We start from the raw sequence: 55,991 nt of genomic DNA, 5'->3' as shown, positions 1-55,991 counted from the left end.
AAGCCCGGAAGCGACCAGGACGAATGCGGGCGCATGCCCATCCGCGGGAATCAACGCCGCGGCCGCCGTGATCGCGGCGATGAACGCCACCCAGAACAACGCGTCTTGGACGGCGAATACGTGCCCGCGAAGGGCGTCGTCGACGTCCATCTGCATTGCCGAGTCGGCGCACAGCTTGACCATCTGCCCGGTCACACCGAGGAAAAAGCCACACCCCACCATGACCGGTAACAGCAACCCCGCGCCGGCGACCTCGATGATCGCGGACGCCGCGAGCGCACCATTGACCGTCGCGTAGCGCCCCCAGCGACGAACCGCCGGCGGAGTCAGCACGTTGGCCAGAAAAGCGCCCAAGCCGGTGGCGCCGAAGAACACCAGAGCGGTGCCCAGTCCCCCGACTGCGGGGTCGGTCAGCTGGTGCACCAGCAGCAGGACCAGCAGGGAGTTGATGCCGATCACCATCCGGTGCGCGGCCAGGCCCGACAGCGTGGCGGCGACCGTCGGCCGCTGCGCCACGGTACGTGCACCGTGCAGCCAGCCGGTGACCACGGCGTAGAGGACCGGTCCGTGGATCGCCCGCTTGGTGTCGTCCGGGCCCAGCGCGCGGGACCCGAACCGTAGCGACAGCACCAAGGCGATCGACACGGGTACCGCGGTGAGGAAGATGATCGCCGAGGCGCCCTTGTCGCCCGCGCCGACCAGGAACCGCGGCACGAGCATGAAGTTGGCACCGATGAAGGCGGCGATCGCCCCGGACGCGTTGGCCAAGGCGTTCATGGTCACGACCTGATCGCGGGGCACGACGTGCGGCAGCGACGCCGACAGTCCGGACGCGACGAACCGGGCCAAGCCGTTGGCGAAGAGTGCGCCCAACAACAGCGGCACGTCGCCGGCCCTGACGGCGAGGATCGTGCCGATCGCGGCGATCAGGATGAGGCGGCCGACGTTGGCGCCGACGAGCACCAGCCGGCGGTCCCACCGGTCCATCAGCGCGCCGGCGAACGGCCCGAGCAGCGAGTACGGCAGGAACAGCACGGTGAACGCCCGTGCGATCGCCATCGGATCGGCGGCGCGGTCCGGATTGAACAGCAACGCTCCGGCCAGACCGGCCTGGAACAGGCCATCACCGAATTGACTCGCCATGCGCACCTGCAGCAGCCGCCAGAAGTCTGGCAAACTGCGCACCGACCGCCATATTTCGACGGGTGCGCTTGAGTGCATCCGGGATTGGATCACAAAACCGACTTCCAAAGTTGGGGCTAGCAAGCTCGTCACCGTCCGAGCCGACTTACCAACAGTACAAATCTTTACGCCCCGCGCTTGATTCCCCCGGGCGGCAGGCGCCGGATGCGATGATGGTTGGGTGCCGCCCGAGGACCCAGAGGACTATGTCGCGCCGGCCGCGCAGCGGGTGCGCGCGGGGACGTTACTGCTTGCCAACACCGATCTTTTCGAACCGACGTTTCGGCGCAGCGTGATCTACATCGTCGAGCACAACGACGGCGGCACGTTGGGGGTCGTGCTGAACCGGGCCAGCGAGACCGCGGTGTACAACGTGCTGCCGCAGTGGACCAAATTGGCGGCCAAGCCGAAGACGATGTTCATCGGCGGCCCGGTGAAGCGGGACGCGGCGCTATGCCTGGCGGCGTTGCGGGTTGGCGCCGATCCGCAGGGGGTGGCCGGACTGCGGCATGTGGATGGCCGGGTGGTGATGGTCGATCTCGACGCCGAGCCCGACACGATCGCTCCGCTGGTGGAGGGAGTCCGCATTTTCGCGGGCTATTCCGGTTGGACCATTGGTCAGCTGGAAGGTGAAATCGAACGAGACGACTGGATCGTACTGTCCGCGTTGCCATCTGACGTTCTGGCGGGGTCGAGGTCCGACCTGTGGGCGCAGGTGCTGCGCCGCCAGCCGTTGCCCTTGTCGTTGCTTGCGACCCACCCGATAGACCTGAGCCGCAACTAGCGCCCCTCCCCAGGTCCGGCCGGGCTTCAGTGGCAAGACTGCGTGCAGCCGGCGCAGGTTCCCCCGCAGCCGGGTGCCGCAGCTTCTCGCTGTAACGCGAAGCGCGCACTCTGCCATGACCCGGCGGCCACCGTTCCGCAGGCGCCGGCGACACAGACGATCAACACCACCAGCGCGGTGTGTGGGGAGGCTGCCAGCGCCACCACACCGCCGGCGGCAAGCATGATTGCCGCCGCCAGTTGCGCCGGAGCCATGGAGCGCAGCGCGAGCGCGGTGGGGTCGACGTTCTGGGTGCGCGCCAACGACCAAGTTCCGAACCCGGCGGAGGCTACCGCCGCACACATGCACAGCACTCCCGCAATAAGCATGGCCTCACAATACGAGCCCGGACACCGGTCCGCTCAGTCGGCTCCGGAGGAGCCTTGGCACCGCTCAGTGCTGCAAGAACGTGAAATTGGGGAGCGGGGGGAGGCCGGGGACCAGGGCTAACAGGTTCGGTGTGGGCTGACGGCTGGGCATCGGCGCCGGGGGCAAGCCCACCGGAGGAGCCGTGCCCGAGGTTTGCCGGAGCGGAGCCACGGCGGGAGCCTGCGCAACCGGAGCTGTGGCGGGCGCCTGCCCGACCGGAGCGGTGGCCGGTATCTGCCCGACAGGAGCCGCGGCAGGAACTTGCGGGACCGGAGCCGCGGCAGGAACCGGCGGCACGGGAGCCTGGGCCGGGGTCAGCCCGACCGGCGAGGCCGCCGGAGTCTGGACCGGCGCCGGCGCCGGGGCCCCGGGAACGGTCACGCGGAAGCCGTTGACGATGGCGTCGGTGGCGGGTGCGTCGGCGACGGCCACCGCACGATCGGTCGTCACCGCGAGCGACACCAGGTACTTGTCGCCCCCCGAGGTGGCGATCACGTGGCGCCGCGAGGTGTTCAGCGTCATGTCGCCGTCGCGGTACGTGCCTTCGACGATCGACGACGGGAAGCCGCCGAAATCGGCCATCGAAGCGTTGGTGGGCTGCCAGGCCAGCAGCTTCTGGCTGTCGACGTAGCCGTGGCTGATGGCCTCGCGAGGATCGAAATCACCGACCAGCCTGTACACCACCACCTGTGCATTCGAGGAGTAGATGCTGCTGCCCTGCCGGTCGGCGATCACCGCGAACGCGTCGGGCACATTGGGGTCGGGCACCTGAGTCCAGCGGGCCGGCACCGGCAACGTGATGTCAAGTGCCTTGAGGCCCTGGGGTTTTTGCGCCTCGAGCTTGACGCCCTTCGACTGCAGGTATTCACGGACCGTCCCGGAGGTGGCCGGGGCCGGAGTGACCGCGGGGGCCACCGGCGCGGCCGCCGCCGGCACCGTTGCACCCGGGGCCGTCGGCGATGCGACGGGATTCGGCGCCGGCGGGGCGGCGAGGAACCGGTTGGCGGGCGCCTGTCCGGGCGCGGCGGCGACGTTCTGCGGCGCCGGGATGGCAGGAGCGGGTGCTGGCGCGGGAAGTACGGGGTCTGCCGATGCCTGGGCGCCCGTGACAACCGCCATGCCGATCAGGGCGGCGACCATACCCCCGAGGAGCGCACGGCGGGCGGGGACGGTCTCGATCATCTGCCTCGGTCCTTCCAATGGCGCACTGCCAGGTCATTAGAGGCCGACTGTAACTACAGGTCAAAGGCCGTGGATAGGCCCGAAATACACCTGGGATGAACCCCTGATCGGTGCGCAACGGAACCGAGATCATCCCGTGGCCGGCGGTCGGCCCGAGGTGACCCTTATACCCTGTTCAGGTGACCGAATCCCCGACCACCGCCGCCGAGAGCAACTCCGGTGCCGTTCAGACGGACCCCGATGCGCCGACGTATCGCTACACCGCGGCGCTGGCAGGCCGTATCGAGAGCACCTGGCAGGAGAACTGGGCGAAGCTCGGGACGTTCAACGTGCCCAACCCGGTCGGCTCGTTGGCTCCGACGGATGGCAGCCCGGTCCCCGCTGACAAGTTGTTCGTGCAGGACATGTTTCCCTATCCCTCGGGCGAGGGACTGCACGTCGGCCATCCGCTGGGCTACATCGCCACCGACGTTTACGCCCGCTACTTCCGGATGACCGGACATAACGTCCTGCACGCGTTGGGTTTCGACTCGTTCGGGCTGCCCGCCGAGCAATACGCCGTGCAAACGGGCACCCATCCGCGCACCCGGACCGAGGCCAATGTCGTGAACTTCCGGCGTCAACTGGGTCGGCTGGGCCTCGGCCACGACAGCCGGCGCAGCTTCTCGACCACCGATGTCGAGTTCTACAAGTGGACACAGTGGATCTTCCTGCAGATCTACAACGCCTGGTTCGACACTGCGGCCGGCAAGGCCCGCCCGATCGCCGAGCTGATCGCGGAATTCGACTCCGGCGCCCGCCGCTTTGACGATGGACGGGACTGGGCCACGCTGTCGGCGGGGGAGCGGGCCGACGTGATCGACGGCCACCGACTGGTCTACCGCGCCGACTCGATGGTGAACTGGTGTCCGGGTCTGGGCACGGTGTTGGCCAACGAAGAGGTCACCGCCGACGGCCGCAGCGACCGCGGCAACTTCCCCGTGTTCCGGAAACGGTTGCGGCAGTGGATGATGCGAATCACCGCCTACGCCGACCGGCTTCTCGACGACCTGGAGTTGCTGGACTGGCCGGAGCCGGTCAAAACCATGCAGCGCAACTGGATCGGTCGCTCCACGGGCACCCGGGCGCTGTTCTCGGCGAGCAACGCCGGCGGCGAGACGGTCGACATCGAGGTGTTCACCACCCGGCCGGACACCTTGTTCGGCGCCACCTATCTGGTGCTTGCCCCCGAGCACGACCTGGTCGACGGGCTGGTCGCGACGAGCTGGCCCGAGGGGACCGACGCCCGTTGGACTTACGGCGCCGCGACGCCGGGGGAGGCCGTCGCCGCGTACCGGCAGGCGATCGCGGCGAAGTCGGACCTTGAGCGCCAGGAGAGCAGGGAGAAGACGGGCGTCTTCCTGGGCAGCTACGCGACCAACCCCGCCAACGGCAAGCCGGTGCCGATCTTCATCGCCGACTACGTCCTGGCCGGATACGGCACCGGCGCTATCATGGCGGTGCCCGGCCACGACCAGCGCGACTGGGACTTCGCCCATGAGTTCGGCCTTCCCATCGTGGAAGTCATTGCCGGGGGCGATATTTCGGAGGCCGCTTACCCGGGCGACGGCGTGCTGGTGAACTCCGGCTACCTGGACGGAATGGACGTGCCGGCGGCCAAGGAAGCGATCACCGCCCGCCTGGAGGCGGACGGCCGCGGCTGGGCGCGGATCGAATTCAAGCTGCGGGACTGGCTTTTCGCCCGGCAGCGCTACTGGGGCGAGCCGTTCCCGATCGTCTACGACAGCGACGGACGCGCCCACGCCCTTGACGAGGCCGCGCTGCCGGTCGAGCTGCCGGACGTGCCGGACTACTCACCGGTGTCGTTCGATCCCGACGACGCCGACAGCGAGCCGTCCCCGCCATTGGCCAAGGCGACCGAGTGGGTGCACGTCGAACTGGACCTCGGCGACGGCCTTCAGTCGTACACGCGCGATACCAATGTAATGCCGCAGTGGGCCGCAAGCTCCTGGTATGAGCTGCGCTACACCGACCCGCACAACTCAGAACGCTTCTGCGCCAAGGAGAACGAGTCCTACTGGATGGGCCCGCGGCCAGCCGAGCACGGGCCGGACGACCCGGGCGGCGTCGACATGTATGTCGGCGGCGCCGAACACGCGGTCTTGCATCTGCTGTATTGCCGCTTCTGGCACAAGGTTCTATACGACCTGGGGCACGTCAGCTCACGGGAGCCCTACCGCAGGTTGGTCAACCAGGGCTACATCCAGGCCTTCGCCTACACCGACGCGCGCGGCTCGTATGTTCCCGCCGAAGAAGTGATCGAGCGGGACGGCGGCTTCTTCTACCCGGCCCCCGACGGTGAGATCGAGGTGTTCCAGGAGTTCGGCAAAATCGGTAAGAGCCTGAAGAATTCGATCTCACCCGACGAGATCTGCGACGAGTACGGCGCGGACACGCTGCGGGTGTACGAGATGTCGATGGGCCCGCTGGAGGCCTCCCGACCGTGGGCCACCAAGGACGTCGTCGGGGCACAGCGCTTCTTGCAGCGGGTGTGGCGGCTGGTGGTCGACGAGCAGACCGGCCGGACCCGGGTGCTCGACGTGGCCGGACAGCAGGAGCTCGACTCCGACACCCTGCGGGCGCTGCACCGCACCATCGCGGGGGTATCGGAAGACTATGCCGCACTGCGGAATAACACTGCAGCGGCCAAGCTGATTGAGTACACCAACCACCTCACCAAGGAGCACCGCGACGCCGTTCCCCGGGCCGCGGTGGAGCCGCTGGTGCTGATGTTGGCGCCGCTGGCCCCGCATATGGCCGAGGAGCTATGGCTGCGGCTGGGCCACACCACGTCGCTGGCGCACGGCCCGTTCCCGCAGGCCGATCCGGCCTACCTGGTCGACGACAGCGTCGAATACCCGGTCCAGGTCAACGGCAAGGTGCGTGGGCGAGTGGTGGTGGCGGCCGACGCCGATCAGGACACCCTGAAGGCCGCGGCATTGTCGGACGAGAAGGTCCAGGCATTCTTGGCGGGCGCCAATCCCCGCAAGGTGATCGTGGTCCCCGGCCGACTGGTGAACCTGGTCGTCTAGCGGTCGCGAGTCACCGGCCCGCGGGCCGCAGCACCACCTCGTGGACGTGTCCGTCGGGTGGCGTCGCCAGCACGTTGGCGACCGTTGCCGCGACGGTTTCCGGCTTGAGAAACTTCGCCGGGTCGTACGTCCCCCCCTCGAACGCGACTAGTTCCCGTTGCATTTCGGTGTCCGTGCGCCCGGGGTAGACCGTCGTCACCCGCAGCTGCGGTTCGTCGGCACGGAGCGAGTCGGCGAAGGCGCGCAACGCGAACTTACTGGCCGAATAGGAGGCCATGCCGGGCGAAACGTTGCGCCCCGCACCGGAGTTGATGAAGACCACCTGGCCGCGGGCACGCCGCAGCGCGGGCAGCAGCGCCAGTGTAAGTCCCACCGGCCCAAGCACATTGACGGCGAAGGTGGCGCGCCACTCGTCGACGTCGGAATCCGCGACATGACCGGGGATCGACACCCCGGCGTTGTGCACCAGCACATCGAGTTCGTCCACGATCTCGCAGGAGGCCTCGATCTCCACGGTGTCGGTGAGGTCCACTGGGAACGTCGTCGCGTCCAGCCTCTGGGCAACGGCGTCGAGCCGGTCGGAGGGCCGACCGGCCAGCAGCAGAGTGTGGGTGGGGGCCAGCGCGGTGGCGATCGCGGAACCGATGCCACCGCCGGCGCCGGTGATCAGTGCAGTTGGCATGCACCGTAGTCTACGGGCGCCGCCAAACTCGCTGAAAGGCAGTTACTTTCACGCCTCTTTACGGGCAGCTGGCGCACCCGCGGGCGCGGGTGCCGGTTCGCCGCAGGCCAGCCGCTCGAGCGGAGCCAACGCCTGCATCAGGGTGCCGAGGTCGGACGCGGGCAGTTGACTGAGCATCGCGGCCAGCGAGGCGCGCCGGTTGGCCAGGGACTCGCCGTGGACGGCACGTCCGCGCGGGGTGATGTCGACCAGCACGGCCCGCAGATCGGACGGGTCGCGCGAGCGTTTCACCAGCCCCAGCTTTTCCAGCCGGCGGATCGCCACGGTGGTGGTGGGAGTGCGCACCCGCTCATGGGCCGCCAGGTCGGTCATCCGAATCGGCCCCTGATCCAGCAAGGTGACCAGAATCGACAGTTGCGCCAACGTCAATTCGCCCGCGGCCGCGATGCCGCTCGGGTCCCCGCGCCGCAGAATCGAAAACAATTTGGACAGCGCACGGTGCAAACCTTCCGCAAGCTCGGTGACGTCGGCCGCGGTGGATTCGCTGTCCGCCATAAACGGGGAGTCTAACGCTATATCAGGCACGTACAAGCTAGCTAAGCCGACTAATTAGTAGCAATGGGGTGGTCAAAGTACTTGGGACAAGAATCGCTGCAGCCGTTCGGTCTGCGCGGCTTCGAAAATCTGCTCCGGGGGCCCGGATTCCACCACCTTGCCGCGATCCATGAACACAACGGCGTCGGATGCCGAGCGGGCGAAGCCCATTTCATGGGTGACCACGATCATCGTCATGCCGTCGGCGCCGAGGTCCGCGATCAGTTGCAGAATCCCTTTGACCGTTTCCGGATCCAGCGCCGAAGTCGCCTCGTCGAAGAACATCACCTGGGGCGCCATGGCCAGCGCGCGGGCGATGGCGACCCGTTGTTGTTGGCCCCCGGACAGCATGCCGGGCCGGGCATCGGCCTTGTGCTTCAGGCCAACTCGCTCCAATTGGTTCAGCGCCAGGTCGCGGGCATCGTCGGCCGGCAGGTGCCGCAACTTGCGCGGAGCCATCGCAACGTTTTTCAGCACGCTCAGATGGGGGAAGAGGTTGAAATGCTGAAACACCATGCCGATGCGCTGTCGCAGCTCGTTGGGATCGTCGCGTAACACCGATCGACCGTCCAGCAGGATGTCGCCGCTATCGGGTTCGTACAACCGATTCAAGGTGCGCAGCAGCGTCGACTTGCCCGAGCCGGACGGTCCGATGACAGCGACGGTGGTGCCCGCCGGAGCCTCGAAATCGACGCCACGCAGCACCTTGTTCCCGCCCAGGGTCTGGTGAATATCCTTGGCGGCCAAAGAAACCGACCGACGGCTCGCGCCGCTCACGTGATCTCCTGGCCGAACTTCGTCGCCAGCATCTCGGCATTGTCGTCGAGGTCGGGGGCGCCCCGGCCGCGGCGCAAGCGCGCGTCGATGTAATTCACCAAATGCGTCAACGGAATGGTCAATATCAGGTAGAAGAGGCCGGCGGCCACCAACGGTGAGAGGCTCCCGGTCTGGGCATTCAAATCCCGGCCCACCTGAAAGAGCTCCCGCTGATCGGCAATCAGGCCAAGGAAGTACACCAACGCGGACGCCTTCAACAACCCGATGAACTGATTGACCAGTGCCGGCAATACCCGCCGTATTCCCTGCGGCACCACCACCAGTCGCATCGCAGTCGTGTAGCTGAAGCCCAGCGCGCGGGAGGCCTCCAACTGGCCGGGGTCCACGCTTTGTATTCCGGAGCGCAGGATTTCGCCGATATAGGCGGCGGCCATCAACCCAAGCGCGGCAATTCCCAAGGGGTAAGGGTTCTTGTTCGTCAGGCCGCCGACCAATGGTCCGACGCCCATTCCGATCAGCAGGATGATCACCACTTCGGGAAGGCCACGGAAGATATCGGTGTATACCCGCGCCGGCCAGCGCAGCCAGCGCCGATGCGAGATGCCCGCCATAGCCAGCACCATCCCGAGCGCCAGCCCGATCACGATGGCGCAGTTGGTCAGGATCAAGGTGTTCGGCAGCCCCGTCGTCAACAGAACGGGGATGGCCCGGCGGTACATGTCCCAGTCGAAGAACGAATCGCGCAACTGGGCCAGCGCCGATTTGGGCGCGGCCGGACCTGTCGGCGCGCGGTGCTGGCTCGCGACGATCGCGGCGAAATCCGGCAGGTTCGGGACCGGCGCCGCTTTCGACCCGGGCTTCCATCCCGGCGGCAGCGTGCGCGGCACCCAGTCGCAGTACAGCTTGGCCCACGTGCCGTCGGCGATCACCGCGTCCAGCCCGGAATTCAGCGCATCGATTAGCGGCTTGTTCTCCTTGGCGACCGCGTAAGCCACGAAATTGCCTGGGCTGAAAGTGTTCGCGACGGTCACCGCGGGATCACCGGGCCGAACCACGGTCGAGGCAAGCGTTCCGGGCGCCACCCACGCATCGATCTGGCGGGTCTTGAGGCTGGCGTACAGGGTGGCGAAGCCGGGATACTTCACCGGCTGCAGATGCAGGGTGTCGACGACGTACGACTCCTCGACGGTGCCCTGGACGACGCCGATGCGCTGCCCGGCGCCGAGGTCGCTGAACTTGTGGATCGGTGAGCCCGGGGGCACCACGAGGGAGTAGAAGCCGAAGTCGTAACCGTTGGTGAAAGCGACGGTGCGACGGCGTTGGTCGGTCGCTTTCACCGACGCCGATCCGACGTCGAAGCGCCGGGACGCCACCTGGGCCAGCAACGCGGAGAAGTCGGTGCTGACGAAGCGCAACTGCAGATGCAGCTTGTCGGCGATCGCGCGCAGCAGCAGGTTGTCGAAACCGCTGAATTCGCCGGTCGGATTGATGCAGATGTTGGGCGGGGCATCCGAGAGCGTGCCCACCGTCAGCACGCCCGGTGTGCCGAGCCCGAGCGCTCCGACGTCAACCGCGGTGAGCGGCTCGACGGATTGTGTCGTGTCCCGGTCTTCCTGGGGCGTGGGCCGGCTCTCGGTCAGATCCTTGGGCAAGGCCCTTGCGCTGTCCAAGCCGGCCGGCGCGCATTGATTCCAGTCGGCAGCCGCGGGCGCGGCCGGCCCGCCTAATGCCATGCCGCACACCAGCACCGTCGTCGCGGCCAGTCCGAACAGCCTTGCGCGGCGCTGGGTGCGCCGGTCCACGCGCGCATTCATCCCTGCCACCGTATCGACAGGGCGGCGGCTTCGTCGGGTGAGCGTGCCCTACAGCGCCAGCGACGGCTCGACGCCGACGGTTTCGGCGTCGACGAGCACCTCGAGCGGTCCGGGCACGACCGGGCTCCCGTCGTCGGGGGCGGTGAACACCCTGCGCCGGGAAAGTTCGGCCAGCATGGTCTGGGCCATCAGGTAGGAGCGGCCGACGCACGCGGCCCGGGCGGCCTCGGGGTCGCGCCGGTTGATAGCGGAGGTCTCCTCTTCGTAGAACGGCAGCATCTCTTCGCGGCTGCCCTGATAAATCAGCCAGAACACTCGGGGAACCAGGTTTTGCGAGGCGCGGATCGTGGCGTGCAGGCGCGGCCCGGCGTATTCGTCGTTGAGGGTGCGCCGGTACTCCGCGGCGATGTCGCAGAAGGCCCGCGAATCCTTCGCTGTGCGTAGCGATCGCATGAAGGCGTCGAGCTGACCCAGGATCCGCGGCGTGGGGCTGGTGGCCGCGCGTGCGGACGCGATGCCGTTGAGCAGACCCTCGAGCTCATGATGCTCGAGGACGGTGGCTTCGTCGAACCGCTCGACGAACGCGCCGCGGTGATAGCGGGTGGACACAATGCCGTCGTGTTCGAGTTGCACCAGCGCCTCTTGAATAGGGACGCGGCTTACGCCCAGGCCCAGCGCGATCTCATTGCGATCGACGCGGTCGCCGGTGCGCAACTTCCCCGTCAGCAAGAGGTGAAGGATGTGCGAAACAACCAGGTCCTTTTCTTTGACCCCGTATTTCTTTGGCATTTCGTCGTTGAGTCTCTTTCAAACCCGGTGCGGCCATCAGCGCGAGAAGTTTCTCACGAGTGGGCTCGTATTTTCCGGTGTTTCGCCGATAAATGGTCAGCGACGGGTTTAACGACCATCCCGCCACCGGCACAGCGCTTCCGCGGCGCCGAGGTTGTAATCCGGCCCGTCACACGCGACGGTTAGCAGCGTGACTCCGAGGCCGACGAGCTTTTCGGCATTGTCGATCAGCTCGCCGCCGTCCCGCACGGCGGCCGAGCGTTCGATGCTCGCCGGGTCGCGGCCGACGTCGGCGCAATGCCGGGCCAGGACGTCCGCCTTGGCCGGGAACTCGTCGGCGGAGGTGAAGCTGTGCCACAGGTCGGCGTATTCGGCGACCAGCCGCAGCGTCTTGCGCTCACCGCCCCCGCCGATCAGGACCGGGATGTCGCGGGTCGGCGGGGGGTTCAGTTTCGCCAGTCGCGCCTTGATCCGGGGGAGGGCGCCCGCGAGGTCGTCGAGGCGGCTGCCCGCGGTGCCAAACTCGTAGCCGTACTCGTCGTAGTCCTTCTGCTTCCATCCCGAGCCGATCCCCAGCACGAGCCGCCCGTCCGAAATGTGATCGACCGTGCGGGCCATGTCGGCCAGCAGCTCGGGATTCCGGTACGAGTTACACGTGACCAGCGCGCCGATCTGGATGCGCGAAGTCTGCTCGGCCCACGCCCCGAGCATTGTCCAGCATTCGAAATGCGCACCGTCGGGATCGCCGTAGAGGGGGAAGAAGTGGTCCCAGTTGAAGGCGATGTCGACGCCGATGTCCTCGCAACGACGCACGGCGTCCCGGATTTGGCGATACTGCGGCGCGTGCTGAGGCTGCAGTTGCACGCCGATACGAATGGGGAGATCAGGGCTCATGAAACCACCGTAGGCTCAGCCCGCGTTGAGCACCCCGCGCAGCAGATCGATCAGGGCGAGGGGCTGGTCGCTTTGCACGGAATGTCCGGAATCTTCGACGACGTGCGCCGTGCGGAAATGCTTTGTGCGACGGCTGAGTTCGGCCGCGTCGTCGTCGCTGACGAAACCCGACTTGCCGCCGCGGATAAGGGTGATCGGCGCGGACAGCCGGTCCACGTCCTCCCACAGGACGTCGAAGTCGGGGAACTTGCGGATGGCGTCGTAGCGCCACGTCCAGTTGCCGTTGTCCAGCCTGCGCGAGTTGTGAAACACGCCGCGGCGCAGCGCCTTCACCTCGCGGTGTGGCGCCGCGGCGACCGTCAGGTCCAGCATGGCCTGGAAGCTGGGGAATTCGCGTTCCCCGTGCATCAACGCCACCGTGCCCTGCTGTTCCTTGGTCATCTCCGAGTGCCGCTGCAGCGCCGACGGGGTGACGTCGATCAAGACGAGTTCGTTGACGAGTTCGGGCGCCACGGCACCCAGCCGTAACGCGGTCAGCCCACCCAGCGACATGCCCACGACAAGATCGGCGCTCGGTGCGTGCTCGCGTAGCGCCGGCAACAGGGCGTCGGCGTTGATCTGCGGCGAATAGTCGCCGTCCTCGCGCCATGCCGAATGGCCGTGCCCAGGGAGGTCCACCGCCAGTGCGGGCTCGCCGAGGCCGACGATCACGGTGTCCCAGGTGTGCGCGTTCTGGCCGCCACCGTGCAGAAAAACGATCCGCGGGGGAGTGCCGCCCCAGCGCAGTGCGCTGATTTTGCTCTCAGCCGTGCCCGATTCGACGCGCTGGACGTCGGGCAGCGGACCCTCGACGCCGGCTTGTTCGGCGTTCTCGCGCAACAGCGAGAACTCAGACAGTCCGTCCAGTTCGTCTCCGGAGATTTCGGTCACGATCTACAGACACTAGCGCCGGCGTCTAGAGACGTAACGACGGCGAAGGCCCGGCAGCCAACCGGCTGCGTCGCCCCGGCGAGCCGATGTGTCGATCGGCGATCGTTCGTGCTTCTGCCGCAAGGCCGTTCGCTGTGGGGCCGCGATGAATCGGCTCCAAAGACCGCGAGCGTAACGCTGCGGCGAATCCCAGAGGGAAAATCGCCGTGACGTTACGCCCGCGGGTCAGTAGGCCGAACCGAGTTAGCCGTCGATGATGAACTCTTCGAGCTGCGCACGGGCGATGTCGTCGGGCAGCTGCTGCGGCGGGCTCTTCATCAGGTAGGCCGACGCCGGGATTACCGGGCCGCCAATGCCGCGGTCCTTGGCGATCTTGGCCGCCCGCACCGCGTCGATGATGACGCCCGCCGAGTTCGGCGAGTCCCACACCTCGAGCTTGTACTCCAGGTTCAGCGGCACGTCGCCGAAGGCGCGGCCCTCCAGTCGCACGTACGCCCACTTGCGGTCGTCGAGCCAGCCGACGTGGTCGGACGGGCCGATGTGCACGTCCTTGGTCTTGAACTCGCGTTGCAGGTTGGAGGTGACGGCCTGCGTCTTGGAGATCTTCTTGGACTCCAGCCGCTCGCGCTCGAGCATGTTGAGGAAGTCCATGTTGCCGCCCACGTTGAGCTGCATGGTGCGGTCCAGTTGCACACCGCGGTCCTCGAACAGCTTGGCCATCACCCGGTGGGTGATGGTTGCGCCTACCTGGCTCTTGATGTCGTCGCCCACGATCGGCACACCCGCGTCGGCGAACTTCTTGGCCCACACCGGGTCCGAGGCGATGAACACCGGCAGCGCGTTGACGAAGGCCACGCCGGCGTCGATGGCGCACTGGGCGTAGAACTTGTCGGCCTCCTCCGAGCCCACCGGCAGGTAGGACACCAGCACGTCGACGTTGTTCTCCTTGAGCACCTTGACCACGTCGACCGGCTCGGCGTCGGACAACTCGATGGTGTCGGCGTAGTACTTGCCGATGCCGTCGAGTGTCGGGCCGCGCTGCACCGTCACGTTGGTGGGCGGCACGTCGGCGATCTTGATCGTGTTGTTCTCCGAGGCGAAGATCGCGTCGGACAGGTCGAAGCCGACCTTCTTGGCGTCCACGTCGAAGGCCGCGACGAACTTGACGTCGCGCACGTGGTACTGGCCGAACTTCACGTGCATCAGGCCGGGCACGGTGCTGTTCTCGTCGGCGTTCTGGTAGTACTCGACGCCCTGTACCAGGGAAGACGCGCAGTTACCGACGCCGACAATGGCGACTCGTACCTCGGTCGACGCCTGTGGCGCGTTCTGGTCACTCATTGGGCGTTCTCCTAACTCCATAACTTGTGTCGCAGCTGATCGAATTCGTGCAGGGGTTTTACGTCTGCTCGGAGAGGCCGGGCATCGCCCGCTCCGCAGCAATGAGCTCGTTGAGCCACTTCACTTCGCGCTCACTGGACTCGAGCCCCAGTTGGTGAAGTTGGCGGGTGTAGCGGTCGAACGAGTTACTGGCCCGCGCCACGGCTTCGCGCAGGCCTTCCCGCCGCTCCTCGACCTGACGGCGGCGACCTTCCAGGATGCGCATGCGCGCCTCCGCCGGAGTCCGGTTGAAGAACGCCAAATGCACCCCGAAGCCGTCGTCGGTGTAGTTGTGCGGGCCGGTGTCGGCCACCAGCTCACCGAAGCGCCGACGGCCCTCGTCGGTTAGCTGGTAGACGCGCCGGGCGCGCCGAACCGGCGTTCCGGTGGGGGCGGCGTCCTCGGCGATCAACCCTTCGGCCTGCATCCGCCGGAGGGCCGGGTACAGCGAACCGTACGAGAACGCACGAAACGCACCGAGGAGGCCGGTTAGCCGTTTGCGCAACTCGTAACCATGCATCGGCGATTCGATGAGAAGACCGAGGATGGCGAGCTCGAGCATCGAATCACCCCCTTTGCATGGTTGGTTACGACGGTTCGACGCCTCGCGTAATCGTATCGTCTCGATATATTCGCCACAACACCACCGGGTGTTCGTCCACTATTAGTCCGGGTGCGCCGAATCGAATCGCGGCGGCTACGACGGCAAGTTGAGTTGCTTGACGGTGCCGTCACCTGCGAAGACGATGTAACCACCACCGTAGTCGCTTGAGACATACAGCGACAGCGAGAGCGCGCCGGGGGTGGTCGGGTCGGTCGCCGGTTCGATGTTCAGGTACTCGGTTTTGACGTCCGACGGCTTCATGTGGAGGGTCTGCGGGGCGCCGCGCATGATGCCCACGGTCGCCGTGACGTCGAACTTGCTCAGGTCAACCGGAACGGGAGCGTCCGCGGAGCTTTTCGCCGAGCTGCTCGGGTCGCCCCAGCCCCCGCGGTAGGTGTAGGCCAGCACCCGGCGATCGTCGGAGGGGTCCGGCCGGTCGAGGACCGCGTACGTCGGATAGATCACGAGTCGATACCCCACGGCGTTGCCGAACCGTTTGCGTGTTTGCTCGATCAGGCCGGTCAGCCCGCCGACCGAATGCAGTTGGGTCGGCGGGGTCAGCACCACCGGGCCGACGCCGTCGGGCTTGGCTCCGGGGTCGGTGGTGAAGTCCAGCGGCGAGTCGGTGTTGCCGTACATGCCCCACCCGATGCCGACGCCCAGGAGCACCGAGACGACGAAGGCGGCGGCGAGCATCCCCCAACCGCGCAGCTTCGGCGGCACCGACAGGGCTTTGGCGGCGGGCGTCGGAAGCGCGCTGCTGTCGGTTTGCAGATCGGTCACCAGGGCCTGCAGATCGCCGAGCGTGACCGCCTTGGTGGCCGCGCTGACCCGTTCCCGGTGCTCCTCCATGGAGAGCTCGCCGTCGTTCAGGGCGTTGTCGAGGATCTTGCAGGCGTCCTGCCGATTGATGTCTTTGGCGCGGGTGCTTGCCGCCACACCGCCACCCAGCGACGTCCCGAGCCATTTCGCCACGGGGATGATCGTAGAGTCCGGGCCCGGTCCGGCACAGAATGCGCCCGCCTGTACTCGGCTCGGCCCGCCACAGGTTTGGTTGCGTATCGGTCGCCCGGATGGCGACGTACTCTGGTGGGCGTGCGACTGCAGCGACAAGTGGTGGACTACGCGCTCCGGCGGCGAGCACTGCTGGCCGAGGTGTACTCGGGCCGCACGGGCGTATCCGAGGTGTGTGACGCGAACCCTTATCTGCTGCGCGCCGCCAAGTTTCACGGGAAACCGAGCCAGGTCATCTGCCCGATCTGCCGCAAGGAGCAGCTGACGCTGGTGTCGTGGGTGTTCGGCGAACACCTCGGTCCGGTATCGGGCTCGGCGCGCACCGCCGAAGAGTTGGTTTTGCTGGCGAGTCGCTTCGAGGAGTTCGCTGTCCACGTGGTGGAGGTATGCCGGACCTGCGAGTGGAATCATCTGGTCAAGTCGTACGTGCTCGGAGCGGCGCGCCCACCCAAGGGCACCCGCGGTACGCGGACGGCACGAAACGGCGCGCGCACGGCCATTGAATAACGACGGACCCCACAACCAGTCGTCCGGCGACGCGGATGGGCCGGCGACTGAGCGGGTGGGAAAACATGGAAGCGGCGAGCGCCCGCGTGGCGCGCCGTCGTCGGCCGGCCAACGCCGTGGGGTTCCGCCCGATGACCGGATGACCACGATTCTTCCGCCGGTCGTCGATGACCGGTCGCCCCGGCGGCCCGATCCCAGCATCGAGGAAGTCAAAGCCGCGCTGGACAGCCCTTCGTCGACGCCCTTGCAGCGTGATGCGCTTGAGGAGGTCAAGGCGGCGCTGGATAGCCGAACGCCGCCGCGCCGCGCCCGGCCGACGGCGGGAGGCCGTCCGCCGGAAGGGCCACCACCACCGCCCGGGCCGGGGGGTCGCCGCGGTGGGCCGGACGGCTTCGGGCCCCGGCCGCCACGTGACGTCCATTGGACCCAGCAGATCAACTGGTTGTGGGTGCGGCGAGCGGCCTACCTGTCGGCGGCGGTGCTCGTGCTGTTGCCGATCGTCACGTTCGCCATGGCCTACTTCATCGTCGACATCCCCAAGCCGGGCGACTTGCGCACCAACCAGGTCTCCACCATCCTGGCCAGCGACGGGTCAGAGATCGCCAAAATCATTCCGCCCGAAGGCAATCGGGTTGACGTCAACATCAACCAGGTGCCGGTGCACGTGCGCCAGGCGGTGATCGCGGCCGAAGACCGCAATTTCTACTCGAACCCGGGGTTCGACTTCAGCGGCTTCGCGCGGGCGGTGAACAACAACCTCTTCGGCAACGGTGACCTGCAGGGCGGGTCGACCATCACCCAGCAATACGTGAAGAACGCGCTGGTGGGGTCGGCTCAACACGGCGTCAGCGGTTTGATGCGCAAGGCCAAGGAACTCGTGATCGCTACCAAGATGTCGGGGGAGTGGTCGAAAGACGATGTGCTGCAGGCCTACCTGAACATCATCTACTTCGGCCGGGGCGCCTACGGCATCTCCGCCGCCGCCAAGGCTTACTTCAACAAGCCCGTCGAGCAGTTGACCGTCTCGGAGGGGGCGCTGCTGGCGGCGCTGATCCGGCGGCCGTCGTCGCTGGACCCGGCCGTCGACCCGCAGGGCGCCCGGGCCCGCTGGAACTGGGTGCTCGACGGCATGGTGGAGACCAAGGCGCTGTCGCCCAGTGACCGTGCCGCGCAGGATTTCCCGCAGACCGTGCCGCCCGACCAAGCCCGCGCCGAGAACCAGACGACGGGTCCCAACGGGCTGATCGAGCGCCAGGTGACCAAAGAGTTGATGGAGCTGTTCAACATCGACGAGCGGACTCTGAACACCCAGGGCCTGCAGGTCACCACCACCATCGACCCGAAAGCCCAGCAGGCCGCCGAGAAGGCCGTATCGAAATACCTTGACGGGCAAGACCCAGACATGCGGTCGGCCGCGGTGTCGATCGACCCGCACGACGGGTCGATCCGCGCGTACTACGGCGGTACGGACGCCAACGGTTTCGACTTCGCGCAGGCGGGCCTGCAAACCGGGTCGTCGTTCAAGGTGTTCGCACTCGTGGCCGCGCTCGAGCAGGGGATCGGTCTGGGTTACCAGGTCGACAGTTCGCCGCTGACGGTCGACGGCATCAAGATCACAAACGTCGAGGGCGAGGGCTGCGGGACGTGCAATATCGCCCAGGCGCTCAAGCAATCGCTGAACACCTCTTACTACCGGCTGATGCTCAAGCTCAAGGGCGGCCCGCAGGCCGTCGCGGACGCCGCGCACCAGGCCGGCATCGCGACCAGCTTCCCCGGCGTGGACCACACGCTGTCCGAGGACGGCAAAGGCGGGCCGCCCAACAATGGAATTGTGCTGGGGCAGTACCAGACCCGGGTGATCGACATGGCCTCGGCGTACGCCACGCTGGCCGCCTCCGGCGTCTACCACCGGCCGCATTTCGTGCAGAAGGTCGTCAACTCCGAAGGCCAGGTGCTCTTCGACGCGAGCAAGTCCGACAACAATGGCGAGCAGCGCATCCCCAAGGCCGTGGCCGACAACGTCACCGCGGCCATGGAGCCGATCGCCAGCTATTCGCGCGGCCACTCCTTGTCCGGCGGCAGGCCGTCGGCGGCCAAGACAGGCACCACGCAGCTGGGTGACACCACCGCCGACAAGGACGCCTGGATGGTCGGATACACGCCGTCGCTGTCGACGGCCGTGTGGGTGGGCACCGCGAAAGGCGACGTGCCGCTCGTAACCGCCTCGGGCGCCCCGGTTTACGGCTCGGGGCTGCCATCGGACATCTGGAAGTCCACCATGGATGGCGCCCTGAAGGGCACCTCCAATGAATCGTTCCCCAAGCCGACGGAGATCGGCGGCTATGCCGGCGTCCCGGCGCCCCCGCCCCCACCACCGCCGTCCGTGACGGTCATTCAGCCCACCGTCGAAGTGGCGCCCGGAATCACCATCCCGATCGGTCCGCCCACGACGGTCACTCTTGGGCCGGCACCGCCGGGCGGTGGAGGTCCCGGCGGTCAAGAGCCGGGCGTGCCGCCGGGCGGCCCCCAAGCTCCCCCGCCGCCTGGCCAGCCGCCGCCGTGACCGAGGCCGAGCAGCGCAGCACCTCCATTTCTCCGGAGCCGCTGGCCGGCGATCTGCGTAGCGTCGACAACCGCGACTGCCCAAGCCGCACCGACTCGTTGGGCGCCGCCCTGGCGGAAGTCGCCGGTGGGCCGGTGGGCAGACACGCGCTGATCGGGCGCGCCCGGGTGATGACGCCACTGCGGGTGATGTTCTTGATGGGACTGGTATTCCTGGCGCTCGGCTGGTCGACGAAGGCGGCCTGCCTGCAGAGCACCGGCACCGGCACGGGGGATCAGCGGGTAGCCAATTGGGAGAACCAACGCGCGTACTACGAGTTGTGCTACTCCGATACCGTTCCGCTTTACGGCGCGGAGTTGTTGAGCCAGGGCAAGTTTCCGTACAAGTCGAGCTGGGTCGAGACCGACGGCAGCGGTACCCCGCAGACGCGCTACGACGGCCGGCCGGCGGTGCGCTACATGGAGTATCCGGTGCTGACCGGGATGTATCAGTACGTGTCGATGGCGCTGGCGAAGACCTATACCGCGCTGAGCAAGCTGGGTCCGCTGCCGGTGGTCGCCGAGGTGGTGATGTTCTTCAACGTCGCGGCGTTCGGTCTGGCGCTGGCCTGGCTCGCCACCGTCTGGGCGACCGCCGGCCTGGCGGGGCGCCGGATATGGGATGCGGCCCTGGTGGCCGCGTCGCCGCTGCTGATCTTCCAGATCTTTACCAATTTCGACGCGCTGGCAACGGCATTCGCGATGGCGGGGCTGCTGGCGTGGGCGCGGCGCAAACCGGTGCTGGCCGGCATGCTGATCGGATTGGGTGCCGCGGCCAAGCTGTATCCGTTGTTGTTCCTGGGTCCCATGGTGGTTCTGGCGATCCGGACGGGGCGCTTTCGCGCTTTGGCTCGCACCGCGGGAACGGCCGCGGTGACATGGCTGCTGGTGAACCTGCCGGTGTTGGTGCTGTTTCCCCGCGGGTGGTCGGAATTCTTCCGGCTCAACACCCGACGCGGCGACGACATGGATTCGCTCTATAACGTGGTGAAATCGTTCACCGGCTGGCGCGGGTTCGATGCCAAGCTGGGGTTTTGGGAGCCGCCCACCCTGCTGAACGCCGTGGTCACCGTCTTGTTCGTAATCGGTTGTGCGGCAATTGCATATGTCGTGCTGACCGCTCCGAAGCGGCCGCGGCTGGCGCAGCTGCTGTTCTTGATGGTGGCTGTTTTTCTGTTGACCAACAAGGTGTGGAGTCCGCAGTTCTCGCTCTGGCTGGTCCCGCTGGCGGTGCTGGCTCTGCCGCATCGCCGGATCCTGCTGGCGTGGATGACCATCGATGCGGCGGTATGGGTGCCGCGGATGTACTTCCTATATGGCAACCCGAACCGCTCGCTGCCGGAGCAGTTCTTCACCACGACGGTGTTGCTGCGCGACATCGCCGTCATCGGGCTGTGCGCGTTGGTGATCCGCCAGATCTACCGGCCCGACGAGGACTTGGTGCGCTGGAACGGCCGGGTGGACGACCCGTCGGGCGGCCCCTTCAACCGCGCGCCCGACGCCCCGCCCCGGTGGCTGCCGGACTGGCTACGACCGGCCGGCATGCGCCACGCCACGGCGCCCGAGATCGAGCCCCCGGTGCCGGCCGGAGTGGCGCCATGACTTTGGTCGCCGTCCCGTTATTCGCCCGCGTGACCGCGCTCGACGCTGTGGGGCCTTACGAAGTGTTGCAACGCGTCCCGTCGGTCGAGGTGGTGTTCATCGGTCACCGCCGGGGCGAGGTGCGCACGGAAAACGGGATGCTCGGCCTCAGCTGCGACGCGAGATTCGACGAGGTCACCTCGCCGGATGTGGTGCTGTTCCCCGGCGGGATCGGCACGCGCCAGCTGATCCACGACGGCACCATCCGCGAATGGCTGCAAGCGGTGCACCCGACCACGATCTTCACCACGTCGGTGTGCACCGGTGCGCTGCTGTTGGCCGCCGCGGGCCTGCTCGACGGGCTCACCGCCACGACGCACTGGCGCGCCAGGGACCTGCTCAACCAGCTGGGCGCCCGGTACGTGCCGGACCGGGTCGTCGAGCACCTGCCGCAGCGGATCATCACCGCCGCGGGGGTGTCCAGCGGGATCGACATGGCCTTACGGCTGGTCGAGCTCCTGGTGGACCGCCGGGCCGCGCAGGCCGCTCAGCTGCTCATCGAATACGACCCGCAGCCGCCGTTCGATTCGGGCGCGCTCGCCAAGGCCGATCAGGCGACGGTGGACCGGGCCACCGACTACTTGGACGCGCGGCAATAGCCGGATTGCTCGAGCGGCCGGATCCGTCGGGATTTTGGAGGCCAACCCACCCATCCGGTAGCCTGATGCGGTTGCCGACGCAGGCGACCCTCCTGCCACGGAACGACCGTGGCCGCGAAGACCAGAGGAGGTGGTGAGGTTTCCATGCGTCCATACGAAATCATGGTCATTCTTGACCCCACGCTCGACGAGCGCACTGTTGCTCCATCCCTGGAGACGTTCCTCAACGTCGTCCGTAAGGACGGCGGATCCGTCGACAAGGTCGACATCTGGGGTAAGCGCCGGCTGGCCTACGAGATCGCCAAGCACGCCGAAGGCATCTATGTCGTCGTCGACCTGAAGGCGGAGCCGGCGACGGTCTCCGAGCTCGACCGCCAGCTGAGCCTCAACGAGTCGGTCTTGCGCACCAAGGTGATGCGCACCGACAAGCACTAACACCCGTGGCCGAGTCGTGGGCCCACCGTCGGTGGACTTGCGTAGGCTCAGCCAGGACACGTGCCATTTACCGTCGGAGAAGCGAGTAGCAGGGCGGAACGAGGAGGAAATTGTGGCTGGTGACACCACTATCACCGTTGTCGGAAACCTGACCGCCGACCCCGAACTGCGGTTCACCCCGTCCGGTGCCGCCGTCGCGAATTTCACCGTGGCGTCTACACCCCGGATCTTTGACCGCCAGAGTTCGGAATGGAAAGACGGTGAGGCGCTGTTCTTGCGGTGCAACATCTGGCGCGAGGCTGCCGAGAACGTCGCCGAGAGCCTCACCCGAGGCTCACGGGTGATCGTCACCGGCCGGCTCAAGCAGCGGTCCTTCGAGACGCGCGAAGGCGAGAAGCGCACCGTCTTCGAGGTCGAGGTCGATGAGATCGGGCCCTCGCTGCGGTACGCCACGGCCAAAGTCAATAAGGCCAGCCGCAGCGGCGGCGGCGGCGGTGGTGGCGGCTTCGGCGGCGGAGGCGGGTCCCGTCAGGGATCGGCGCCGGCGAGCAGCGCACCGGCCGACGACCCGTGGGGCAGTGCCCCGGCATCCGGGTCCTTCGGCGGCGGCGACGACGAACCGCCGTTCTGAAAACTTCAACAGTAAGAAACGGAAAGAAAGACAGTCATGGCTAAGTCCAGCAAGCGACGTCCGGCTCCGGAAAAGCCGGTCAAGACGCGGAAGTGTGTCTTCTGCTCGAAAAAGGGGCAAGCGATCGATTACAAGGACACCGCATTGCTGCGCACCTATATCAGTGAGCGCGGCAAGATCCGGGCGCGGCGCGTCACCGGCAACTGCGTGCAGCACCAGCGTGACATCGCGATCGCGGTGAAGAATGCCCGCGAGGTGGCTTTGCTGCCCTTCACGTCCTCGGCGCGATAGCCGCCGAAACCGAAGCGAAAGTACGAAAAACGATGAAGCTGATTCTGACGGCCGACGTCGACCACCTCGGTACCGTCGGCGACACGGTCGAGGTCAAGGACGGCTATGGCCGCAACTTCCTGCTCCCGCGCGGTCTGGCGATCGTCGCCTCGCGCGGCGCGCAGAAGCAGGCCGACGAGATCCGCCGTTCTCGCGAAGGCAAGGCGGTGCGCGACCTCGGGCACGCCAACGAACTCAAGACCGCGATCGAGGCGCTGGGCCCCGTCCAGTTGCCGGTGCGGACCGCGGCGGACTCCGGGAAGTTGTTCGGCTCGGTGACGTCCGGTGACGTGGTCGCGGCCATCAAGCAGGCCGGCGGTCCCAACCTGGACAAGCGGATCGTGCGGCTGCCCAAGTCGCACATCAAGGCTGTCGGCACCCACCCGGTGTCGGTCCACCTGCATCCCGAGGTTGACGTCGAGGTCGCCCTCGAGGTCGTCGCGGAGAGCTAAGCCTCCCACGTTTGCTCTTTCCCGGCGGCGGCCATCATCGGCCGCCGCCGGGCTTAGTTGTGCTGGGGTCACGCGGCCTGGCCTCATCGCGGACGCGCGTCCTAGCGAACTATCGCTACGGGGTGTTCGGTGGACCCTATTTACCCTGCCGTAACGCTGCGAAAATATGGCCGAAAGCCAACACGCCCGGCGCAGTAACCTGCGACGACACGCCGTAGAGATTCTTGTCCACACGGATTTCCTGGCGTTACATGGCCCTTAACAGCACCGATGTCAGAGCCCCTTGAATTCATACACAGGTTCTCCACACCCCACTCAACACAGGTGTCGAAGGATATGCACACACGATGCACAGGTTCATGAACAGCGGCCCTTTCACCTACTAGCCAGCAACGTCTAACGTCGTCCCGGCGCGAGACGTGCGAGTGCTGTGGGACGAAAGTGTCGGCTCCTTGACTTACGCTGACGAGAGCGGTTTTCGAATGTACGTTCGGATGCGTGGCAGGGGAGGAGGGATCCATGGCGGTCGTCGATGACTTGGCGTCGGGCATGGATTCGTCGGCGCCCAGTGAGGACTTCGGCCGTCAGCCACCGCAGGATCTCGCGGCGGAGCAGGCCGTCCTGGGCGGCATGCTGCTGAGCAAGGACGCCATCGCCGATGTGCTGGAACGGTTGCGGCCCGGCGACTTCTACCGCCCCGCGCATCAGAACGTCTACGACGCAATCTTGGACCTGTACGGCCGCGGCGAGCCGGCCGACGCGGTGACGGTGGCCGCGGAACTGGATCGCCGGGGGATGCTGCGCCGCATCGGCGGGGCGCCGTACCTGCACACCCTCATCTCGACCGTGCCCACGGCCGCCAACGCGGGCTACTACGCGACCATCGTGGCCGAGAAGGCGCTGCTGCGCCGGCTGGTGGAGGCCGGCACGCGCGTCGTTCAGTACGGCTACGCGGGCGCCGAGGGTGCCGACGTGGCCGAGGTCGTCGACCGGGCACAGGCAGAGATCTATGAAGTGGCCGAGCGGCGGACGTCGGAGGACTTCGTACCGCTGGAGGACCTGCTGCAGCCGACGATGGATGAGATCGACGCCATCGCCTCCAACGGCGGCATCTCGCGCGGCGTGCCGACCGGCTTCACCGAACTCGACGAGGTGACGAACGGTCTGCATGCCGGGCAGATGATCATCGTGGCGGCCAGGCCTGGCGTGGGCAAAAGCACGCTAGGGCTGGACTTCATGCGGTCCTGCTCGATCAAGCACAGACTGGCCAGCGTCATCTTCTCGCTGGAGATGAGCAAGTCCGAGATTGTGATGCGGCTGCTGTCAGCCGAAGCGAAAATCAAACTCGCCGACATGCGTTCCGGGCGCATGAGCGACGACGACTGGACGCGGTTGGCGCGGCGGATGAGCGAAATCAGCGAGGCGCCACTGTATATCGACGACTCGCCGAACCTGACCATGATGGAGATCCGCGCCAAGGCGCGCCGGCTGAAGCAGAAGGCCGACTTGCGTCTGGTCGTGGTCGACTATCTGCAACTGATGTCGTCGGGAAAGAAGGTTGAGTCGCGGCAGCTAGAAGTCTCCGAATTCTCGCGCCAACTCAAACTGTTGGCCAAGGAGCTCGAGGTCCCCGTTGTCGCGATCAGCCAGCTCAACCGCGGCCCCGAGCAGCGCACCGACAAGAAGCCGATGCTGTCTGACCTTCGTGAGTCGGGATCGCTCGAGCAGGACGCCGACATGGTGATCCTGCTCAACCGCCCCGACGCGTTCGAGCGGGACGATCCGCGTGGGGGAGAGGCGGATTTCATTCTCGCCAAACACCGTAACGGCCCGACCAAGACCGTCACCGTTGCGCACCAGCTGCACTTGTCGCGTTTCTCCAACATGGCGCGGTAGGCCGGAGGCGTAGGTTCTCATCCAACGTGGCGGAATTCTCATCTTCGTGGCGTTGAGATGGCGGATCCGCCATGAAGATGTCTCTAGTCAGCCGCACTCGCTGTGGATGTCTGTGCCTATGAAGGCTACGAGGGCTCTTCTTTGGCGGGGGAGTCGTCGTTTGCGGCCAGATGGTGCAGGACTCGTTCGTTGAGGGCGGCGAGCATGTCGAGCTCAGCCGGGGTGAGCAGGTCGATGAAGTTCCGCCGGACGTCCGCCACGTGCCGGGGCGCGGCCTTCTCGATGGCGGCGCGGCCCGCCGGCAGCAGGCAGACCATGGTGCTGCGGGCGTCCTTAGGATTGGGCTCGCGACAGATCAGCCCGTCCTTCTGCATGCGCCGCACCTGGTGGGAAACTCGGCTCTTCTCCCAGCCCAGTGTGTTGCACAGGTCGTGCGCGGGCATGCGGTCCCCGTCGTGACTCGAGAGCACCGCGAGGATCTCGTAGTCGGCCCCGGATAAGCCCGATTTCTGCAGGCCCCGGTTCAGATGCACGTCTAGCTGATGATGCGCGTGCTGGAAGGCCCGCCAAGCGCGGTCTTCACGAGGGTCCAGCCAGTTCGGTTCCATCAGCCGCCATATTACCCGATTGGTTGACGTGTCATCCAACTCGACATACGGTGGACACGTCAACCTTTTCGGCTCACAAGTTCAAGGCGGGATACCTCATGAGCAGCATCAGCATCATCGGCACCGGGAACATGGCCCGCGCCATCGGCGCGCTGGCGGTAGCGGGCGGCAACACCGTCGAGGTCATTGGCCGCGATCAGGCCAAGGCCGCTGACCTGGCCAAGGCTCTCGGCGGCAGCGCCACGACGGGAGAGTTCGGGGCCGTCCCAGCCGGGGATATCGTCATCGTGGCCTTGTTGTACGCCCATGTCGTTCCAGTCGTCGCCCAGTACGGAGACGCCGTCGCGGGCAAGGTCATCGTCGACATCAGCAACCCCTTCAATTCCGCGGCCGACGGGCTGGCCATCCCCGATGGCACCTCGATCGCGCAGGAAGTTGCCAAGGCTGCCCCGGCCAGCGCCAGCGTGGTGAAGGCGTTCAACACCATCTTCGGTGTTGTCCTGGCCCAGGGCCGGCCGCTCGACGTCTTCATCGCCGGCGACGACGCGCGCGCCAAGGCGCGCGTGAAGGAGTTCACCGAGACGCTCGGGCTGCGCCCGCTAGACGTCGGCGGCTTGAACATGGCGCACTGGCTGGAAGGAACGGGCCTGGTCGTGATGGGCCTCGCCCGTCACGGGGTGGGGAACTTCGACTTCGCCCTCGGCGCCACCGTTCCCGGCTGAGCCGCGCCGCCAGTCCAGGCTGGGAACGAACAGGGGCGCCGCTCGCCCAAATAATGGTTGATTGATCATCGAAAGGTTTCACTGTGTCTCATGTCAGCGTTGGCCGACGATCGTCTGCGGGGAGAGGACCCTCGCGATGAGGCTTGGTTTCGCAATTCCCATTGTCGGGCCCGCCATCAGCAGCGCCGCTGGTCTGAGCGCATTCTGCCGCGGCCTCGAGGACCTTGGCTATGACACGCTGTGGGTCGGCGATCGACTGGTCACGCCGGTCGATATGCACAGCACCTACCCGGGCAAAGAGCAGCCATACCCGCCGCAGATGACCCGTTATCTCGATCCGGTGCTGCTGTGGACGGTCGCCGCGGCGGCGACCAGCCGGGTGCGGCTGAACTCCAGCACGCTCAGCACGTTCTACTACGAGCCGCCGCACCTGGCCCGGCTGCTGACCACGCTCGACGTGCTCAGCGACGGCCGCCTTGATGTGGGCGTCGGAATCGGGTGGATGAAGGACGAACACGACATCGCCCGCGGCGCCGACTGGCGCCGGCGCGGGCGGATGCTCGATGACCTGCTGGCGTTCCTGCACGAGTGGTGGACGACCACCCCGGTCTCCTGGGAGAGCGAGTTCTTCTCCCTGCCGCCGGTCCATGCCGACCTGCGCCCGGTCCAGGCTGGCGGTCCGCCCATCTGGATCGGCGGTGCCAGCGAGGCCGCGATGCGCCGGGTCGGCCGCAGCGGCACCGGCTGGCTCGGGGTCGAAGGGCTGCAGGACGAGGTCACCGACCACTTGTGGTCGACTGCGCGCCGTGCGGCGCAGGACGCCGGCCGCGATCCTGACGCGCTGAAGACGGCCATGCGGATCAACCTCGAACCGGGCACCTCCGTTGACTCGGTTGCCGACAAGCTCGAGCGCTTCGCCCGCTCCGGTGTCGATGAGGCGATCGTGGATGCCTTCGCAATGTTCGCCAGCCTCGACCAGTTGCTCGACTTCGCCGGCCAGGTAATCGCCCGATGGAGTGATGATGGGAAAGCTTGACGGCAAGGTGGCGGTGATCACCGGTGGATCAAGCGGTATGGCGCTGGCCGGTGCCAAGCTGTTCGTTGACGAGGGAGCTCACGTCTTCATCTCGGGTCGGCGGCAGGAAGTGCTGGATGAAGCCGTCAAATTGATCGGCCGGAATGTGATTGGCGTGCAGGGTGATTCGGCGAATCTGGACGATCTGGACCGCTTGTTCGACGCGGTCAAGCGGGAAAGGGGCGCCGTCGACGTGCTGTGGGCAAGCGCCGGGACGGGCGAGGCGCGCAAGCTCGGCGAGATCACCGAGCAGCACTTCGACGCGACTTTCGGGCTGAACGCGCGCGGCACGCTGTTCACGGTGCAGAAGGCCTTGCCGCTGTTCAACGACGGTGGCTCGATCTTCATGACCGGGTCAAGCGCTTCGGTCAAGGGCTTTCCTTCCTGGGGTGTTTACGCGGCGAGCAAGGCGGTACTGCACGCATACGCTCGCGTGTGGTTGTCGGAGTTGAAGGGCAGGAGGATCCGGGTCAACGTGCTGACCCCGGGCCAGATCGCCACCCCGATACAGGAGCAGCTGTTCGACGAGGAGACGAAGGCGCAGTTTGAATCCCTGATCCCGCGGGGAAAAATGGGCCGCCCCGAGGAGATCGCGACAGTCGCATTGTTCCTCGCCTCAGACGACTCAAGCTATGTCAATGGTTTGGAGTTGATTGTCGACGGCGGCACCACGGCAGTCTGAATGACTATGCACCACTTGCTGTTTCGGGGATTCGGGAAGCCGATAAGGTGCGCGAGTCCTGCCGACTACGCCGCGTTTCGCGGATGCGGTTTGTGCGCAACCGTCTGGTTCTAGGATTCGCCGCAAATACGATAAAAACGTTCCGCCATTTTCCCGAGAATGCCGCAAGGCTGCTGGTAGAGACATCCCCACGCGCCACGCAGTTTGAGAACCTACAGCTTGGTTCAACTGTCAGCGAAAGCGGACATGCAACGTCGCCAGGCCAAAGATCTTCCGGCCGCCGGACTTCGCGCCGACGATGACGACACCGGTACGGGTTGCCGGGTCCAGCGACTTGATCCGGCCGCTGTATTCGATGTCAGCACCCCCGGCGGCCGACACGATCACGGGCTGCGATAGCCGCACCGCGTAGCGGGTCACCGCACCGGGATCGCCCGACCATGCGGAGGCAAATCCGGCACCCAAACCCATAGTGAGCATTCCGTGAGCGATCACATCGGGCTGACCCGCCAGTTTGGCAAGATTCTCGTCCCAGTGAAGCGGGTTGGCATCGCAGGCCACGCCGGCGTAGTTCACCAGGTCGCCGCGGGACAGTCTGGCGTGATGCACCGGTAAGTCATCGCCGACATTTACGTCCTCGAAGGACGGCGTCCCAGGGATCCGGGTCGGATCTCCTTGGGCGATGCGAATCTCGCCCTCGGGGCGCACCGTCTTTTGGTAGGCCGAATCGGAGTAGTCGATTCCGGCGAGGTTCACGTCGTGCATCATCACTTGCTGGGCGGTCGTCCTGATCGCCGGATCGACATCCTCGGCAGTGACGCCGACGACGGTGGTGTGAAGCGTATGCACGCGCTCGCCGGCAGTGTCGGTGAACGTGTTGGTCACGGTGATCAGGTCTCTGCCCGCGATCCTGCGCACCGATGACAGCTCGACGTCAATGTGTAGTTCGTCGCCGGCGACGATCGGTCGGTGCTGCTCAAAGACTTCTTCGGTCTGCAGGTACATGTCATAACCGATGACCACCGATTCGAACAGGTGCCGATTGGCTGCCATTGCCGGGGCCGACGTGAATGTCAACGGCGCCACCAGGCCCGAATACCCCAGCTCAGCGGCTGCGGCGACATCCCAGTGCGCGGGGTGATAGTCCTGCACGGCGCGAGCGAACTCGCGTATCTTCTCGCGGCCGACCTGGTATGTGTCGTCGACCTGGTAGTAATGGCCGACCCGCGATTCGAGCACCGACGTTTCGGTTGCTGCGGTCATGAATTGCCCAACTTTTCTACTGGCCTGTTCACGGAGGCCGGCGAACGCACCCTAACGTGCACGATAACCCGGACGAGACGGCGGCTACGTCGTCATCATGCCCATGTCATCGAATTGCGGACTGGTTTCGCGCCCAACGCGCGGAGGCACTAGTTTCCCTAACGTGATGTCGTCAGCTGCTAGCGCTCTAGCGCGGTGGATTGCTCCCGTCCTGACTATTGCGGCCGTTGCCTGCGTGGGCCCGCTGCATGTTGCCCCAGCCCCGGCGGTGCGCTTGACCAGCGACGGAGACCCGCTGGCCGGAGCGCCGTTCTACGTCAATCCCAATTCGGCGGCCATGCGCGCCGCCCAGAGCGCCGACCCGCCGAGCCCCGAGTTGACCGCCATCGCCAACACACCGCAGGCGTACTGGATCGTTCCGGGCTCATCGGCAGGCACGGTCGCAAAGTACGTTGGCGATGCGAACGCTGCCGGCGCCATCCCGGTCTTGGCGGTCTATGGAATCCCACACCGTGACTGCGGCAGCTTCGCTGCGGGCGGCATGGGGTCGGGCGCCGACTACCGAGGCTGGATCGACGGCATCGCCGCCGGAGTGGGCGCCTCGCGGGTCGCGATTGTCGTCGAGCCCGACGCGCTCGCAATGGCCGACTGTCTGTCGGCTGATCAGCGCCAGGAACGCTACGATCTGGTCCGCTACGCCGTCGACACGCTAACCCGCGATCCGAACGCGGCCGTCTACGTCGATGCCGGTCACCTGCGCTGGCATAGCGCCGAGGACATGGCAGGCAGGCTGAAGCAGGCCGGCGTGGACCACGCGCGCGGTTTTAGCGTCAACACGGCTAACTTCTTCACCACCGAGGACGAAATCGGTTACGGCGAGGCGATTTCCGGGCTCACAAATGGATCGCACTACGTGATCGACACGTCGCGCAACGGCGCCGGTCCAGCGCCGGACTCCGAGCTCAACTGGTGCAACCCCAGCGGTCGGGCCCTGGGCACCCCGCCCACCGCGGCCACCGCGGGTGCCCACGCCGACGCCTACCTGTGGATCAAACGTCCCGGTGAATCGGACGGATCATGTGGCAAAGGTGATCCGGCGGCGGGCACCTTCGTGAGCCAGTACGCCGTCGATCTGGCCCGCAAAGGCGGCTAGTAGCCGGGGCGTCAGATCTTCAAATACCCTTTGTCGGCGGGGATTTGGGCGGCGGTGACCAACGACGACGCGTCGCTGGCCAGCCAGACCACGATGTCGGAGATCAGGTCGGGCGCCGCCAGTGAGTCCGTCGGCAGCGCGCCCGGCGAGAAGCTGTGGATGTACTGCGGATGGTCCTGGAAGACCTGGTACATCGACAGGTCGTTGCCCATCGGGGTGTCGGTACCGTACGGGTGCACCGAGTTCACGCGGATTCCGAACTCGCCGAGCTCGACGGCCAACGAGTTGGTGAGGCCGACGACGCCGAATTTGCTTGCGCAGTAATGTCCGCAGCCCGGGACGGCTTTGATGCCCGCCGCGGAGCTGATGTTGATAATCGATCCGCCGTTGCCGGCCGTGATCATCGGCGGCACTACGGATTTCATGGTGTTCCACAGTCCGGTGAGGTTGGTGTCGATCGTCTCCTGCCATTGCTGCGGCGAAATCTCCCATACCCGTCCCCAATTCAGCACGCCGGCGTTGGCGACGACGATGTCGAGTCGGCCGAACTGTTCGATCGCATTCGTCACCACCCGCTGCTGGCCGGCCAGGTCGCGGACGTCCACCTCCGCGGCGAGCATCTTGCGGCCCTCGCCCTCCACCAGGCTGACGGTCTCGGCCAGGTCTTCCGGGAGTGCGGGGGGATAGCCGTTGTGTTCGGCAACCGGCGCGCACGCGTCGATTGCGACGATGTCGGCGCCCGCCCGGGCCAGTCGGACACAGTGGGAGCGGCCCTGGCCGCGGGCGGCTCCGGTCACGTAGGCGACTCTGCCGGCGAGCGGCGCGACGGGATCGGTCATGCCGACAACTCCTTTGCGTGCGGCGCTGGCTCAGACTGGCCGCCCGGAACCGGCTTTTCGTCCCGGAGGGCCTCCACCGGCATTTGCGCACATTAGCGATATGTGTTCAAGCCGGTCAACGCTTCGTCGGGCGAGCGACATCATGGGTACGAATCTTCGATCATGACGAGGCGATCGGAATGACGGGACGGGCGGCGCCGTTGGTTGTCGGTATGCCCAGCGGAATCATCCTCATGGCCCGTCCCGATGCTGCCAACCTTGTTGACGATGTGATCGACCAGGCCCGAGAAGCCTACGGGCACGGCGTCACCCAGGTGTGGCTGCCTCAGCAGCAGAACTACGACGCGATCACGCTAGCGGCGCTCGTCGGGGCTGCCGTGCCCGGACTGGGCGTGGGAACGTCGGTGGTCCCGATCAACCCGCGCCACCCCCTGATCGTCGCCTCGCTGGCGCAGACGGCACAAGCCGCCGCGCACGGCAACTTCAGCCTTGGGCTCGGGTTGGGAGCGCGCCAGATCGAACGCGAGGCATTCGGCACCGACTGGTCGAACACCATTACCCGATTACGGGAGCATCTGACGATCCTCGGGTCGGTGTTCGACACCGCCGGCGTCGACTTCCACGGCAGCGAGCTCAGCGCAAGCCCGACCTGGCCGGTGCAGGTCGCCGGCGGAACGCCGATCCCGGTGTATGTGGCTGCGATGGGCCCAAAGGCGTTGCGGGTCACCGGCGAACTGGCGGACGGAACACTGCCCTATCTGGCCGGGCCCCGGACGATCGGCGAATTCATCGTGCCAGAGATCACCAAGGCGGCCGCCGATGCGGGTCGTCCCGCGCCGCGCGTCATCGCCGCCGTTCCGGTGCTGTTGTCCGAGGATGTCGAGGGAGCCCGGGCCATCGCCGCGCAACACCTGAGCCTTTACGAGAGCATCCCGTCGTATCGCAACGTGATCGCCAGGGAAGGACTCGCCAGCGTCACCGAGCTCGCCGCGATCGGACCCGAGGAACGTGTCGTGCGCCAGCTACGCCGTTATCGCGATGCGGGCGCCACCGACGTGGTGATCAGCCCGATCGATCGCTCAGCGTCTGTGGACCGCGCAGCATTGTGGAGACTTACCGCCGCGTTGTGAACCGCCACTCACACTGGCAAGGCCGTGCGACAGTTACCGGATGACAAGCGTCGCCGTGATCGGCGCCGGACCGGGCGGGCTGGTGGCCGCCCGCTGGTTGTTGTCGCAAGGATTCGAGCCCACGCTCTTCGAGCAGGGTCCGACGCTGGGCGGGCAGTGGGCGCCGTCGGACGAGCGCAGCGGTGTATGGCCGGGCATGTACACCAACAGCAGTCGCACCATGACGGCCTTCAGCGACCTCGACCACGACAGCGACCTTGTCTACCAACCGAACCGAGACATCCTCGATTACCTGCATCGCTATGCCGCCAAATTCGTTCTGACCTCACGCATTCGGCTAGGCAACCGGGTCGAATTGGTCAGCCGAGACGACAAGCCGGGATGGGTCCTCCATCACGCTGCCGGAATCGAGCGGTTCGAGCGTGTGGTGGTGGCCAGCGGAAGGTTCAATGCGCCTGCCGTCCCCGCTGTCGCCGGGTTGGAAACCTTCTCCGGTTGCGCGGGTGCGGGGACGACATTCGGCTACCGAGACGGCGCGGCGTATCGCGGCATGCGCGTTTTGGTCGCCGGCTGCGCGATCAGTGCGCTCGAGATCGCTTCCGAGCTTGCGCAACTCGGGGCGGCGCGCGTCGTCGTGACGCAGCGACGGCAACGATATGTCGTGCCCAAGTTCATATCCGGCGTCCCGACCGACCACCTGCTCTACACGCGCTACGGTGCCCTGGCAGAAGAGAGCCTCCCGGCAGAGGACGTCGACCGGCAGTTGAAGGATATTGTGGTCGGCGCGGCCGGAAGCCCCGAACAGTACGGCGCCCCGGCGCCCGACCCGTCGCCCTTCGCGGCCGGCGTGACTCTCAGCCAGCATTATCTTCCATTGGTGGCCGAAGGCCGAATATCGGTGCGGCCATGGATGAAAGCGGTTACGGGCGTGACGGTTACCTTCGCCGACGACCGCGCGGAGCAGTTCGACGGGATCTTGTTCGGGACCGGGTTCAAACTGCGTCTGCCGTTCCTCAGTGCGGAAATTCAGCAGATCCTGAACCTTGACGCGGTGCACCTGGACGCCGACCGGTACACCTTTCATCCGGACCTCCCGGGGCTGGCCTTCCTGGGCATGTGGGACCAGGCGGGCGGATACTTTGTGCCGCTGGAACTTCAGGCCAGGTGGATCGCCTACACGTGGGGCGGCGTCATACCGGCGGTGCGTGAACGGGACCAGCGGCTCGCAATCGATGCCTACCGGGCTCGCCGGGGCTTGTCGCAGAAATCGCGATTGCACCTCGCTGCCATCGCCTTTGCCCGGGCCGCGGGTGTGGAACCGCGCCTGGATAACTGGCCGCAGCTGCGCCGCGCGCTGTTGTTCGGTCCATTGGCACCGAGTTGTTTTCGGCTGGAGGGGCCCGACGCGCTGCCCGACGCACCGGAGCGGCTCGCACGCGAGGCCGCGCGGTTCGGTGCCATCACCTCGAATCACCTGACAGAGCAAGAAATACGGTACTGGGAGGCGCTGCACCACAGCTGCGATTAGTCCGCGGCGGCCAGCACGTCACGCACCGCTTCGTCGACCGTGCTCAGCAGGTCCGGGTCTATGCCTGCTCGGCCACGAACCAAAACGGATGCGTTATTGGCCGGCGGCAATCCCTCGGCGGGGCACACGCCGTCGGGCAGCTTGCCGATCGTCGGCAGCAGCGCCACTCCGAGCCCGGACCGTACCGCCGCGTACAGTCCGGACAGATCGCCGCACTCTGCGGCGATTTCATAGGCAATACCGTGGTTTTCGAGGATGGCGAAGGCCGGCTCACGCAAGGTGCACGGCTCGGAGAAGATCACCAGTGGCAGCGGTTCTCGCGCGGGCACAGCCAACGTTCGCGCCGAAATCCATTGCAGCCGAACGAGCCCGGAGGCGTTGGCGCGGTCCAAGCCCGCCCCGTCGAGCATGATCGCCAAGTCGACCAGACCGCGTTCGATCGAGTCGGCCAGGGACACGTTGCGGTCCAGCCGGAAGCGCACCCGCCGGTCGGGGAGCCGATCCCGCAGCACGCCGGTCAGTCCGGACAGCATCACGTCCGCGCCGTGCTCGGTGGCGCCAATCGTCAGAAGCTTGGGTTCGGTGGCGCCCAGGTCGTCGAGCGCCGTGTCATGCGCGGCCAATATCGCGCGGGCATGCCGCAGCGCCTTCAGGCCCGTCTCGGTGAACACGATGCCGCGGCCGGAGCGCTGAATCAGCGGCTGGCCGACGACGGTCTCGACTCTGCGCAGGTGCTGGCTGACCGCGGACTGACTCAGATGCAGCGCCGCGGCGGCGCGGTGAAACCCGCCGCAGTCGGCGACGGCGACGAGGCTGCGCAGCGGCGCGATGTCGAGCACCTGGGCCATAGCTGCACCATAGTCCGATTAGGAACCTCGATCAATCGATGCGTTCCTCATACGGAATTCGGCAACAGCACCAGTAGATCGATAAGGCATCACGATCAATCGCGATCAGCAATAATCGTTGGACTGCGGGGGTAGGTCTGGGCCAGCATGGGTCGCATGGACCTGCCACGGATGCCGCTGACCACCGCGTCGGCGGTAACGTTCTTCTACGCGCTCGGCTACCCCATCGGGGTGCTGGCGGTGACCGCCATGGCGCCCATGCCCGCGTTGGTGCTGCGATTCGGTTTGGCCGCAACGATTCTGGCCATATGGTCCGTACTGGCCAAAGCGCCCTGGCCGCGAGGAGCGCAGCTCGGCCACGTCGCGGTGGTCGGCCTGCTCATTCAAGCCGTGCAGTTCTGCTGCCTCTACGAGGCCGTCCAGCTCGGATCGCCGGCCGTACTGTGCGCGGTGGTGATCGCGATGAACCCCGTCGCCACGGCCATCCTGGCCGCCGTGTTCCTACGCGAGCCGCTGGGGCCGCACCGGGTGGCCGCGCTCGGCTTCGGCGTCGTCGCGGTGTTGGCCGCATGCGCGCGAAGGCTGGCGGCTACCCACGGGGTCGACCCGGTCATCGTGCTGCTTGCGGTTGGGTTGCTTGGGCTTTCGGCCGGCGGCGTCTATCAGCAGCGGTTCTGCGCCGGTATCGACTTTCGCACGATGAGCGCACTGCAGAACGCGGTCGGGCTGATTCCCGCCGCGGGGCTCGCGATGCTCACACCCTTCACCGTGCACGACGGCCGGCAGGCCGTGATCGCGGTCGCCGGCATGGTGCTGTTGAACGCGACACTGGCGGTGAGTCTCTACGTCCGCGCCATCAATACCCACGGCGCGGCGGCGGTGGCAATGCTGTTCGCCGTCATTCCCGCGGTCGCCGGGATGCTGTCGTGGCTCATGCTCGGCCAGCGCCCGGACGCCGGTGTCGCGGTCGGCCTGGTCCTGGGCGGCTTCGCCTGCTGGCTCAACAGCAGGGCATCCCGGCCGCGTCGCGCGACGAAGGAGAGCGGGCAACCCATTCGCGCCTCAGAGGTGTCCCCGGTTGGCCAGCGGATTCATGCGCCGTGTGGGGCGCCATCGAGTTCGCCGGGGTAGCGCTCGGTCGGACTTCGGATTTGCACGATCGGGGGCGAGCCGGATTCGCTGTGACGGGGCAGCCGTCTCCGAGAATTGGACAGCCGTGCACCCGCCCGGCCCCGCGCACTGCGGCTACGGTGATCTCTATGACGCCGGCCAGCCGTTCATCCGCGAAGCCGGTAAAGCGCCGCCCCAAAGATCGCAAGGCACAGATCGCCCGGGCCGCCTCAGACGCTTTCAGCGAGCTGGGCTACCACGCGGTCAGCATGGAAAACATCGCCGCTCGGGTCGGGGTCTCGGCGGCGGCGCTCTACCGGCATTCGCACGGCAAATACGACCTGTTCCGCTCCGCGGTCCTGGCACTCGGGCAGCGGCTCGTGGACGCCACGGAGTTCGCCGATCACCTGCCGGGCGATGCCGATCCTGGGGAGACGCTACGTGCACTGACCGGATCGCTGATCGACACCGCGATTGTGAACCGCACCGCGGGGGGACTTTATCGGTGGGAAGGTCGCTACCTGCACGGTGAAGACCAGGGCGTCTTGGCCGAGCAGGTCAAGCTGGTCAACCGGCGTCTGCAGCGGCCGTTGATCGGCCTGCGGCCCGAACTGCAATCACGGCAACGTTGGGTGCTTTCTGCTGCGACGTTGAGTGTCATAGGCAGCATCACCGACCATCGTTCCCGGCTCGGCGACGGCGAGATTCGGGCGACGTTGGCCGACATCGTGGCCGCCGTGTCGAGGGCGGACGTACCGGCGCCGCGGGTGAGCGAGTCGGAATCTCCACGGACAGTGGCGATTACGAGTGCCGTCGGCAGCTACGAATTGCTGTTGCACGAATCGATACGGTTGTTCAACGAACGGGGATACCGCGAAACCGGTATGGAGGACATCGCCACCGCTGTCGGTATACCGGTGGCGAGCATCTACCAGTATTTTCCGAGCAAGGCCGCGATACTGGCAGTGGCATACCGGCGCGGCGCTGACCAGGTTTCCGGTGACCTGTCCACAATTTTGGCCACCGGCAGCGACCCGGAGCAGTCGCTGACGCAGCTGATCGACGCCTTCGTCACACGGTCGTTCGCCAACCCAGAACTGGCCCGGGTGTACTACACCGAGCGCCACAACCTGCCCGACACGGACGCGGTCCTCCTCTACAACATTCACCGCTCCACCGTCGAATCCTGGGCCCGGCTGGCCGTGGCGGCGCGACCCGACCTAACGCTCGGCCGGGCTCGATACGCCGTACACGCGGCGCTCGCTCTCGCCGTCGACATCGGGCGGCTCGTCATGCCCGGCCCGAGCGAGCCGGCTCGCATGACAGTCCGCCGTTTGATGGAAATCACCTTGATCGGCAAATCTGCCGCGGCTTCCACCAAGGCCACTCGCCGCTGAGTCTCACCAGGAAGCAAGCCGACTTCACGCCGGAATGAGGCTGCACTTGTGCGACGCCACTAATGAGCGATGGCACGGACGGCTATCCCTAACGCCATGCCGCGCAGGAAACTTCTGAACCGGAGGCATGGCCGGTATCCTGCTTCTTTGCAGCGAGCGCTACCCAATCGTCTGAATAACCATTAACATAATTGCCATCCGTACCGGGCGCCGCGGCCTCACCGACCTGGTTCTTGAGCCGACGGGCGCGCGGTAGGTCCCCGCGCGAAAGGCACGCCCCATGCTCAACAGGATCCGGCAGGTACTGGACTACCAGTTGACGATTGCCGAGCTGCTGGGCATCGCCGTGCTGCTGGGGACGCCGTATCTGATCGTTGGGGTGATCTGGTCGTCCACCCACACGGGGCACCTACGCGAGATGCACGGACTCGACCTGGTCGTGTCTTTTCTCGGTTCGATCGTGTCATGGCCGGTGCTGATCTTCGCCAACGTCTGCATGACATAGGCGGGAGGAGATCGTGAAACGCGGGCCTCTTGTTGTGTCAGCGGCCGTAATCGCTTTAGCCGTCGGGTTATTCGCCCTGCGCTTCCCGGTGTTCATCGACGCCTATGATCAATTCGGTTGGCAGGTCAAATGCGGCAGCGGTTTCACGACTGATTTAACCCAAGCGTCGAGCGCCGACGAAACGAAGAAGGGCCACGGCGGCGGCGGAGTTGGCATGTCGAGCACGAACTACGTAGGCCAATGCGACAACGCCCTGATGGTCCGGCGCGTGTGGGCGATTCCCGCGGCCGCCCTCGGCGCCCTCACGCTGGTGGGGTTGGCGGCCGTAATTCTCGCGCAGGACCGCCGGAGCTCCAAGAGCTAGTGTTGTCCGTGAGATTCCTGACCGGAATCGGACGCCATGCGCTGGCGCATAACCGATTTCGATACGACGGTTGCCCCGCCCGCTAGCAACCCGCCTAGCGCGTGCTCTCGTCGGGAAGGTCGCGCCGGGACTGGTGTAATCCCGGCGCGTCCGGGTCATCGTTCTGGTGCTCCAGTTGCTCCTGCAACCTGCGCTGTTCTTCGGTCGCCTGCCGGGCGTCCTCGGGGGCGGGTGGCGGGTCGAAATTGACTTGCTGGTCCACGTGGGATCTCCTCTGACCGTTTGCGCTGCTCCAGTCAGGATCTCCCGAATCCCACGGCTCGAAACCTGCCCGGCCGTGCGCGCCAGCTAGCCGAGATGAGCGGATAGCAGCCAGGCGCCCATCGACTTGCGGCCGTTGCCCTCGTCGCGGATGTTTGCGCCGGCGAAGGCCCCGAATCCTTCCAGGAAGCTGTCGGGCACGTTGGCGTGGATCCGCGCCGGCCGGATGTCGTCAACCACCCAGTACTTGGAGACCACGTCCCGAAGTTCCTCCTCGGTGACTGCATTGACCGGGCCGTCGGCAGGCATGCCCTCGCGGTCGAAGACCAACACAAAGTAGGAGGCACCCGGCGCGGCTGCACGCACGATGGACTGCTGATAGCCCTCGCGCAACTCGACGGGCATCGAGTGAAAAAGGGTGCTGTCGACGATCGTGCCGAAGCGCCCGTCATAACCGCCGAACGCACTGATGTCGGCGACATCGAACGTGGCATTGGTCAGGCCGCGCCTGGCGGCCTTCTCGCGCGCCAGTTTGATGCCGGTGGGCGACTGGTCCAGGCCCACCGTGGTGAAGCCGCGCTCGGCGAGGAACAACGACACCGCCGCCTCTCCGCAACCCGCGTCGAGCACGTCACCATGGAACTTCCCGGCCTCAATGAGGGCCGCGATCTCCGGCTGCGGCTCGCCGATGCTCCACGGCGGCCGATTGCCTTCACCCATCTCGGGGGCCTCGCCCCGGTAGGCGGATTCGAACATATCTTGAGTCGGCTGAGACATACCACTTGTATATCAACCGGACTGATATATGTCAATGGAACTGATGCGTGAGAATCCCGTTTACTCGAGGGTCGCCGTGAGGTAACCGGAGTCTTCACCGAATGAGGCCAGCTCGTCATTCGGTACCTCGAATCCGTGAGCGGCAAAGGCATCGTCGGTGGTCCGGATGTCGACCTGCCAGCCATGCCCGGCCAGGTACTCGGCCGCGGTGTTGCGGTCGCCGGTATAGAAAAGCTCGGCCAGGTTGATCTTGGAACCGAGACGCTGCGACCGTTCGGTCAGCTTCTGCGCCCAGTCCGGCGGGATGTTGCGCAGATCTATGTGTTCGGTGGCGATCCGGCTGCCCGCCGCCGACAAGGCGACGATGTTGTCGAACAGGCGGTCCTGCGCCTCGGGCGGTAGGTAGACAAGCAGGCCTTCGGCGCTCCAGGCCGTCGGCGCGTTCACCTCGAACCCGGCCTCGACCAGCGCGGCCGGCCAGTCCTCGCGCAGGTCGATCGCCACCGTGCGGCGCTCGGCGGTGGGTTCGGCGCCCAGCTCGGCCAGTACCCGCGTCTTGAACTCGATGACCTCGGGCTGGTCGATCTCATAGACAATCGTTCCGGGCGGCCAGGCCAGCCGGTAGGCCCGGGTGTCGAGCCCGGACGCCAGGATCACCGCCTGGCGAATACCGGATCCGGTTGCCTGCGTGAAGAAGTCGTCGAAGTAGCGGGTGCGCACCGTAATCTGCTCGTTCACGGCCTGGCGATTCAGCAGGGGATCGTCGGATCGGTCGACCTCGTGATCGATGAGCTTGACGAAGACGTCGCTGCCCACGGCGCGGACGAGCGGATCCGCGAAGGGGTCGTTAAGCAAGGGGTCCGGCCCTTGGGAAGCGATCGCCCGTTGCGCGGCGACCGCCGTCGCGGTCGCTCCGACGCTGGAGGCCAGATCCCACGTGTCGTTCTCGGTGCGGGCCACTACCCGACTCCTCTCCGCCATTAGTTAGCTCATTTAAGCGTTGAGGCCCACTCTACGCTTCCAGGCCCGGACCGACCGTTCGGCGATGCGCACGGGGATGACGAAGGCGCGACGACGTGTTGAGATCAGGTATGGCTGACGACATCGAAATGAGCCCGAGGGACTGGGTACGCGAGCAGACCGAGCAAATCCTGAAACAGGGCACGACCCACGGGGTCGAGATTCTCGACCGGCCCGTCGTTTTGGTGACGGTCACCGGGGCAAAATCCGGCAAAAAGCGTTACGTGCCGATGATGCGCGTCGAAAGCGACGGTCGTTATGCCATGGTCGCGTCGAAAGGGGGCGCCCCCGCGCATCCGTCGTGGTATTTCAATCTGAAAGTCAATCCGGAGGTCACGCTGCAGGATGGCGAGAGGGTCGTCACGCTAAGGGCACGCGAGCTCGACGGGTCGGAGCGCGAGCAGTGGTGGCAGCGAGCCGTCGAAGCCTATCCGCCCTATGCCGAGTACCAGACCAAGACAACGAGGCAGATACCAGTCTTCGTGCTGGAGTAATAGACCGCGCGTCAACGTATTTCGGCAAAAAGCGCCGACGGTCATTCGACAGCTATCGACGGCAAAAGATTTGCATTCGATATGCGCGCGGCCCGTCAGGTTGCGACCAGCTTGGCCGCCCCATACCTTCGATATGCATAGGCCAGGCACGCTTAGCAGAACAACGACGTTCCCGCGACTGGTAATCGCCAGTGCCACAGGGCTTTACATCGAACTATCCGGGCGCATCACGGGCTGATATCCGGCGCGCTTCCTCATGCACATTTCCAGGGAGGGCCGATGCAACACGCCGGGCGGCTAGGTCAACAAGACTTCCAGAAGGGTCAACCGAATCGAGTTGACCGGTGGCGCGCGGCCATGCAATACGACTTGCCGGCCTCGTTAGTGGTTTTCCTGGTGGCGCTTCCGTTGTCACTCGGGATCGCGATCGCCTCGGACGCTCCAGTGCTGTCCGGCTTGATAGCGGCGATCGTCGGCGGGATCGTCGCCGGGTGTATCGGCGGATCACCGTTGCAGGTCAGTGGTCCGGCCGCCGGGCTCACGGTCGTTGTCGCCGACCTGATTTCCCAGTTTGGCTGGGCGGTAACCTGTTTGATCACCGTAATTGCGGGAGCACTGCAAGTCATGTTGGGCATCAGCCGGATTGCGCGCGCCGCCTTGGCGATCTCGCCGGTTGTCGTGCACGCCATGCTGGCCGGCATCGGAATCACCATCGCCCTGCAACAGGTGCACGTACTGCTGGGCGGTGAATCGCAGAGCTCGGCCTGGTCAAATGTCGTCGGGTTGCCCGCGCAGATCGCCGGCGCGCATCGGCCGGGCCTCGTGCTGGGTCTGCTCGTCATCGCCATTCTGATTGCGTGGCGCTGGGCACCGGCCCGGTTGGCCAAGGTGCCTGGCCCACTGGTCGCCATCGTCGTCGCTACGGTCATGTCGGTCGTGTTGCCGTTCAACGTATCCCGCATCAGGTTGGAGGGCTCGGTGCTTGAGGCCCTGCAGCTGCCGCAGCTTCCCGACGGGAATTGGGGGGCCGTCGTGATCGCGGTGATCACGGTCACGCTGATCACCAGCGTCCAAAGCCTGCTGACGGCCGTCTCGATCGACCGGATGCACACCGGGCCGCGCACCGACTTCAACCGGGAGCTGATCGGGCAGGGCGCGGCGAACATGGTGTCCGGCGCAATCGGCGGGCTTCCCATCGCCGGCGTGATCGTGCGCAGCGCGGCTAATGTCAACGCGGGTGCGAAAACCCGCGCCTCGACGATCATGCACGGGGTCTGGATTCTGGTGTTCGCCGTCCCCTTCGCGGGATTGGTCGAACAGATCCCCACCGCGGCGCTCGCCGGCTTACTCATCGTCATCGGGATCGAGCTGCTGAAGCCCGCACACATCGAGACCGCGTCGCGCAACGGCGATCTCGTCGTCTATCTGGTGACCATTGTCGGCGTCGTCTTCCTGAACCTGTTGCACGGCGTCATGATTGGGCTGGCCGTGGCCGTCGTCGTGACCGGTTGGCGGGTGGTTCGGGCCAGGGTGGAGGCGAAGCCCGTGGGCGACGAATGGCACGTGTTCATCGAAGGGGCGTGCACCTTCCTGGCCCTGCCTCGGCTGACGGGTGTGCTCGCGACGATCCCCGAGCGCACCACGGTCACCATCCACCTGGTGGCCAACTACCTCGATCACGCTGCCCATCAGGCGATCAGCGACTGGCAGCGGCGGCACTGCGCCACGGGGGGAGCGGTCAAGGTCCATAACGGACCGATGGAACCCTATGGAGGGGTGGGCAAGTCGTCGAAGGCCAACGGTCGCGCGGTCCACCTCAGCCTGGTCGAAGCCGACACCGGCTAGCCCTACCCGCGGATTGCTAGGTCAGGTCGGCGGCGATCCGCTTCAGCACGGCGAGGTGATCATCGACCGTCGCGAGGCCGGCGTTCATCGTGTTGACCGACACGTGGGTGGCGCCCGCGGCCCGCCAGGCCGCGATGTCGGCCGCGGCCTTTGCGCGGTCGCCGACCCAGCTGACCCGGCCTTCCATCCCGAGGCTTTCCGCGTCGCGCCCGGCGGCCGCGGCCGCGCGCCGCACCTGTTCCCGCGCGTGGTCGAGGCCGGGGCCGGGAGCCGTCATCGGGAACCAGCCGTCCGCGAGACGTCCCGCGCGTTCCAGCCCGCGGTCGGACGCCGCGCCGATCCACACGGGGATCGGGCGCTGGGCGGGCAATGGGGCCAGCCCCGCCGCGGTCACGGTGTGGTACTTCCCGTCGAAGGTGACCGATCGTTCGGTCCACAGCCGGCGCATCAGCTCGAGCTGCTCCTCGGAGCGCTTGCCGCGATTGGTGAACTTCTCGCCCAGCGCCTCGTATTCGACCGCGTTCCAGCCCAATCCGACACCAAGCCGGAATCGCCCGCCGGTGAGCAGATCGACTTCGGCGGCCTGCTTGGCCACCAGCGCCGTCTGTCGTTGCGGCAGGATGATGACACCGGTGACGAGTTCCAGGGAAGTGATCGCGGCGAGGTAGCCGAACATGACGAAGGGTTCATGGAATGTCGAATCGATGTCGTAGGGGCCATCCCAGCCGTGGTGCACGTTCGGGTCGGCGCCCACCACGTGGTCGTAGGCGAGGATGTGGGTGAATCCGAGTCCTTCGACGCCCTCGCCGTACGCACGCACGACCGCGGGGTCTCCACCGAGCTCGGTTTGCGGGAACACAACTCCAATGCGCATTGGCGGTGCAACCAAGCCGCGGGGGGATTGCTTCCCGTGCGCAATGAAAAAGTTTGGGACGGTGCCGTCTTCGCGCCTCTCGGCAAGTGGTCGCTCGAAGCGACGGTTTTGAGGTGGTACCCGGGGGAATGTCCGACACCGTCGAGAGTCACAACGAAGGCCGCCGCTCGAATATTTCGCCGACGCTCGATGATGGACGGGTGACGACAAAAAAGATCAGGTATGCGCTGCGGGTCGGTGACTTCGAGCCGACGTTCGAAGCCGAGCTGACCGCGCGCTACGAGATTTCGAAGCTCCCCGAGGGCCCCGAACGGGCCGATTTCCTGTCCGAGCGTGCGGCCGACATTCGTGTGGTGCTCACGTCGGGGTCGCCCGGCGTCGACGCTTACACGATGGCGGCGCTGCCCCACCTGGAGGTGATCGTCAACAACGGCGCCGGGGTGGACCTGATCGATCTGCCCGCGGCGCGGCGTCGCGGCATCGGCGTCAGCAACACGCCCGACGTGCTTTCGGACACCGTGGCCGACACCGCCGTGGGCCTGATCCTGATGACCCTGCGCCGTTTCGGAGCCGCCGACCGCTACGTGCGGGCGGGCGGCTGGGTGCGCGACGGGCCATTCCCCTACGCCCGCGACGTCAGCGGCTTGCAGGTCGGGATCTTGGGCCTGGGCCGCATCGGTTCGGCCATAGCGACCAGGCTGGTCGGATTCGACTGTGCCATCGCGTATCACAACCGCCACCGCATCGACGGATCGCCGTACCGCTACGCCGACTCGCCGGTGGAACTGGCCGAATCGGTCGACGTCCTCGTCGTGGCCACCACTGGCGACCCCAAGACGCGTCGGCTGGTCGACCGGAGCGTCCTCGAGGCGTTGGGTCCCGAGGGTTACCTCATCAACATCGCGCGCGGCAGCGTCGTCGACCAGGACGCGCTGGTGGAATTGCTGGCCGGCGGCGCCCTGGCCGGTGCGGGGCTGGACGTCTTCCTCGACGAACCCCACGTGCCGGCCGAGCTGCTGGACATGGACAACGTGGTGCTGTTCCCGCACATCGGCAGCGCCACCGCCCGGACTCGCAGGGCGATGGCGTTGCTGGCGATCCGCAACCTGGAGAGTTACCTCGACACCGGTGAGCTGGTGACACCGGTGCTGCGACCGCGCAGGTGACAGCGGGGTCCGCTCCTGTCAGATGCCTCACACCGGATAGTCCAGCCCTGATTAACGGGTACTAGGCCATCCACCATGAGTGACACGACCCAACGCGAGCTCGGAGACACCAACAGTCCCATCGAGGACGAGCTCGAGGATGCCTTCAGCAGGATGCTGAGCGAGGGCACCCAGCGTCTGCACCGCACGTGGCGCGGCGTGTTGGTCACCGGCTTTTTCGGCGGGACCGAGGTGGGGATCGGTGTGCTCGCCTACCTGTCGGTGTTGGACGCCACCCACCGGCCGCTGTTGGCCGGGTTGGCTTTCTCGATCGGCTTCCTGGCCCTGCTGCTGGGCCGCAGCGAGCTGTTCACCGAGGGCTTCATCATTCCCGTCGTGACGGTGGCCGCCAAACGCGCCAGCCTCCGCCAGCTGGCCAAACTGTGGGGCGGCACCATGTTCGCCAACCTCGTCGGCGGCTGGGTGATCATGTGGCTGATCATGACGGGCTTCCCAGAGCTGCACGCCCAGACCATCGAGTCCGGCACCCATTTCGCCACCGCGCCGGTGTCGGCGCAGAGCATGGTTTTGGCGATCCTCGGCGGCATGGTCATCACGCTGATGACCCGGATGCAACACGGCACCGATTCCGTGCCGGCCAAGATCGCCGCCGCCGTCGCCGCCGCGTTCCTGCTCGCCGGGCTGCGGTTGTTCCATTCGATTCTGGATTCGTTGCTGATCTTCGGCGCGCTGGTTACCGGGAATGCGCCGTTCGGTTACCTGACGTGGCTGGGCTGGTTCGGCTACACCGTGGTGGGCAACATGATCGGCGGGCTGCTCTTCGTGACGCTGCTGCGGCTGCTGCGGAGCAAGGATCGGCTCGAGGAGGAACGCGCCGACGCTGAGTCCATGTGAGCCTCAAAGCAGTTGCGGCATAACCTCACTCGCCAGCAGTTCCAGGTGCGCGAGATCGGTTAGGTCCAGCAGCTGGGTGTAGACGCGCTGCACGCCGAGGTGTTTCCACGCGCCCAAGTTGTCGACGATCTCCGCGGGAGTGCCGACCAGCGGGCTGTTCGAACGCAACTCGTCGAGGTCGCGGCCGATCGCGGTGGCGCGGCGGGCCACCTCGCGTTCGCGGCGGCCGGCGCAGAGCACGAATGCGCTTGAGTAGATCATCGAGTCGGACGGCCTACCCGCCTCGGTGACCGCGTCCGCCACCCGCTGAAATTGCTTCTCGGCCACGTCGATCGGCGCGAACGGAATGTTGAACTCGGCCGCGTACTTCGCTGCCAGCTGCGGGGTGCGTTTGGCGCCGAGACCGCCGATGACGATCGGCGGATGCGGGCTCTGCATCGGTTTGGGCAGCGCCGGCGAGCCGGCGATGGTGTAGTAGTTGCCGGCGTAGTCGAAGGTCTCACCCGGCTTCGTGGTCCACAGCCCTGTGACGATGGCCAGCTGCTCGCTGAGCCGGTCGAACCTCTCCCGCAGCGGGGGAAAGGGAATCCCGTACGCCTGGTGCTCCTTCTCGAACCAGCCGCTGCCCAGGCCGAATTCGACACGCCCCGCGCTCATGTCGTCCACTTGCGCTACCGCGATGGCCAGCGGACCCGGATAGCGAAACGTTGCGGAGGTAACCAGGGTGCCCAGCCGGATGCTCGACGTCTCCCGCGCGATCGCGCCCAGGGTCACCCATGAGTCGGTGGGACCCGGCAGGCCGTCGCCGCTCATCGCCAGGTAGTGGTCGGACCGGAAAAACGCTGCAAAGCCCAGCTGCTCGGCGGTTTGGGCGACGGCGACCTGATCGGCATAACCGGCGCCTTGTTGCGGTTCGATGAAGGCACGGAATTCCATAAGATCCCTCTGTATGTCGTTGTACGGCAACCCGATTCCGAACGTGTACCCGCCCGTGGCCAAAGCGAGACGCGAACGGGTTTAGCACCCCACCCGCACCTGGGTATGCCCTTGGCATGACCTCACTACTTCCACCCAGGGTCGTGACGCCCGCGCGATTGACCTGCGCCGGGGCCGCCGACGTCGTCACGGCGGCGGAACTGCGCCGCGCCCTGCGCCGGTGGCTCCAAGAAATGACCGAGGCCCCGGCTGAAGTGCGCGACGACATCATTCTGGGGGTCAACGAGGCGCTGGCCAACTGCGTGGAGCACGCGTACCGCGCCCAGACCACGGTCGGCACCATGAAACTGCAGGCCAGCTACGATCCCGCCGCCCAATCGATCAGCGTGTGCGTCAGCGATCGCGGATCCTGGCATCACCCCTCGCCGCAGCGGCTCAACGACCCCCGGCGATCCCGCGGTCTCCTGCTGATGCATGCGCTGGCCGACCACTGCACCATCAACGCGCGGCCCAACGGCACGACGGTGTGCCTGGACTACACCACCAGGCCCTAGCCGTCACCCGCTCACACGCCGACGGCGCGCTCGAGGTCCTTCAACGAGGTCTCCAGGTGGCCCAGCAGCCGCTGCAGGTGCGGGATGCTGCGGCGGCAGCCCACCAGACCGAAGTCGAGGTTGTCGGCGTTGTTGGTGACCGTGATGTTGACCGCCTGCCCGTCGAGTGGGATGGACAGCGGATAGTTGCCGTCCAACCGGGCGCCACGCCAGTACAGCGGGTCGGAGGGACCGGTCGAGACGTTGGAGATGACGATGTTGAAGGGCGGTGAGGCCGCCGACAGGTACCCGGGGATCAGCCCGAAGAACAGGCCGCCGATATTGAACGCGGACAGGGCGAGCTGCTGAACCGAGGGCAGCTGTTGGAAGATCTCCTTGGTGTCGCGGATCGACGTGCTGACGATCTCGAGGCGCCGCCCCGCGTCTTCGAGGTCGGTCGCCAGGTTGCACAGGAACGTTCCGACCAGGTTGCCGCCACGGTCGTCGTCGGTCTTGCGCAGATTGACCGGCACCATCGCGGTCAGCGGGGCGTCAGGCAGGGCATCCCGCTCCAGGAGGTAGGCCCGCAGGGCCCCGGAGCACATGGCGAGCACGACGTCGTTGACCGTCACCCCGGCGGCCGACTTGATCGCCTTGATCCGGTCCAGCGACCACGACTGCGCGGCCACCCGCCGGGCACCGCCGATCCGGACGTTGAACATGCTGCGCGGCGCCCGGAACGGCAGTGTGAGTTGCTGTTCGAGCAGCGCCGCCCGGGCCAGCTTCAGGCTGGATGGTGCCAGGGCGAGCGCCGACCCCGCGGTGCGGCCGGCGCGCTCGAGCAGCGACTGGGTTTTGGGCTCCTTGCCGCGCTTGCGCGGCCCCAGGGTCCACGGGACGCGCACCTCGTCGTCGTCCGGGTCTGGGGTGAACGCGCGCTGCACCAGCCGCATCGCGGACACGCCGTCCATGAGGGAGTGGTGGTACTTCGTGTACACGGCGTACCGGCCGTCTTGGAGGCCCTCGATGAGGTGGGCTTCCCACATCGGGCGGTGGCGGTCGAGCAGGCTGCCGTGCAGCCGAGACGCCAGCTCCAGCAGATCGCGGACCCGCCCGGGCTCCGGGAGGGCCGAGCGGCGCAGGTGGTAGTCGAGCTCGACGTCGTTGTCGAACGACCACGCGAGGTTGGTCAGGCCGCCGAAGAAGGCCGGGTGCTTGCGGAACAGCGGCTGCACATCCGTGCACTCGAGCATGGCCTGATAGGCCTCGCGGACGAAATGGGGCCCGGCGTCCTCGGGCGGCTCGAAGAGCTGAAGCGATCCCACGTGCATCGGGTGCTCGCGGGACTCGCCGATGAGGAACAGCGCATCCGTCGGCGATATCGGTTCCATGGTCAACCCCGTTCGTTTTGCTGCACCGTCCGCGCGGTACACGCACATCTCCTAGTAGCCGCCGTGAGCGTTTGCTAATCCCGAAAGGCCACCCCGAATCCGGCCCGGGCCGAAGGGCTTGCGGGCGCGGTCGTTTGGGTACATCGATGCGAACACTGGCGCACGGGGAGTGAAATGTCGGCGGGTTTGGAGTGTCCGAAACGAATGGAGTTCGGACCGTGCGGCGGGGTGCGACCCGACGGGCAATGCGAGATGCGCCCGGGGCCGTGCGCGTTCGACGGCGTGGTGGCGTGGTCGGGCCATCAGCACGCGGCGCGTCCCGCTCGCGCGCCGCTGGTGCTCACCGATTTCAGTTGCACCCCGTTCGATCGCCGGGACGTCGCGGCGACCGCGGCCGTGCTGGCGCTCGGGTGCGACGCCGTCCTGGTCGGGGAGCACCAGAACAAACCCGATTTTCCGCCGACGCTCATGGGGTCACTGCTGCTCGACGCCGGCGTGACACCGTGGATCACGTTGTCGTGCCGCGACCGCAACCGCGTAGTGCTCGAGCAGGAACTGCGGGGGTTGCTCAGCATCAACGTGGAGACGGTGTTGTGCGTGACGGGCGACGGGCGCGGCTACGACGTGCGTCCGGAGGTCACCCAGACCTTCGACCTCGACGGGCCCCGCCTGGTCTCGCTGGCCGCGTCGACGGGAGTGGTCGCCGCGGTGCCCGAAACGCCCACCGCCCCGCCCGTAGCGGCCCGGCCCGCACGGTTGGTCGAGAAGCAACGGGCCGGAGCGAGCCTGGCGGTCCTCAACCACGTGCCCCGTCCCGAGATGGTGGCCGACTTCGTGACGGCGGCGCGGGCGGCGGGGCTGGCAATCCCGGTGATCGCGGCGGTCGCGGTGTTCACCGACAGCGTCTCCGCGGCGGTGCTGCAAGGCTTGCCCGGCCTGGAACTCGATCAGGCCGTGACGGAGCGGGTATTGGGCGCGCCGGATCCGGTGTCCGCCGGGATCGAGGCGGCGGTGGCCGAGGCCCGCGCGCTGCTCTCGATCGAAGGTGTCGAGGGAGTCAACGTGTCGGGTTTGGCGTCCGCGTCGGGCGGGCGCATCGGGGCGGAAATCAAGGCGGAGGTCGGTCGCCGAATACGGGGAGAGGGGCGCCGATGACGCGCGCCGCCGACGATGCAGTGGGGGTACCGCCCGCTTGCGGGGGACGCAGCGATGAGGTGGGGGTACCACCCGCTTGCGGGGGAAAGGGGCGCCGATGACGGAAGCGATGGAGGCAGAGTTCGACACCGTCGCCGAGTGGACGGCGCAGGTGGCCGCCGACCTCGGGCCGGACTATTACGTGCCCGCCGGATGCCGGGGCAGCGGCAGTCCGGCCGCCCTCGATTGGCTGATCGCGGAGATGGGCCTGGCGCCCGGTGCCACGTTGCTGGACTCCGGGGCGGGCGTGGGGGGCCCCGCGGCCTACGCGGCGCGAGAGCGCTCGGTGCGGCCGGTGCTCATCGAGCCGGAGACGGGTGCGTGCCGCGCGGCGAAGAGGTTGTTCGGCTTCCCGGTGGCGTGCGCGGTGGGGTCGGCCCTACCGGTGGCGGACTCGAGCTTCGACGCCGCGTGGGCACTTGGCGTGTTGAGCACGACACCGGATCACCTGGCGGTCCTCGAGGAGCTGCGCCGCGTCGTCCGGCCGGGTGGCCGGGTCGGCCTGCTCGTCTTCCTCGCCCACGGCGACGAAGCGAACGAGACGTTGGACGGCAACCATTTCCCGACGACCGGCGGGCTGCTCAAGCTGGTCCGGCGCGCGTCGCTGGACGTCGAGCAGCGGCTCGGCACCGCGGACCTTCCGCCGATCTCCGACTCGTGGAACGAGCGGGTCGACGCCGTGACGGACGCCCTGAGCGAGCGGCACGGGCACACGGAGGCCTGGCAGTTGGCCGAACGCCAGAGTGCACAGATCGGGCGGCTGCTCGACGAGGGGACGCTGACCAGCGAGCTGCTGGTGTTGCGGCGCGCGTGAGACTCGGTTAGGCCGACTCGCGGAAGGCGGCGGTGATCTCGGCGACCCTGGGGTCGGCGCGTAGCTCCTCCAGCGTCGCCGGGAGTGGGAGCCGCCAGTTCGGGTACTCGTCGATCGTGCCCGGCAGATTGGGCTGCCGAGGTTCGGCCAACACGTCGTAAGGCGAAATCAACTTCAGGCGGCTCGGCGTCGCCGCCAGCAACCGGTGCATCGCCGTGATGATCGCCGCCTCGTCCGGATCCGGGCCGTCAAGCAGACCCTCGGAAAGCAGCAGCTCCAACCACTCGGCCCGCTCCTTGTCGGCCACCGACCGCTCACCCGCCACGTCGTCGAGCAGCCCGAGGTCGGCGCGGGCCCGCACGTGCTCGGCGCGCAAGAAGCCCGCGGCCGTGGGTAGGTCGTGGGTGGACAGGCTGGCGGCCGCCCGCGACGGCCATTGCGCCGGCGCCAGCAGCGGCTCCCCGGGGGCGGACTCGTCGCGGGTGAACCACGACACCGCGCAGCCCAGCATCCCGTTGCCGGCCAGCGCCTCAGTCACCTCCGGTTCGACGGTGCCCAGGTCCTCGCCGACCACGGTGGCTCCGGCCCGGTGCGCCTCCAGGGCGAGGACGGCGAGCATGACGTCGGCGTCATAGTGCACGTAGGTGCCGCGATCCGGGCCGTCGCCCGGGGGAATCCACCACAACCGCCACAGGCCGGCGACATGGTCGATCCGCAGGCCGTCGGCGTAAGTCACGACGGCGCGCAGCATGTCACGCAGGGCGGCGTAGCCGGTGGCGGCGAGGCGGTCCGGCCGCCACGGCGGCAGCCCCCAGTCCTGCCCACGGGGAGTGAAGTTGTCCGGCGGCGCCCCGACACTCACCCCGGTGGCGAGCACGTCGGCCAGCGCCCACGCGTCCGCGCCCTCGGCGTCGACCCCGACGGGGAGGTCGTGCAACACCCCCAGGGCCATCCCTGCGCTTCGGGCGGTGTCGCGCACGGCGACCAGCTGCTCGGCGCAGCGCTGCTGCACCCAGGCGTGGAACGCCACCCGGGGCGCCAGCTCTCGCCGCGCCACCGCGACGGCCGGCCCGGCGACGTCGCGCAGTGGCTCCGGCCAGCGGCTCCACCGGCCGCCGTGCCGCTCGGCCAGCGCGCAGTACGTGGCCCAGTCGCGCAGGCCCGTGCCGGCGCCCGATTCGTCCAGCGGACTGGGCCGGCCATCGGCGCGCCAGAGCAGCTCCAGCGCCGACCGCTTGGCCGCCCACACGAGGTCGTGGTCGATGCGTTCGGTCGTTGCCGAGACCCGCAGCGCATCCACCTCGGCGCGGGTGTCCGGGTCGGCCCTGCGGTAGGCGTCGAGGTCCTCGACGCGCAGCGAAAGCGGGTTGGCGAACCGTCGGCTGGAGGGGGTGTAGGGCGATGGCTGCACCGGATGGGTCGGCCCGGGGGCGCTGAGCGGGTTGAGCAGCACCGCGCCGGCGCCGTGCTCGGCGACGGTCCAGTTCATGAATTCCCGCAGGTCGCCCAAGTCGCCGATGCCCCAGGAGCGGGCCGATCGGAGGGCGTAGAGCTGCAGCATCCAACCCCAGGTGGCGGGGGCCGCGGGTACCTGGGGTGGCGCCGCGACCAGGGTGGCCTCCTGTCCGTCGCGCAGCTGCAGCCGATACCAGCCCGGGGTCAGGTCGCCGGGCAGCTCGTCGCGCACCTCGGTGCGGTCGCCGTCCTCGCCCACCAAGAGGGCCGCGCCGGGCAGCGGCCGGGGCCGCCCATCCGGGCGTACGGAAACAGTGGGTGGCAGGGCGCCGGCGCGGTCGCGCTCGGCCAGTTTGGCCAACTCGCGACGACGGTCGGCTTCGCTGGCGGCGTCGACGTCGAGCAGGCCGAGCACGCGGATCACGACGTCGGCGTCGACCTCGACGGGCTCGCGCCGCTCGTTGCGGTAGGAGGTGGCCACCCCGTGTGCCGCGGCCAACCGACGCAGGTCATCGGGAACCGGCTTGGGATTCGCCATCAGCGCGCCGGCCCGGGTGGGGGCCCGGGGGCGACGGGACGACGATGACGAGGGAGCACATCGCTTATATACCCAAGCCGGGACTTCTCACACAGGCCGCCGAAACCCGTTTGGCGGCAGCCGCTTTCGACCTAGTGCCCGGTGGCTTGGAAGATGACCCGCCGAGCAATCTGAACGGCATGGTCGGCGAATCTCTCGTAGAAGCGCCCCAACAGGGTGACGTCCACCGCGGCGGCGACACCGTGCGGCCATCCGGGATCGATCAGCGCCGCCAGCAATTGGTGATGCAGTTCGTCCATCGCGTCGTCGTCGCGGCGAATTTGCGCAGCTCGGCGAGGATCCTGGTCCAGCAACACTTCTCGGGCGACACCGGCCAACTGCTCGGCCACCGCACCCATCTCGGCGACGTGTCGGCGCACGTCTTCCGGCACGGCATTGCGGGGATGGCGCATGCGGGCGATCTCGGCCACGTGGACCGCCAGCGCCCCCATCCGCTGAGCATCCGCGGCGATCCGAATGCCACTGACCACCGCCCGCAAATCGGTGGCCACCGGCGCCTGCAATGCCAGCAGGGTGAACGCGGTCTCCTCGACGCGAGCGTTGACGGCGACGACGTCCTCCTGGCCCGCGATGACCCGTTCCGCCAGGGCCAGGTCGGCCTTCAGCAGCGCCTCCGTGGCCTCTCCGATCGCCTCCCCGGCCATCGCGCACATCGCCCCGAGTTGTTCGGTGAGCGTCCCCAACCGGTGGTGAAAAGCGGTTCTCATGCATTAGGAGTAGGCCGGAATACGCGAAATAAACGTCATGGTGTGCGCCCGTTGAAAGCGCTTCCTTCTTAATGCCTTTCGATTACCTGACGTCGTCGGCCAGCTCGCGCGCCTCCCGCTCGGTTTCCACCGCGGGTCCGGACCCGGGCAGCGGCTTCCTGGCGACCTCGGGCGTGAACAGCAGCGTGACGGCGCCCACCAGTCCACCGAAGATCAGCATGTAGGCGGGGGCCATGACGTTGCCGGTGCCCGACACCAGCGCCTGGGCGATCAGCGGCGTGGTGCCGCCCACCGCCGATATCGAGATGTTGTACGAGATGGCCAGCGACCCGTAGCGCACGTTGGTGGGGAACAGGGCCGGCAGCATCGCGGGCGCTGTGCTGTCGAAGCACAGCTCCATCAGCCCGATCAGCAGCACGCCGAGGAAGATCACCGGGTAGATGGCGCCGAAGCGGATGAGCAGGAACGCCGGAATGGAACCCACGACCAGCAGTGCGCAGCCCGTCCACATGATGGGTTTGACGCCGATGCGGTCGGATAACGCGGCGACGAGCACCACGGTGACCATCAGGATCGCCAGCGTCACCACGATCATCACGAGTCCGGCGGTGTGGCCGACGCGCACGAACAGCTTGAGGTACGTCGGCAGGTAGCCGGTCAGCATGAAGTCGGCGACCTGAGAGGTCAGCACCAGAGCCGCGCAGATCAGCAGGCCCCGCCACTGATCCACGACGGTGCGCCGAAATTGTTGTTTGCGCCCGCCCGAGTGCTGCGCCCCCTCGGTCGCGTTCTGGTATGCGGATGACTCCTTGAGCCGTAGCCGCAGGAACAGCGCGAACAGGCCGAAGGGCGCACCCAGCAGCAGGGGGATCCGCCAGCCGTAAGCCAGCATGGCGTCGTCGGGGAGCCAGGTCTGCAGCCCGGTCACCATCATCCCGGCCAGCACGAAGCCGACCAGATTGCCCATCGGCAGAAACCCGACCATCATGCCGCGTTTGTGGTCGGGGGCCTGCTCGACCAGATAGGTCATCGCGCCGACATACTCACCGCCGGTCGACAACCCCTGGAATATGCGGGCGATGACGAGCAGGATCGGCGCCCAGATGCCGATGGTGCTGTAACCGGGCAGCAAACCGGTCACGGTGGTGCTCACCGTCATCATCAGGATGGTGACCACAAGGACCCGGTGTCGTCCGATGCGGTCGCCGAGAGGGCCGAAGATGAACCCCCCGAGCGGGCGCACCACGAACGCCGCGGCCAGCGTGCCGAACGTGGCGATGAGGTGAACGCCGCTGACGCTCTTACCGGGATAGAAAACCTGGGCGATGGTGGTGGCGATGTAGCCGTAAACGCCGAAGTCGTACCACTCCATGAAGTTGCCGATCGCGGTCCCCATGATGGTTTGGCGCATGGCCGGGTCGGCGACCCTGATGTCTTTGCGTGCCCATTTCCTCCGGCGGCCCCGTGCATTCATCGACGGATTGCGTACCCAGAAGTCTCGTGGGCCGAACACAATCGCACTCCCAACCGGCTCTATCGTCTGCATCGACCGGTGGCCGATCGTAGTGGCCGCGCCAAGGTCGGCGGGAACTCACTGACCTTTCAGGCTGCCGATGCGGAGCGAGAAATCCTTGGGCGTTGACTGCTCCCGCGGCGTCGACTGCGTGGTGGCCTCAATATCCTCGACGTAGCGCTCAGGGTCGCGGTCGACGATCGGTAACCCCTCGGTGGTGGGATGTTCGGCCATGAAGTCGCTGTATTGCCGCCCTAGCGCTTCGCGAAGGCCGATGGGGGCCGCGCGACGGAAGTCGGACAACCCTTCCCGCTCCTCTTCGCCCATGTGCTCGTCGTTGGCCTCCCGGGTGCGCCCGACCGCCGCCCACCACTGCTCGGTGCCGACCCGGGCCGCGTTGGCGTCACGCACCCCGTCGCGAATGTCGTTGTGATCCCCGATGGCGTCGAGTGTCTCGCCCTCGGCGTCGTCGGTGCCCCGCCTCAGCAACTGCGGGTAGAAGATCTTCTCTTCGATATAGGCGTGCACGTCGAGCTTGTCGGCGAGGGGACGCCACACCCGCGCCAGGGCGGTTTCGTCGGTCGGCGCCTGCGCCTGCAGGTAGTCCAGCTGGGCGAACTGTTCGCGGAACCACTCGTGGTCGGCGAGGATCAACATGGTGATGTCAGCCATCGCGCCGCCCCATCTCCCTCACCGCTACGGTTCGCGGCCATGGTGTCCCATAGTGGCGGGCCAGTCAACCGACCGGGAACACTCCAGAAGGGCTGCATACACCGTCCGGATACACTAGGGCACCAGCGTGGTGATCGCCCTTGATCGCACGCCGCAAAAATCCACCACAGCAGAGGTTGTTTGTGCCTGAGAACCGCAGCGAGCCCGTGAGCCTAGAGCCGCATTTCGACGACGTTCAGGCGCACTACGACCTGTCCGACGAGTTCTTCGCGCTGTTCCTGGACCCGACGCGCACCTACAGCTGCGCGTACTTCGAGCGCGACGACATGACCCTGGAAGAGGCGCAGCTCGCGAAGGTCGACCTGTCGCTAGGAAAGCTCGGGCTGCAAGCGGGCCAGACGCTGC

55 protein-coding genes and 2 pseudogenes (1 of these 57 running past the window's edge) are annotated in these 55,991 nt (G+C 66.8%); 30 read left to right on the top strand and 27 right to left on the bottom strand.

The features are described 5' to 3' along the window. A protein-coding gene (locus tag A5781_RS16950; protein WP_067208574.1) for an MFS transporter crosses the window boundary here: on the bottom strand, positions 1–1,221 show its 5' portion. Its footprint begins 99 nt before the window's first position; only the first 1,221 of its 1,320 coding nucleotides appear in the window; it begins with the start codon at positions 1,219–1,221; its stop codon lies off the left edge, out of view. Between the two features lie 142 nt (positions 1,222–1,363). Here A5781_RS16950 and A5781_RS16945 point away from each other — a divergent pair, with 142 nt between their 5' ends. Beyond that, entirely contained in the window at positions 1,364–1,966 is a 603-nt protein-coding gene (locus A5781_RS16945) for a YqgE/AlgH family protein (RefSeq protein ID WP_067208571.1), read from the top strand. A gap of 26 nt (positions 1,967–1,992) precedes the next feature. On the opposite strand, the gene A5781_RS16940 is transcribed toward A5781_RS16945, so the two are convergent. Together A5781_RS16940 and A5781_RS16935 are read right to left on the bottom strand one after the other, a co-directional pair. After that, positions 1,993–2,334, bottom strand: a complete 342-nt coding sequence (locus A5781_RS16940) for a hypothetical protein (protein WP_067208568.1) — start codon at positions 2,332–2,334, stop codon at positions 1,993–1,995. Positions 2,335–2,398: 64 nt separating this feature from the next. Beyond that, the gene (locus A5781_RS16935) at positions 2,399–3,556 is read right to left on the bottom strand and encodes an LpqN/LpqT family lipoprotein (protein ID WP_067208564.1); all 1,158 of its coding nucleotides are present in this window, start codon (positions 3,554–3,556) and stop codon (positions 2,399–2,401) included. A 179-nt stretch (positions 3,557–3,735) separates the two neighbouring features. Between A5781_RS16935 and leuS the strand changes: the two genes are divergently transcribed. After that, positions 3,736–6,648, top strand: coding sequence for a leucine--tRNA ligase (gene leuS / locus A5781_RS16930; RefSeq protein WP_067208561.1), 2,913 nt, complete (start codon positions 3,736–3,738; stop codon positions 6,646–6,648). Between the two features lie 10 nt (positions 6,649–6,658). Here the strand turns inward: leuS and A5781_RS16925 are convergent, their stop codons facing one another. From A5781_RS16925 to A5781_RS16880, 10 genes are all read right to left on the bottom strand, one after another. Beyond that, the gene (locus A5781_RS16925) at positions 6,659–7,330 is read right to left on the bottom strand and encodes an SDR family oxidoreductase (RefSeq protein WP_067208560.1); all 672 of its coding nucleotides are present in this window, start codon (positions 7,328–7,330) and stop codon (positions 6,659–6,661) included. A 48-nt stretch (positions 7,331–7,378) separates the two neighbouring features. Continuing rightward, the gene (locus tag A5781_RS16920; RefSeq protein ID WP_067208558.1) at positions 7,379–7,885 is read right to left on the bottom strand and encodes a MarR family winged helix-turn-helix transcriptional regulator; all 507 of its coding nucleotides are present in this window, start codon (positions 7,883–7,885) and stop codon (positions 7,379–7,381) included. A gap of 72 nt (positions 7,886–7,957) precedes the next feature. Next, the gene (locus A5781_RS16915; protein ID WP_067208556.1) at positions 7,958–8,701 is read right to left on the bottom strand and encodes an amino acid ABC transporter ATP-binding protein; all 744 of its coding nucleotides are present in this window, start codon (positions 8,699–8,701) and stop codon (positions 7,958–7,960) included. After that, entirely contained in the window at positions 8,698–10,515 is a 1,818-nt protein-coding gene (locus tag A5781_RS16910; protein ID WP_067208549.1) for an ABC transporter substrate-binding protein/permease, read from the bottom strand. The genes A5781_RS16915 and A5781_RS16910 overlap by 4 nt, the downstream gene beginning before the upstream one ends. Before the next feature lie 48 nt (positions 10,516–10,563). Next, positions 10,564–11,304, bottom strand: a complete 741-nt coding sequence (locus tag A5781_RS16905; protein ID WP_067208548.1) for a GntR family transcriptional regulator — start codon at positions 11,302–11,304, stop codon at positions 10,564–10,566. 108 nt (positions 11,305–11,412) lie between these two features. Next, positions 11,413–12,198 carry an LLM class F420-dependent oxidoreductase gene (locus tag A5781_RS16900; RefSeq protein ID WP_067208545.1) on the bottom strand — a complete coding sequence of 262 codons (786 nt, stop codon included), beginning with the start codon at positions 12,196–12,198 and terminating at the stop codon, positions 11,413–11,415. 15 nt (positions 12,199–12,213) lie between these two features. Then, a complete protein-coding gene (locus A5781_RS16895; protein ID WP_067208543.1) occupies positions 12,214–13,128 on the bottom strand; it encodes an alpha/beta fold hydrolase in 915 nt (304 codons plus the stop codon). Positions 13,129–13,371: 243 nt separating this feature from the next. Continuing rightward, a complete protein-coding gene (locus A5781_RS16890; protein ID WP_067208537.1) occupies positions 13,372–14,469 on the bottom strand; it encodes an inositol-3-phosphate synthase in 1,098 nt (365 codons plus the stop codon). A gap of 58 nt (positions 14,470–14,527) precedes the next feature. Further along, positions 14,528–15,070 (bottom strand): PadR family transcriptional regulator, encoded by a 543-nt coding sequence (locus tag A5781_RS16885; RefSeq protein ID WP_066950869.1) that lies wholly within the window; start codon positions 15,068–15,070, stop codon positions 14,528–14,530. 135 nt (positions 15,071–15,205) lie between these two features. Beyond that, positions 15,206–16,087 (bottom strand): DUF1707 domain-containing protein, encoded by an 882-nt coding sequence (locus tag A5781_RS16880; protein ID WP_067208535.1) that lies wholly within the window; start codon positions 16,085–16,087, stop codon positions 15,206–15,208. A 120-nt stretch (positions 16,088–16,207) separates the two neighbouring features. Between A5781_RS16880 and A5781_RS16875 the strand changes: the two genes are divergently transcribed. From A5781_RS16875 to dnaB, 9 genes and pseudogenes are all read left to right on the top strand, one after another. After that, positions 16,208–16,633: a DUF5318 domain-containing protein gene (locus A5781_RS16875; protein WP_067208750.1), complete on the top strand. Its 426-nt coding sequence runs from the start codon at positions 16,208–16,210 to the stop codon at positions 16,631–16,633. Further along, positions 16,626–19,196, top strand: coding sequence for a transglycosylase domain-containing protein (locus A5781_RS16870; protein ID WP_369817742.1), 2,571 nt, complete (start codon positions 16,626–16,628; stop codon positions 19,194–19,196). The genes A5781_RS16875 and A5781_RS16870 overlap by 8 nt, the downstream gene beginning before the upstream one ends. Then, a pseudogene (locus A5781_RS16865) lies at positions 19,193–20,823 on the top strand (glycosyltransferase family 87 protein); the annotation flags it as partial. The gene A5781_RS16870 and the pseudogene A5781_RS16865, both read left to right, overlap by 4 nt. 9 nt (positions 20,824–20,832) lie before the next feature. Beyond that, on the top strand, positions 20,833–21,474 hold the full coding sequence (locus A5781_RS16860; protein WP_067208527.1) for a DJ-1/PfpI family protein: 642 nt from the start codon (positions 20,833–20,835) through the stop codon (positions 21,472–21,474). Positions 21,475–21,618: 144 nt separating this feature from the next. Continuing rightward, positions 21,619–21,909 (top strand): 30S ribosomal protein S6, encoded by a 291-nt coding sequence (rpsF, locus tag A5781_RS16855; RefSeq protein ID WP_061557737.1) that lies wholly within the window; start codon positions 21,619–21,621, stop codon positions 21,907–21,909. Positions 21,910–22,021: 112 nt separating this feature from the next. Beyond that, entirely contained in the window at positions 22,022–22,540 is a 519-nt protein-coding gene (locus A5781_RS16850) for a single-stranded DNA-binding protein (RefSeq protein WP_066950853.1), read from the top strand. A 36-nt stretch (positions 22,541–22,576) separates the two neighbouring features. Then, the gene (gene rpsR, locus A5781_RS16845; RefSeq protein WP_066950849.1) at positions 22,577–22,831 is read left to right on the top strand and encodes a 30S ribosomal protein S18; all 255 of its coding nucleotides are present in this window, start codon (positions 22,577–22,579) and stop codon (positions 22,829–22,831) included. 32 nt (positions 22,832–22,863) lie between these two features. Next, the gene (gene rplI, locus A5781_RS16840) at positions 22,864–23,322 is read left to right on the top strand and encodes a 50S ribosomal protein L9 (RefSeq protein ID WP_067208523.1); all 459 of its coding nucleotides are present in this window, start codon (positions 22,864–22,866) and stop codon (positions 23,320–23,322) included. A 519-nt stretch (positions 23,323–23,841) separates the two neighbouring features. Continuing rightward, positions 23,842–25,218 carry a replicative DNA helicase gene (dnaB, locus tag A5781_RS16835; protein ID WP_067208519.1) on the top strand — a complete coding sequence of 459 codons (1,377 nt, stop codon included), beginning with the start codon at positions 23,842–23,844 and terminating at the stop codon, positions 25,216–25,218. Positions 25,219–25,343: 125 nt separating this feature from the next. Here dnaB and A5781_RS16830 read toward each other — a convergent pair whose 3' ends face one another. Continuing rightward, positions 25,344–25,826 carry a MarR family winged helix-turn-helix transcriptional regulator gene (locus tag A5781_RS16830; RefSeq protein ID WP_067208516.1) on the bottom strand — a complete coding sequence of 161 codons (483 nt, stop codon included), beginning with the start codon at positions 25,824–25,826 and terminating at the stop codon, positions 25,344–25,346. Positions 25,827–25,924: 98 nt separating this feature from the next. Here A5781_RS16830 and A5781_RS16825 point away from each other — a divergent pair, with 98 nt between their 5' ends. The 3 genes from A5781_RS16825 to A5781_RS16815 all read left to right on the top strand — a co-directional run bounded on the left by A5781_RS16825 (position 25,925) and on the right by A5781_RS16815 (position 28,305). After that, positions 25,925–26,548: an NADPH-dependent F420 reductase gene (locus tag A5781_RS16825; protein WP_067208746.1), complete on the top strand. Its 624-nt coding sequence runs from the start codon at positions 25,925–25,927 to the stop codon at positions 26,546–26,548. Between the two features lie 136 nt (positions 26,549–26,684). Further along, positions 26,685–27,584: a TIGR03619 family F420-dependent LLM class oxidoreductase gene (locus A5781_RS16820; RefSeq protein WP_067208514.1), complete on the top strand. Its 900-nt coding sequence runs from the start codon at positions 26,685–26,687 to the stop codon at positions 27,582–27,584. Next, the gene (locus A5781_RS16815; protein WP_067208511.1) at positions 27,571–28,305 is read left to right on the top strand and encodes an SDR family NAD(P)-dependent oxidoreductase; all 735 of its coding nucleotides are present in this window, start codon (positions 27,571–27,573) and stop codon (positions 28,303–28,305) included. The genes A5781_RS16820 and A5781_RS16815 overlap by 14 nt, the downstream gene beginning before the upstream one ends. Before the next feature lie 231 nt (positions 28,306–28,536). Here A5781_RS16815 and A5781_RS16810 read toward each other — a convergent pair whose 3' ends face one another. Then, positions 28,537–29,568 carry a fused (3R)-hydroxyacyl-ACP dehydratase subunits HadA/HadB gene (locus A5781_RS16810; protein WP_067208508.1) on the bottom strand — a complete coding sequence of 344 codons (1,032 nt, stop codon included), beginning with the start codon at positions 29,566–29,568 and terminating at the stop codon, positions 28,537–28,539. A 163-nt stretch (positions 29,569–29,731) separates the two neighbouring features. Between A5781_RS16810 and A5781_RS16805 the strand changes: the two genes are divergently transcribed. Next, positions 29,732–30,721: a glycoside hydrolase family 6 protein gene (locus A5781_RS16805; protein ID WP_156624733.1), complete on the top strand. Its 990-nt coding sequence runs from the start codon at positions 29,732–29,734 to the stop codon at positions 30,719–30,721. Positions 30,722–30,732: 11 nt separating this feature from the next. On the opposite strand, the gene A5781_RS16800 is transcribed toward A5781_RS16805, so the two are convergent. Then, positions 30,733–31,560, bottom strand: coding sequence for a mycofactocin-coupled SDR family oxidoreductase (locus A5781_RS16800; protein ID WP_067208500.1), 828 nt, complete (start codon positions 31,558–31,560; stop codon positions 30,733–30,735). Between the two features lie 212 nt (positions 31,561–31,772). Here A5781_RS16800 and A5781_RS16795 point away from each other — a divergent pair, with 212 nt between their 5' ends. After that, positions 31,773–32,690: an LLM class F420-dependent oxidoreductase gene (locus tag A5781_RS16795; RefSeq protein ID WP_067208743.1), complete on the top strand. Its 918-nt coding sequence runs from the start codon at positions 31,773–31,775 to the stop codon at positions 32,688–32,690. Between the two features lie 40 nt (positions 32,691–32,730). Next, positions 32,731–34,218, top strand: a complete 1,488-nt coding sequence (locus tag A5781_RS16790; RefSeq protein ID WP_067208496.1) for an NAD(P)/FAD-dependent oxidoreductase — start codon at positions 32,731–32,733, stop codon at positions 34,216–34,218. Here the strand turns inward: A5781_RS16790 and A5781_RS16785 are convergent. Then, positions 34,215–35,066 carry a LysR family transcriptional regulator gene (locus A5781_RS16785; protein ID WP_067208493.1) on the bottom strand — a complete coding sequence of 284 codons (852 nt, stop codon included), beginning with the start codon at positions 35,064–35,066 and terminating at the stop codon, positions 34,215–34,217. The two genes, A5781_RS16790 and A5781_RS16785, sit on opposite strands and share 4 nt — an antisense overlap. A gap of 171 nt (positions 35,067–35,237) precedes the next feature. Here A5781_RS16785 and A5781_RS16780 point away from each other — a divergent pair, with 171 nt between their 5' ends. The 4 genes from A5781_RS16780 (at position 35,238) to A5781_RS16765 (ending at position 38,442) form a co-directional block, all read left to right on the top strand. Next, the gene (locus tag A5781_RS16780) at positions 35,238–36,197 is read left to right on the top strand and encodes a DMT family transporter (RefSeq protein WP_067208741.1); all 960 of its coding nucleotides are present in this window, start codon (positions 35,238–35,240) and stop codon (positions 36,195–36,197) included. Positions 36,198–36,325: 128 nt separating this feature from the next. Then, a complete protein-coding gene (locus A5781_RS16775) occupies positions 36,326–37,573 on the top strand; it encodes a TetR/AcrR family transcriptional regulator (protein ID WP_067208490.1) in 1,248 nt (415 codons plus the stop codon). Between the two features lie 280 nt (positions 37,574–37,853). Next, positions 37,854–38,078 carry a hypothetical protein gene (locus A5781_RS16770; RefSeq protein ID WP_067208487.1) on the top strand — a complete coding sequence of 75 codons (225 nt, stop codon included), beginning with the start codon at positions 37,854–37,856 and terminating at the stop codon, positions 38,076–38,078. A 13-nt stretch (positions 38,079–38,091) separates the two neighbouring features. Then, positions 38,092–38,442, top strand: coding sequence for a hypothetical protein (locus A5781_RS16765; protein ID WP_156624731.1), 351 nt, complete (start codon positions 38,092–38,094; stop codon positions 38,440–38,442). Between the two features lie 94 nt (positions 38,443–38,536). Here the strand turns inward: A5781_RS16765 and A5781_RS25910 are convergent, their stop codons facing one another. From A5781_RS25910 to A5781_RS16755, 3 genes are all read right to left on the bottom strand, one after another. Beyond that, positions 38,537–38,704 (bottom strand): hypothetical protein, encoded by a 168-nt coding sequence (locus tag A5781_RS25910; RefSeq protein WP_197503783.1) that lies wholly within the window; start codon positions 38,702–38,704, stop codon positions 38,537–38,539. 86 nt (positions 38,705–38,790) lie between these two features. After that, positions 38,791–39,480, bottom strand: a complete 690-nt coding sequence (locus A5781_RS16760; protein ID WP_067208480.1) for a class I SAM-dependent methyltransferase — start codon at positions 39,478–39,480, stop codon at positions 38,791–38,793. Positions 39,481–39,540: 60 nt separating this feature from the next. After that, positions 39,541–40,440, bottom strand: a complete 900-nt coding sequence (locus A5781_RS16755) for a class I SAM-dependent methyltransferase (protein WP_067208476.1) — start codon at positions 40,438–40,440, stop codon at positions 39,541–39,543. Between the two features lie 131 nt (positions 40,441–40,571). Between A5781_RS16755 and A5781_RS16750 the strand changes: the two genes are divergently transcribed. Together A5781_RS16750 and A5781_RS16745 are read left to right on the top strand one after the other, a co-directional pair. Next, complete coding sequence (locus A5781_RS16750; RefSeq protein ID WP_067208472.1) at positions 40,572–40,994, top strand: nitroreductase family deazaflavin-dependent oxidoreductase; 423 nt, start codon at positions 40,572–40,574, stop codon at positions 40,992–40,994. A gap of 357 nt (positions 40,995–41,351) precedes the next feature. Further along, entirely contained in the window at positions 41,352–42,839 is a 1,488-nt protein-coding gene (locus tag A5781_RS16745; protein WP_067208469.1) for a SulP family inorganic anion transporter, read from the top strand. 16 nt (positions 42,840–42,855) lie between these two features. Here the strand turns inward: A5781_RS16745 and A5781_RS16740 are convergent, their stop codons facing one another. After that, the gene (locus tag A5781_RS16740; RefSeq protein ID WP_067208466.1) at positions 42,856–43,713 is read right to left on the bottom strand and encodes an LLM class F420-dependent oxidoreductase; all 858 of its coding nucleotides are present in this window, start codon (positions 43,711–43,713) and stop codon (positions 42,856–42,858) included. A 128-nt stretch (positions 43,714–43,841) separates the two neighbouring features. On the opposite strand from A5781_RS16740, the gene A5781_RS16735 reads away from it, so the two are divergent. Continuing rightward, positions 43,842–44,879 carry a 2-hydroxyacid dehydrogenase gene (locus A5781_RS16735; RefSeq protein WP_197503874.1) on the top strand — a complete coding sequence of 346 codons (1,038 nt, stop codon included), beginning with the start codon at positions 43,842–43,844 and terminating at the stop codon, positions 44,877–44,879. Positions 44,880–44,954: 75 nt separating this feature from the next. After that, a complete protein-coding gene (locus A5781_RS16730; protein ID WP_067208463.1) occupies positions 44,955–45,773 on the top strand; it encodes a formate/nitrite transporter family protein in 819 nt (272 codons plus the stop codon). A gap of 3 nt (positions 45,774–45,776) precedes the next feature. On the opposite strand, the gene A5781_RS16725 is transcribed toward A5781_RS16730, so the two are convergent. Next, on the bottom strand, positions 45,777–46,709 hold the full coding sequence (locus A5781_RS16725) for an LLM class F420-dependent oxidoreductase (protein WP_067208460.1): 933 nt from the start codon (positions 46,707–46,709) through the stop codon (positions 45,777–45,779). 116 nt (positions 46,710–46,825) lie between these two features. On the opposite strand from A5781_RS16725, the gene A5781_RS16720 reads away from it, so the two are divergent. Further along, positions 46,826–47,263, top strand: coding sequence for an ATP-binding protein (locus A5781_RS16720; RefSeq protein WP_067208456.1), 438 nt, complete (start codon positions 46,826–46,828; stop codon positions 47,261–47,263). Positions 47,264–47,274: 11 nt separating this feature from the next. Here A5781_RS16720 and A5781_RS16715 read toward each other — a convergent pair whose 3' ends face one another. Continuing rightward, positions 47,275–48,633, bottom strand: a complete 1,359-nt coding sequence (locus A5781_RS16715) for a wax ester/triacylglycerol synthase family O-acyltransferase (protein WP_067208453.1) — start codon at positions 48,631–48,633, stop codon at positions 47,275–47,277. Positions 48,634–48,807: 174 nt separating this feature from the next. On the opposite strand from A5781_RS16715, the gene A5781_RS16710 reads away from it, so the two are divergent. The 3 genes and pseudogenes from A5781_RS16710 (at position 48,808) to A5781_RS16705 (ending at position 50,641) form a co-directional block, all read left to right on the top strand. Then, the gene (locus tag A5781_RS16710; RefSeq protein WP_067208450.1) at positions 48,808–49,788 is read left to right on the top strand and encodes a methylenetetrahydrofolate reductase C-terminal domain-containing protein; all 981 of its coding nucleotides are present in this window, start codon (positions 48,808–48,810) and stop codon (positions 49,786–49,788) included. Further along, a pseudogene (locus A5781_RS26570) lies at positions 49,785–49,859 on the top strand (hypothetical protein); the annotation flags it as partial. The gene A5781_RS16710 and the pseudogene A5781_RS26570, both read left to right, overlap by 4 nt. Positions 49,860–49,885: 26 nt before the next feature. Then, positions 49,886–50,641 carry a class I SAM-dependent methyltransferase gene (locus A5781_RS16705; RefSeq protein ID WP_067208447.1) on the top strand — a complete coding sequence of 252 codons (756 nt, stop codon included), beginning with the start codon at positions 49,886–49,888 and terminating at the stop codon, positions 50,639–50,641. Between the two features lie 7 nt (positions 50,642–50,648). On the opposite strand, the gene malQ is transcribed toward A5781_RS16705, so the two are convergent. The 4 genes from malQ to A5781_RS16685 form a co-directional block, all read right to left on the bottom strand. Beyond that, entirely contained in the window at positions 50,649–52,634 is a 1,986-nt protein-coding gene (gene malQ, locus A5781_RS16700) for a 4-alpha-glucanotransferase (protein WP_067208444.1), read from the bottom strand. 131 nt (positions 52,635–52,765) lie between these two features. Further along, on the bottom strand, positions 52,766–53,401 hold the full coding sequence (gene phoU / locus A5781_RS16695) for a phosphate signaling complex protein PhoU (protein ID WP_067208440.1): 636 nt from the start codon (positions 53,399–53,401) through the stop codon (positions 52,766–52,768). Between the two features lie 82 nt (positions 53,402–53,483). After that, the gene (locus A5781_RS16690) at positions 53,484–54,812 is read right to left on the bottom strand and encodes an MFS transporter (RefSeq protein ID WP_067208437.1); all 1,329 of its coding nucleotides are present in this window, start codon (positions 54,810–54,812) and stop codon (positions 53,484–53,486) included. A 180-nt stretch (positions 54,813–54,992) separates the two neighbouring features. Further along, complete coding sequence (locus A5781_RS16685; RefSeq protein WP_067208434.1) at positions 54,993–55,586, bottom strand: hemerythrin domain-containing protein; 594 nt, start codon at positions 55,584–55,586, stop codon at positions 54,993–54,995. Positions 55,587–55,768: 182 nt separating this feature from the next. On the opposite strand from A5781_RS16685, the gene A5781_RS16680 reads away from it, so the two are divergent. Next, positions 55,769–55,991 (top strand): class I SAM-dependent methyltransferase (locus tag A5781_RS16680; protein WP_369817741.1); only part of this gene is annotated, 223 nt, incomplete at its 3' end.

The organism is Mycobacterium sp. 852002-30065_SCH5024008 (genome assembly GCF_001665645.1).
GTDB lineage: Bacteria > Actinomycetota > Actinomycetes > Mycobacteriales > Mycobacteriaceae > Mycobacterium > Mycobacterium paraffinicum.
The sequence above is the reverse complement of the archived record's forward strand: the minus strand, read 5'-3'. Positions and strand labels throughout refer to the sequence as shown.

What these genes read in the sequence shown, in the direction of transcription:
- A5781_RS16820 (WP_067208514.1), top strand. Translation starts at nt 26,685, where the DNA reads ATGAGGCTTGGTTTCGCAATTCCCATTGTCGGGCCCGCCATCAGCAGC.
- A5781_RS16750 (WP_067208472.1), top strand. Translation starts at nt 40,572, where the DNA reads ATGGCTGACGACATCGAAATGAGCCCGAGGGACTGGGTACGCGAGCAG.
- A5781_RS16810 (WP_067208508.1), bottom strand. Translation starts at nt 29,568, where the DNA reads ATGACCGCAGCAACCGAAACGTCGGTGCTCGAATCGCGGGTCGGCCAT.
- rpsF (WP_061557737.1), top strand. Translation starts at nt 21,619, where the DNA reads ATGCGTCCATACGAAATCATGGTCATTCTTGACCCCACGCTCGACGAG.
- A5781_RS16890 (WP_067208537.1), bottom strand. Translation starts at nt 14,469, where the DNA reads ATGAGTGACCAGAACGCGCCACAGGCGTCGACCGAGGTACGAGTCGCC.
- rplI (WP_067208523.1), top strand. Translation starts at nt 22,864, where the DNA reads ATGAAGCTGATTCTGACGGCCGACGTCGACCACCTCGGTACCGTCGGC.
- A5781_RS16760 (WP_067208480.1), bottom strand. Translation starts at nt 39,480, where the DNA reads ATGTCTCAGCCGACTCAAGATATGTTCGAATCCGCCTACCGGGGCGAG.
- A5781_RS16910 (WP_067208549.1), bottom strand. Translation starts at nt 10,515, where the DNA reads ATGAATGCGCGCGTGGACCGGCGCACCCAGCGCCGCGCAAGGCTGTTC.
- A5781_RS16710 (WP_067208450.1), top strand. Translation starts at nt 48,808, where the DNA reads ATGTCGGCGGGTTTGGAGTGTCCGAAACGAATGGAGTTCGGACCGTGC.
- A5781_RS16785 (WP_067208493.1), bottom strand. Translation starts at nt 35,066, where the DNA reads ATGGCCCAGGTGCTCGACATCGCGCCGCTGCGCAGCCTCGTCGCCGTC.
- A5781_RS16705 (WP_067208447.1), top strand. Translation starts at nt 49,886, where the DNA reads ATGACGGAAGCGATGGAGGCAGAGTTCGACACCGTCGCCGAGTGGACG.
- A5781_RS16770 (WP_067208487.1), top strand. Translation starts at nt 37,854, where the DNA reads ATGCTCAACAGGATCCGGCAGGTACTGGACTACCAGTTGACGATTGCC.
- A5781_RS16940 (WP_067208568.1), bottom strand. Translation starts at nt 2,334, where the DNA reads ATGCTTATTGCGGGAGTGCTGTGCATGTGTGCGGCGGTAGCCTCCGCC.
- A5781_RS16800 (WP_067208500.1), bottom strand. Translation starts at nt 31,560, where the DNA reads ATGACCGATCCCGTCGCGCCGCTCGCCGGCAGAGTCGCCTACGTGACC.
- A5781_RS16780 (WP_067208741.1), top strand. Translation starts at nt 35,238, where the DNA reads ATGCCGCTGACCACCGCGTCGGCGGTAACGTTCTTCTACGCGCTCGGC.
- A5781_RS16795 (WP_067208743.1), top strand. Translation starts at nt 31,773, where the DNA reads ATGCCCAGCGGAATCATCCTCATGGCCCGTCCCGATGCTGCCAACCTT.
- A5781_RS16715 (WP_067208453.1), bottom strand. Translation starts at nt 48,633, where the DNA reads ATGGAACCGATATCGCCGACGGATGCGCTGTTCCTCATCGGCGAGTCC.
- A5781_RS16900 (WP_067208545.1), bottom strand. Translation starts at nt 12,198, where the DNA reads ATGAGCCCTGATCTCCCCATTCGTATCGGCGTGCAACTGCAGCCTCAG.
- A5781_RS16745 (WP_067208469.1), top strand. Translation starts at nt 41,352, where the DNA reads ATGCAATACGACTTGCCGGCCTCGTTAGTGGTTTTCCTGGTGGCGCTT.
- A5781_RS16775 (WP_067208490.1), top strand. Translation starts at nt 36,326, where the DNA reads ATGACGCCGGCCAGCCGTTCATCCGCGAAGCCGGTAAAGCGCCGCCCC.
- A5781_RS16815 (WP_067208511.1), top strand. Translation starts at nt 27,571, where the DNA reads ATGGGAAAGCTTGACGGCAAGGTGGCGGTGATCACCGGTGGATCAAGC.
- A5781_RS16830 (WP_067208516.1), bottom strand. Translation starts at nt 25,826, where the DNA reads ATGGAACCGAACTGGCTGGACCCTCGTGAAGACCGCGCTTGGCGGGCC.
- A5781_RS16720 (WP_067208456.1), top strand. Translation starts at nt 46,826, where the DNA reads ATGACCTCACTACTTCCACCCAGGGTCGTGACGCCCGCGCGATTGACC.
- A5781_RS16730 (WP_067208463.1), top strand. Translation starts at nt 44,955, where the DNA reads ATGAGTGACACGACCCAACGCGAGCTCGGAGACACCAACAGTCCCATC.
- A5781_RS16725 (WP_067208460.1), bottom strand. Translation starts at nt 46,709, where the DNA reads ATGGAATTCCGTGCCTTCATCGAACCGCAACAAGGCGCCGGTTATGCC.
- A5781_RS16685 (WP_067208434.1), bottom strand. Translation starts at nt 55,586, where the DNA reads ATGGCTGACATCACCATGTTGATCCTCGCCGACCACGAGTGGTTCCGC.
- A5781_RS16740 (WP_067208466.1), bottom strand. Translation starts at nt 43,713, where the DNA reads ATGCGCATTGGAGTTGTGTTCCCGCAAACCGAGCTCGGTGGAGACCCC.
- A5781_RS16920 (WP_067208558.1), bottom strand. Translation starts at nt 7,885, where the DNA reads ATGGCGGACAGCGAATCCACCGCGGCCGACGTCACCGAGCTTGCGGAA.
- dnaB (WP_067208519.1), top strand. Translation starts at nt 23,842, where the DNA reads ATGGCGGTCGTCGATGACTTGGCGTCGGGCATGGATTCGTCGGCGCCC.
- A5781_RS16735 (WP_197503874.1), top strand. Translation starts at nt 43,842, where the DNA reads ATGTCCGACACCGTCGAGAGTCACAACGAAGGCCGCCGCTCGAATATT.
- A5781_RS16860 (WP_067208527.1), top strand. Translation starts at nt 20,833, where the DNA reads ATGACTTTGGTCGCCGTCCCGTTATTCGCCCGCGTGACCGCGCTCGAC.
- phoU (WP_067208440.1), bottom strand. Translation starts at nt 53,401, where the DNA reads ATGAGAACCGCTTTTCACCACCGGTTGGGGACGCTCACCGAACAACTC.
- A5781_RS16925 (WP_067208560.1), bottom strand. Translation starts at nt 7,330, where the DNA reads ATGCCAACTGCACTGATCACCGGCGCCGGCGGTGGCATCGGTTCCGCG.
- A5781_RS16935 (WP_067208564.1), bottom strand. Translation starts at nt 3,556, where the DNA reads ATGATCGAGACCGTCCCCGCCCGCCGTGCGCTCCTCGGGGGTATGGTC.
- malQ (WP_067208444.1), bottom strand. Translation starts at nt 52,634, where the DNA reads ATGGCGAATCCCAAGCCGGTTCCCGATGACCTGCGTCGGTTGGCCGCG.
- A5781_RS16790 (WP_067208496.1), top strand. Translation starts at nt 32,731, where the DNA reads ATGACAAGCGTCGCCGTGATCGGCGCCGGACCGGGCGGGCTGGTGGCC.
- rpsR (WP_066950849.1), top strand. Translation starts at nt 22,577, where the DNA reads ATGGCTAAGTCCAGCAAGCGACGTCCGGCTCCGGAAAAGCCGGTCAAG.
- A5781_RS16690 (WP_067208437.1), bottom strand. Translation starts at nt 54,812, where the DNA reads ATGCGCCAAACCATCATGGGGACCGCGATCGGCAACTTCATGGAGTGG.
- A5781_RS16885 (WP_066950869.1), bottom strand. Translation starts at nt 15,070, where the DNA reads ATGCTCGAGCTCGCCATCCTCGGTCTTCTCATCGAATCGCCGATGCAT.
- A5781_RS16825 (WP_067208746.1), top strand. Translation starts at nt 25,925, where the DNA reads ATGAGCAGCATCAGCATCATCGGCACCGGGAACATGGCCCGCGCCATC.
- A5781_RS16905 (WP_067208548.1), bottom strand. Translation starts at nt 11,304, where the DNA reads ATGCCAAAGAAATACGGGGTCAAAGAAAAGGACCTGGTTGTTTCGCAC.